Genomic DNA, 57,671 nt, shown 5'->3' with positions numbered 1-57,671 from the left:
GAAAAAGTATTGTATGCTATGCTAATGCTATCTATTTTTCATGGAGGATTTGTAGGGTGGTCAATACAGAGTGGTTTTCGATTCGTACATTAACATTACCAGCAACAGCTATCGCTTTATTGGCCGCATTTTTCATTGTGTGGCTTGTTTTACGTATGCAGTTTTCAAAGAAATGGTCGGGGGTATATGCTGACGCAATCTTTACCTTTATTATTGTCTGGAAATTCAGCTTAATTATTACGGACTTTAATGCCGTGCTTGCACAGCCATTTGCACTTGTTTATTTTAATGGAGGAACATTGGGCGTCTACTTTGGTGCTATTACTGTGTTACTTCAGCTTTTATGGAAGCGACAAAAGTTACAATTTGATGCACAAGGAGTATCGGCGAGCGTTTGGGCAATCATCTTAACGCAATCCATTTATCAATGGTTCGTGGTATTATTAAATGACAATTCAATTAATAGTGAAGTTATTACGTTAATAGTGCTAAGTATACTAACGCTTTTCATACTATGGAAAATAACAGCTCCTATTAGAGCAATCATAATTTATACAGTTGGGTATCTAATTGTTGCTACTCTTCAGCCACAGGGATTATGGCAACCGGCTGTTGGGGTGAGCGTCCTATTACTTATGCTAGGCCTCGGAATTCAACGGGTAGGGGGAAAAAAATGAAAAAAAATATTGGATTGCTTGTTGTCGTGTTGTTAGTGGCCGGGATGATTGGTACATACGTCAAACAGCAAATAGATAAGGACCGCGAGATTGATGCCGCTTCCTTAGGAAAAGAAACAGAGCAACGAGAAATTGGCTTAAAAAAAGGGGACACACCCCCTGATTTCACATTAACAACTTTGGATGGTGATGAGGTCACTTTAAGCGACCTACGTGGAAAAAAAGTAGTGCTTAATTTTTGGGCAACATGGTGTCCGCCTTGTAAAGCAGAGATGCCTCATATGCAAAATTATTATGACCAATATGCCAAGAAGGAAAATGTAGAAATTTTGGCTGTCAATTTAACATCGGCTGAGCGAGATGTTACCGAAGCTGCTAAAATTGAGACAATTACTACCTTTAAGGATAGTTATGAATTAACATTTCCAATCTTACTCGATAAGGAAAATAATGCGGGTTTTGATTATCAAATTTTAACGATTCCAACGACTTATTTTATTGACTCAAGTGGACATATTCAGCGTACCATTCAAGGGCCAATGGATGTGGATATGCTAAAGGACTATGTAGAAGCACTAGACTAATAAGCACTAGAAGATGTCTCAAAAGGAAGAATACTTTTGGGGCATCTTTTGTTTTAAGTAGAATAACAATCGACGTCATTGAACCTAGTGTTTGGAAGCCGCTTTGCTTTCAATCTAGAAAATAAAAGTTGCCACAAATGATTTTGGGGCAACTTTACTTTGTATGTTTGAAAAAGAATATTCATACAGTAAAGAGACAGAGGAGGGAAGGTTTGCGCAAAATTACGGCAGGTGTCGGCGTACTTATCAGTAGTTTATTGGTAGGTAGTGGATTTTACTTTGACTGGTTTAATGGTGCGGAGAAAAAGGAGCAAGTGACAGAGGTCGAATCGATAAATGAAGCAATACATTTAATTGAGGAACAATCCGTATACAGTACAAAAAAGGATGCATTAGTGGAAGGGGCTCTTCGAGGCATGGCGGATGCGATAAAAGACCCTTATAGTACCTATTATTCGAAGGAAGAGGCCGAGCAACATCGGCAAATGCTAGCTGAGGAAAGAGTTGGCATTGGTATTGAACTATCGGAAAATAAGGGGAAATTTATCGTTGTGTCTCCTGTTCGTTCGTCCCCTGCAGAAAAAGCAGGAATGCGTTCTCTCGATGAAATTGTACAAGTTGATGGTGTACGGATAGACGGTAAGACGATGAGTGAATTAATGCAATTGATTCAAGGTGAAAAAGGTACAAAGATTACGATAGTGGTCTATCGTCCAAGTGAAGATAAGCATATTAAAATGACCATTGAGCGTGCCGCAATTTCCAATAAAACTGTAGCAAGTGAAGTAGTAATGGTAGAAGATACTGCAATTGGTTATGTAGAAATCTCGCTATTCGGTGAGAAAACTGCTAATGAGTGGGTTGCAGAAACAAGTAAATTACTGCGTAAAGATATAGAGGGGCTTGTTGTGGATGTCCGTGATAATCCGGGGGGTTATTTACATAGCGTGGCAGCGCTACTGAGTACGGTGTTAGAAAATGGTAAGGTGTTTGCGTATATGCAAAATGCTGAAGGTGCTATGGAACCATTAAAGACAGAATCGAAAAGTTTTGATGAAAAATATTTGCAAACAATGAATAAAATACCGATTGTTATTTTGCAAAATCAAGGCAGTGCATCGGCAAGTGAGGTACTGAGTGGTGCGTTAAAAAGCTGGGATCGTGCTTCCATTGTCGGTGTGAAAAGTTTTGGTAAAGGCACAGTGCAGGAATCTTGGGCACTTTCAAATGGAGGAGAACTTAAACTATCAACAAATAAATGGCTGACACCAAAACGTGAATGGATTCATGGGCAAGGGATTGAAGCTGGTTTAGTCATTGAACAAAATGAATTATTTGCACTGCAATTGCATCCATTAACAGGACAATTTAAAGTAGGAGATATGAGTGAAGAAATTGCTTATACACAAAAAGCTTTACAAAAATTAGGTTATCAGATTGTTCGATTGGACGGTTATTTAGATGAAGCGACAGACGAAGCTGTAAAACTTTATCGTAAGCAAAAGAAGTTACAGAAATCAGAGAATGATGTTTCTATGGATACAGCCTTTTTTAATAGCTTAAATGAAACATTAAAAAACTATAAAGAAAATCGCACAAATGATGTGCAATTCCAGATGGCAACAAGCTTTTTATTGCATAATATTGAACAATAGACATTGTATATCTAGTAAATATGATGGGAATACGAAGCTTTCTACTAGTTTGTACTACGCAAGAGTGTGGTCCTTTGATACAATGAATGCATAGTAATCGAGATAGAAATGGCGGGTGTCTGTATGGCTAGTAATATTTTAATAGAATTTGTAACAGCGATTGGCCGCTTTTTACTGAACCCAGTAATATATATAGCAATTTTAGTAGCTATCTTATTAGGATATAGTCGTGTAAAGCAGGAGCGTAAATTTTTTCATAGACGTATTATTTGGGGCTGGACAGAGTTAGTAGGGCAATGGAAACGTGGATGGTCTTATGCGCTAATCATTTCAATTATAAGTGTTGGGGTGGGCTTGACAGTACCAAAAACATTTTTACTTGTCTTGGTAGTATGCTCTGCACTGGCGCTCTTGCTGTTTTTCATCCGTTCACTGTCACCCATTTATACAATGGGGCTTGCAACTCTGGCAACATGGGCTATGTATCAATACAATTGGTCGTTTACATGGTGGAAAGTTTCGCTAGAGGGTACGGATTTATTTGAAGGTGCAATTGTAACAATCACGATTATAAGTGGATTGTGTGTGATTGCTGAAGGTATGCTGATTCGTCGAACATCTACAATGGTGACAACGCCACGTGTTGAAAAGACGAAGCGTGGAATGCAGGCTATTGTGTATCGCACGAGAAACCTATGGGTGCTACCGATACTCTTTATAATGCCTGGTGATATCATTTCGCCAGTCCTTCCATATTGGCCACAATTCACATTGGGTGAAAGTACATTTGCATTTGTATTATTTCCAGTAGTTATCGGATTTTCAAAGCTTTCAAGAAAAGAATTGCCAGTTTTACAATTACCGAGAATTGGGCGCTCCGTATTATTGTTAGGGCAGCTTATATTAATAGGCGGACTTGCTTCATTCTTTGAGCCTCTCGTTGGCTTCATCACCCTTGCAGTAGGCGTCATCATTCGTCTTATTATTGCAATATATAATGCGATGCAGGACAAGACGGAGATTTATGCGGTTGCCCCAAGCTCGAAGGGGGCAGTCATTGCGGCAGTCCTACCGGATTCACCAGCAGAGAAAATGGGTTTACTTGCAGGGGAATGTATTCGTAAAGTAAATGGGCGTTCCATCTATACAGAAAACGAATTATATGAGGCTTTACAATTAAATGCGGCCCATTGTCGTTTAGAGGTACTTGATCGTAACAATGAGATACGTCTAACGCAGCATGTAATTTACAGCAATGATCATTACCGTATTGGTCTATTGTTAGCGGAGCAGAGAGATGTATGATAGATGTTTTTGGAAAAATGATGTTGGCGTTATTTTTACCTGCATTATTAGTGTTATTGTTTACACGAATTACGTATAACCGTTATGTGGCTCTTTTATTAGCAATTGCACTCATTGCAGCATCGGTTTATGCAGGTTATACTTCGCCGCCAATTATTTTCGTTGTAGATGCATTATCGTTAACGGTAGGCTTTTGGCTCGCAAGTCGCATGCAAAAAAAATAGCCTCATCATCAAAAGTTGGGGATGACATTTGTTAAAATGTATGCCATTTATACTGCATTAACTAGGTGGTGGATCAACTGACCGTAAAAGACCGATTGGTTCGGGGCAACAAATGTTTTATGTGCGAAAGCGCAGCGGCAGCGACAGGATGTTGGTCACACAAGCTTTTTTACAGGATGTGAAGGTTTTAGCTTGTGTTCCTCTATTTAATGTGGAAGATGAAGAAAGCCCCGACTGATTGAAGTTTCACTTTATATAAGTTGATTGGAGTGGAGGCTGGCCGACTCCTTGGGGATCAGCGTCACAGATGAGACCCTGGAGCGGCTCATCGGACGCCACCAGGAAAGCGCCCAGCCGGAACGGAAATCAACCCCACGCTATGGTGATGAGCCAAAAATAAGGTACTTAGCAGACAAAAATCTGCCAAGTACCTTTTTACATGAAGAATCTTACCGCTGCCATAATAACAACCCCGGCAACAACCGTAATGGACAAACTTTTTGTGACAAGTGCAATAATAAGTGTTGGCACAAATGTTATAAATACAGGCCAGTCGAGTGTTACAAAACTTCTACTTTCTGTGTCCAATAAATTTTCGAAGACTAGGGCACTTAAAATACAGACAGGAATGAAGCTAAGCCATTTTAATACGACATCCGGCAACTTCACACTGCGTACAAACATAAATGGAATAATACGGGGTAACCAGGTTACAAGTGCACAACCGATGATAAGCCACACCATTGAAGCTGTTGTTGTCATTTATCTGTCACCACCCCAATTGTTGCTACAATTAATGTTGCTAGAAGCACTGCTACGTGAGAAGGTACTATATAGGCTAAGCCATACATACTAACCGCCATATATCCGATTAACATCAAGTAGTGCATAATCTTATTTTTACTGACGCTACTAAGCTGCAGAACAAGTAAAGCGACAAACATGGCAATCAATGCAAAGTCTAAGCCCCATTTCTCAGGATTTGCTACCCATTGCCCTAAAAAAGCACCGGCAACACAGGACAAAATCCAAAATGAATAGGCGGTAATATTTAGTCCATCCATCCATTTTCCATATAATTTGCCGTTTTGCATTTGTTTCGTGACTGCCACACCAAATGTTTCATCAGTCAATAATGTACCGAATCCAACATTTCGTAACATAGAATAACGAGTAAATTGAGGCGCTAAAGTTAAACTCATTAATAAATGGCGTAAATTTACCACAAAAATGGTTACAATGATGGCAGAAGCAGGACTACTAGTTAAGAGCAGTGCACAAAAAATAAATTGTGCAGAACCTGCATAAACGAGTATTGTTAATAGTGCGATTTCAAGTACAGACAAACCTGAAGCGGAACCTACAACACCGAAAGCAAGTCCTATACTAATATAACCGAGTAAGGTAGGAACACAGTCCTTGACTCCTTGTAAAAAGCTGTTGTCTGTAGAGGTAGTGGACTTATCGTGAAGTTCTGTTGTACTTGTCATAAATAGATCATCCTTTCGAAAAAAAATCCATGTATACTAATAATGTAATGTTGGAATAGTTAGATAGTTCAGGTATGTCTATTAAAGTATACATATGTCTTATAAAATAAACAATAGGGAATGGTGAGTTAAGTTGGAACAAATGAGTCGTAATTTAGCATTTCAATTAAAGAAAATACGGCAACAAAGAAGTGTAAGCCTAGACGATGTTGCCAAAGCAACGGGAGTTAGTAAGGCACAGCTAGCTCAAATTGAAAAAGGTGAATCCAATCCGACCGTATCAACTATCTGGAAAATAGCTGCTGGCTTACGGATTTCATTTTCTTCACTATTGCAACCCCCAACTGCCCATTTTATGAAATTTAGTAGTAAGGATGCGCCACGCGTCGATGAGGACGAGGGACGCTATCGCGTGTACTCCATCATACCTTACGATCCAGAGCGAGGCTGGGAGTTCTACAAGATTGAAATGGAGCCTGGAGCGTGCAGTAGGAGTGAAGCGCACACAGAAGGGGTAGAGGAAACCGTAACAGTTATTCAAGGACAAGCTGTTATTTCTGCTGGAGAAATGCATGAACAATTAGTAGAAGGGGAAACACTGGTATTCTCGGGGCATCAAGTACACGAATATAAAAATACATCGAAAGAACTGACAATTTTACATTTAATTTTGCAATACAAATAGAGGTGTCTATATTGAGTGAATGGTTTACTGTAGAAAATATTGAGCATGTTGCAGCGCAGTATCGAACATTTGGTCCGTTGATAGGTTTGTTATTGCCTTTTATCGAGGCATTTTTGCCGTTTTTGCCATTGGTTGTATTCGTCGTAGCAAATGCAAGTGCATTTGGTTTATGGTTGGGTTTTTTATTGTCTTGGCTTGGCTCAGCGGCGGGCTCGTATGTCATTTTTTTACTCGTCCGTCATTTTGGCAAGCATCCAAAGTTCCGTTTTATAACGGGCAGTAAAAAGGTGAAAAAACTTATTCAATGGGTAGATATGAATGGAATTAGCCCGTTGTTTGTATTGCTGTGTTTTCCCTTTACACCTTCTGTCATTGTCAATGTAGTAGCCGGATTATCTCACATTCATAAAAAATACTACCTAATAGTGCTGTTAGCAGGTAAATTCGTCATGATTTTAGGAATGAGTGTGCTTGGCTATGATTTAAAATCGTTACTGACAAGTCCTGTACGATTAATAGTTGCTGGTATTGCGATTGTCGTACTGTGGTGGATTGGAAAACTGATAGAGAAGCGATTGAATGCCCGGGTGGAAAGAGATTTGAAGCGAATGCGAAAATTGCCGAAAAATGAATAATCATGCGAGTTGAATATACACATCTAGCCCCTTGTATCATGTAAAATGGTAGAAGGGTCTTTTTAATTTAAATCATATAGCCTTAGGCGGGTTTCACAAAAATTGAGGCGGTAGTAACACTAATGCCAAGGCATCTTGATTTATAGAATAAAGTTAGGGGGAAAAGTGAATGACATTACGTATTGTTTCAGGACGTGCTGGTACAGGAAAATCAGCGTTTATTCATAAAGAGATTGTCGAGCAGTTAAGTTCAGATCCGTTAGGCTATCCGATTTTTATTATCGTACCTGACCAAATGTCTTATTCAACGGAGTATGAGCTCACAAATAAACATGGCTTGCAGGGTTTAATCCGGGCGCAGGTTATGACGTTTAAACGTTTGGCATGGCTTGTGCTACAGGAAACAGGTGGTATTGCTCGTAAAGAAGTTAACGGCTACGGCTATCGGATGCTCATTCGCAAACTACTAGAGGAGCAAAAAAGCGAATTCTCGTTATTTCGACAAGCTGCTGGAAAGAGGGGCTTTACGGAAGAAATTGAAACTTTACTACGTGAATTTAGCCGCTATAGTGTGAATAGTACGGTGTTGTCTGAGGTGGCTGCATCTTTGAAGGCTATTGATGCACCGAATACATTGCAGGCGAAAGCCAATGACCTACAAATTGTCTTGCAAGCTTTAGAGGCACGACTTGGCACGACTTATGTCGATAGTGAGGGCTATTATCCGATTTTAACGGAACAACTGAAACATTCAGAGACCATGAATCAAGCAACGATTTATATAGATGGCTTTACAGCATTTACAGTAAGAGAGTTAGAGCTTGTACAAGAACTGCTAAAGGTGACGAAGCACGTAACAGTAGTTCTACCTTTTGACCATGAAGACGAAGCTAAAGATGAGCAGGCACTTTTTAATGAAGCAGCGACAACCAATCAGCGTCTTCTTGATATTGCACAAGAGGAAGGGATTGAGGTTGAAGCACCATTACATTTTATCAAAACGCATCGTTTTCTATCCGAAGATTTGCGTCATGTGGAAGCAGAATTTACAGAAATGGTGCCACATACGAAAAAAACAGATGGAGATGTAGTGGTCTTAGAGGCTTCGAATCGTCGGGCTGAAATCCATGCCATTGCCCGGGAAATAACAAAACTGACAAGGCAGGAAGATTATCGTTATCAGGATATTGTGCTGCTCTATCGACAGGCAGATGTATATGATCCACTGATTTCAACAATTTTCCAGCAGTATGATATTCCTATATTTACGAATACGAAAAAGACAATGTTACATCATCCTTTAATTGAATTTAGTCGTTCGGCTTTAGAGGTTGTTACCACTAATTGGAAATACGAACCTGTTTTTCGTAGCGTAAAAACAGATTTATTTTTCCCTTTACATGCTGAGCGAAGTGTTTGGCGTGAACGAGCGGATCGTTTAGAAAATTACTGTTTGGCACAAGGAATTTACGGTGAACGCTGGTTTGAGGAATCACGCTGGTTTTATAAAAAATATCGAGGCCTTGAATTCCATTCGCGTATACAAACCGACGAAGAACGTGCGATGCAGGCAGAAATCGAGGCAATTCGAGATGAGATACGACAACCATTAAAAGATTTTCAGGATAAGCTTATACGAGCGAAAACAGGAAGAGCTGTAGCGACTGCATTATTTGAGCTGATTGAAGCCGTACAAGTATATGACAAGCTTCAGTCTATGAAAGACAGAGAGTTAGACAGAGGAGATGCACTTGCAGCAAGTGAGCATAATCAGGCATGGAACGAATGGGTTGCAGTGTTGGATCAGTTTGTTTACATGTTTGGCGAGCAGGAGATGTCTGTCGAAGAAGCAGCGAAAATCTTAGATGAGGGCTTTGATACATTAGAATTCTCTCGTATCCCACCTACACTTGATGAAGTGATGGTGGCAACAGTCGATTTAGCACGATTATCAGACATAAAGATTGCTTTTGTTCTAGGCATGAATGACAGCATTTATCCAACACGAATGGATTATGAAGGATTACTGTCAGATACGGAACGTGAATGGTTTTCCCAGATTGGCTACGAACTTGCACCGACCTCAAAAAATCGATTACTGCAGGAGAATTTCCTATTATATCGAGCTTTGACAACTCCTTCTGACAAGTTATATATGACATATCCGACGGCAGATGAAGAGGGCAAGGCATTATTATCATCTTTATATATAAAACGAATCATTGGCAATGACAAAACGGAGGGTCTCTTAAGTGGCATAACCATTCAACGTGTCGTCATTGATCCTATTGAATTATTAGATGATAATGTGCTGCCTTATTTACGTCATCCAAGAACAGCATTAGCACATTTGATGGTGCAGTTACGTCAGGCAGAACATAGCCGTGAGCTTGCACCTGAATGGCTGGCTTTACAGAAGTTTTATGAGCAGGATCCATACTGGTCATTAGTATTAGACCGAGTAATGCAACCAATCACACAGAAAAATGAAGCAGAACCTTTAGAAAATTATATTACACAAGAGTTATATGGCAAACGATTAACATCGAGTGTGTCGCGTGTGGAAAAATATTTTCGCTGTCCGTTTTCCCATTTCACAACGTATGGCTTGCGTTTAGAAGAACGTGCTGAATACCGCTTAGAAACATTTGCAATGGGCGATTTATTCCATGAAGCACTAAAATGGATAACAGAGGAGACACATCGCCAACAGCTTTCATGGATTCGTTTGACAAGGCAGCAAATTCAGCAGCTAGCACGACAGGCTGTTGAGCAGATTGTACCAGTATTTTCACATCAAATTTTATTATCCAATGCGCGTTACCGTTACATTCAGCGTAAGCTTATCCGCATTGTAGAACGCACAATGACTGCGCTAACCCAACATGCGAATGTCTCCCATTTTAAACCGATTGCCATTGAAGCATCATTTGGACCAGGGCAACATGAGCAGCTACCTGCGCTTGAAATTGATTTAGCAGGTGGAAAGAAAATGTTTATGCGCGGGCGCATTGATAGGGTTGATAGTGCATCATTTGATGATCGATCTTATTTACGGATTGTCGATTATAAGTCATCGAGCCGTGATTTAGATTTAAACGAGGTGTATCATGGGTTGTCATTACAAGTATTGACATATCTAGATGTGGCGATGGAAAATGCCTCATATTGGCTACCCGGAGATACTGAGCCAGCAGGGGTGTTATATGTTCATGTCCACAATCCGATGTTAAAGCTCGATAAGGATTTGAGCCACAGTGAAATTGAGGAAGATCGTTTAAAGCAATACAAAATGAAGGGCCTTCTCACAGAAAATCCACAAGCTATATTATCAATGGACGAGCAGCTTGAAGAAGCAAGTGGACATTCACAAATTATCCCTGTCTATATGAAAAAAGATGGTACCCCATCGGAATCTCAATCGCGCATTGTACCTGTGAATGATATGAAAAATATTCAACATTTTGTGCGCCGGAAGCATCAAGAGGCAGGAAATGGGATTTTAGCAGGCGATACTGCGATTAGCCCATTTAAATTAAAATCGAAAACGGCATGTGATTATTGTCAATTTGCTTCAGTCTGTCAATTTGATCCATCTGATGGTAAGCAAAATTATCGTCAGTTACCGCAAGCGAAACCGGTAGAGGTCGTAGATAAAATTCGTAAGGAGTTGAATTAGGATGGTGCAGCAAATACCTGTGAAGCCAGAGAATGTTACTTGGACAGACGATCAATGGAAGGCGATTTATGCAAGTGGACAGGATACACTTGTGTCAGCAGCAGCTGGTTCTGGGAAAACAGCGGTACTTATTAATCGCATGATTGAAAAGGTTGTAGCGAACGACAATCCTATCAATGTTGATGAGCTACTAGTCGTGACATTTACAAATGCTTCTGCTGCTGAAATGCGTCATCGTATGGCAGAGGCATTAGAAAAGGCGATCGCAGAAAATCCAACATCACAACATTTGCGGAGACAGTTAAGTCTTGTCAATAAGGCGCAAATTTCGACCCTACATTCCTTTTGTTTAGCCATTGTCAAACAATATGCGTACATGCTAGATATTGATCCGGGTTTCCGTATAGCGAATGAGGCAGAGGTAGCATTGCTACGAGATGATATCTTAGCGGACGTCTTAGAAGCTGCATACGATGTTGAAGATGAAGCTCAGGTTCATGCAGTCTATCGCCTTGTTGATAGTTTTACATCAGATCGTGATGATCAGGCTATTGAAACACTGATGAGCAAGCTTTATGATACATCTCGTGTTCATGCTGAGCCGCAAAAATGGCTATACAGTCTACCGAAAGCATATGAGTTAGCAGAGGATGTCACGATTGATGATCTAGAGATATCAAAATATGTGAAACTCACAGTGAAACATAGCCTTGAAGAAGCTTTTGTTTTAATTTCTGAAATGCGTGCGATTACGTTGCAGCCAGAAGGACCTGCACCTTATGCTGAAACCGCAGAAATTGATTTTGCGATGATTCAAGAGGGGATTCGTATTAGTCGTGAAGGAACATGGCAGGAGTTATTTGATTTCTTTTCGACGGTGAAGTGGACGACATTAAAGCGGGTGGCGAAGGATGCTTTAGTCGATGTGGATCTACAAGAACTGGCAAAGAAAAAGCGTGATGCAGCCAAAAAAATTATTAATAAGCTTAAAGAAACTTACTTTGTACGCACCCCAGCAAGGTTGCTTGAAGAAATTCGTCTCATGGCACCGACGATTGCCACATTGGTTGAGTTGACAAACGTGTTTAGTGAGCAATTCCGCAGGGCGAAGGTAGAGCGAGGAATTATTGATTTCTCTGACTTAGAGCATTTTGCTTTACAAATACTAACTGAAAATGTAGATGGAAAACTACAGCCATCTCCAGTTGCATTGGATTTAAAAAAGCGTTTTAAAGAAGTGCTTGTCGATGAATATCAAGATACAAATATGTTACAAGAAACGATTTTACAGCTAGTGAAAACCGGCGATGAGTTGGACGGCAATCTTTTTATGGTGGGTGACGTTAAGCAGAGTATTTACCGCTTCCGCCTAGCAGAGCCAAAGCTCTTTATGCAGAAATATGGTGAGTTTATTGAGCAACCTGATGGGACAGGTATGCGTATTGATTTGAATGCGAATTTCCGTAGTCGCAAGGAAGTACTGAACGCAACAAACTATGTTTTTGCGCAAATAATGGGAATCCGTGTTGGTGAAATACATTATGATGAAAATGCTTCATTAAAGCCTGCTGCACCTTATGATGCAAAGGAAGTTCCAGTGGAGTTGGTCGTTTTACATCCACCGCAAGAAGAAGACATCGATGACGAAGTAGAGGATATCGTCATCGAAGCGTCTGAACTAGAAGAACTAAAGAAATCGCAGTATGAGGCTCGTTTTATAATTGAACGCATACAGCAAATGATGGAAGATGGCACAACTGTATATGACACTAAAATGAAGACAGAACGTCCGTTAAAATATAGTGATATCGTTATTTTAATGCGCTCGATGACATGGTCGACGGATTTAGTGGAGGAATTTAAGCTCGCAGGAATTCCCCTCTATGCAGAATCATCAAAGGGTTATTTCGATGCGCTTGAGGTCATGATTATACTCAATACATTGAAAATCGTAGATAATCCCTATCAAGATATACCATTAGCCTCAGTATTACGTGCACCATTCGTGGGCTTAACAGAAAATGAGCTGGCAAAAATTCGTTTAGCCGAGCCCCAAGCGCCTTTTTATGATGCATTGAAACAGTTCATACGCAGCGAAGGTTATGGCGTACAGACTACTACTTTTGAAAAGCTTCAACGTTTTATGTTGGCATTTGAAAATTGGCGTGATTTAGCACGTCGTGGTTCACTGTCAGATTTAATTTGGAAGATTTACTTAGATACGCATTATTATGAAATGGTCGGAGCTATGCCCAATGGCAAGCAGCGTCAAGCAAATTTACGTGTCTTACATGATCGTGCGTTAATGTATGAGAAAACGGCATTTCGAGGTCTATTCCGCTTCCTACGTTTTATTGACCGCATGCGCACACGTGGCGATGATTTAGGAACAGCGAAATCTATGGGTGAAAAGGATGATGTCGTGCGCCTTGTGACAATTCATTCATCCAAAGGACTAGAGTTCCCAGTCGTTTTTGTCGCAGGTATGGGCCGTCCATTTAATAAAATGGATTTCCACAATCCCTATTTATTTGACCAAGATTTTGGACTTGCTGTGAAAGCGATTGATCCAGAGGACCGTATTACTTATACCTCACTACCATTTTTAGCGATGAAAGAGAAAAAAGAGCTTGAAATGCGTGCTGAAGAAATGCGTGTGCTCTACGTAGCAATGACACGTGCGAAGGAGCGACTGATTTTAGTTGGCTCCGTAAAAAATTGGGAAAAAACGCTCGACAAGTGGCAGGACGCACAAAGTTTGCCTGTAGATGCCCCATTACAGGAATATTTACGTGCTCGTGCAAATTGTTATTTTGACTGGATAGGGCCTGCAGTGGCAAGACATGTGGATTTTGGCCCACTCTCTACAACGATGTATAAAGAGCGAGAGGATGCATCACATTGGTGGGTACGAGCGATCGAAACAAGTTGTTATATGTATGAAACAGTAGCTTTAGAGGATGATGTACAGCAAATGTTTGAAACCGTAGAGGATACAGCGCTACTTACGGAAATTTCTAGTCGTTTCCGGGCGCAGTACCCATTCCAAAGGTCTACACAAAAACACTCGAAAACATCAGTTAGTGAAATTAAACGCTTAGAAAATTTACAGCGTCAAGAAGAACCAGAGTACTTTTTTACGGTACCAAATAAGCAAAAGTCTGCGATTGCACCAAGGCCATCCTTCTTACAGGAAAAACAGATGACTGGCGCAGAAATTGGAACAGCTGTCCATACAATCATGCAACATGTACCACAGTATGGTTTTACGAATTTGCAAGAGGTTGAGAACTTTGTTGCTGATTTAGTGACCAAACAGCTATTAACTGAGGCAGAGGCGAAGGTCGTCCCATCAACGAAAATATTGCATTTCTTCACAACAGACATTGGCCAACGTTTAAAAAATGCGAAGCGAATTCGTAGAGAAATGCCGTTCACGATTAGTCGTGTGGATGAGGATGGTGACGCGCAAATCGTCCAAGGAATTATCGATTGTTTGTTTGAGGATGCAAATGGTGAATGGGTATTACTGGATTATAAGACAGACCGTATTCAATCACATTTTGCGGAGGAGCCAGCATTATCGAAGGAACTAGTAGGGCGCTATGGTGTACAATTACGAGTTTATAGTGAAGCCATTGAATCTATTTTGCATATGAAAGTGGACGTCAAAGTGTTGTACTTATTCGACATTGAAAGAGCATTATACGTATAAGGCAACCTTATCATGATGAAAACAGTCCATTATAAAAAAGTAATGGGCTGTCTTTTCACAATAGCGTAATATTAAGGGAAGTGTGTTTGAAAGAGGAGGCAATTTCGTGGATTTAAAACCAACAATGTTGCAGGAACGTATCGCAACATTAGATATTTTACGTGGGATTAGCTTACTAGGTATTTTACTCGTTAATATGTATGCCTTTTATTTGCCAATGCCACATATAGATTTGGCGTCTTGGTTTACGACACCATCTGATATGGTTTGGCAACAAAACTTAGATATTTACGTCCAAAGTAGCTTTTACCCATTATTTGCTATGTTGTTTGGCTATGGTCTAGCCATGCAATGGCAAAAAGCTCAAAGTCGTGAGCAAAACTTTTATGGTACTGGCTTACGGCGATTAGTTGTATTATTTATGTTTGGTCTTGTGCATGCGGTACTGATTTGGTGGGGCGATATATTAATGACTTATGCATTTTGTGGCGTCTTTTTACTGCTTCTTCTTCGTCTGCATCCAGTTTGGCTATTGTCTATAGGAATAATTATTAATGGTTTCATGCATGTTTTTATGTTGTTTATAGTAGGCTATATAAACTTTAATACGCAGATTGATTCGTATTTAAACATTACTGCGGTAGAAAAAGCGATAACGGCTTATGGTGCAGGTAATTGGCTAGACGCCTTTATGCAACGTTTATCAGACCTATCTGTACAGGCTGGGGTTGGTATGTGGATTGCTTCATTATTTACTATTTTACCGTATATGCTTATTGGAGCGGCAGCTTCTAAATGGCATTTAGTGGAGCGAGCAAAGGAGCTAAAATGGCTGTGGCTAGCATTAACGATAGTAGGACTGGCTTTAGGTATTTTTGTGAAGAGCATGCCAATTCTAAATACACGTACGTATTTACTTGAATACATAAAGGTGTATGTGGGAGGGCCAATTTTATCGGTTGGTTACATTGGACTGATTGTATTACTTTGCATGATTCCATTTGTACCAAAGTTGCTTCGTCCATTTGCCAAAATTGGTCGCATGTCTTTAACTATGTACATATTACAATCCATTATAGGGACATGCTTATTTTATCAATTTGGGTTTGGGTGGTATGGAAAAGTCAGCGTCGCAACAGGTGTATTAATTGCCATTGGCATAATTGTTGTACAAATGGTGTTCGCTGAAGTTTGGCTATCAAAATGGAAGCAGGGACCGATGGAAGCAATTTGGCGTAAATTAACATATAAAGTGAAACCCGGCGATACCAATTAGTTGTTATATACGTAGTAGTGTTTATATGCAGTGAAAAAAGTTATCGCAAAATTGAGGTAATTTAGATCATATTGTTGTATCATGTAGAAAAAAGAAGGAGCTCTTAAATCATGAAAATTTTATCATTTAAATTAGGTGGACATGTAAGTTTTGGACCGAAAGTAAAAAAAGAAGAAGCAGTATGGGATGTACTGGCTATTCAAAATGAACTTCAAGTTCTCCCTTCTTTTTCAAATTCAATCGTTGATGGCATTGCTTTAGGCTATGATTTTGTAGAACAGATTCGTAAATTAGTAGAGGCAGCTGAAAAATCAAAACGTGCGGATAGCTTCAAACGTGAATTTACAGTGATTGAATGGTTATCGCCAATTCCTCGTACACCAAAAAATATTATGTGTATCGGTAAAAACTATAATGAGCATGCAAAAGAAATGGGCGCAGAAGCAGCTCCAACAGATCTAATGGTATTTACAAAATCACCGACTGCTATCGCTGCTGACGGTCAAACGATTTCAATTCATGCAGACCTTTCATCCCAAATGGACTATGAAGGAGAGCTTGCAATCGTGATTGGTAAACGTGGTAAAAATATTCCTAAAAACTTAGCATACGATTACGTGTTTGGCTATACAATCGCCAACGACATTACAGCTCGTGATTTGCAAGATAAACATAAGCAATACTTCTTGGGCAAAAGCTTGGATGGAACTTGTCCACTTGGTCCATACCTTGTGACAAAAGATGAAATTCCAAATCCACAAGAGTTAACTGTCGTAACAAAAGTTAATGATGAAGTACGCCAAAACGGTACGACAAAAGATATGATGTTCTCTGTAGAAACATTGGTATCCATCCTATCTCAGCACGTGACATTAGAGCCAGGAGATGTTATTTTAACAGGTACGCCAGCGGGTGTAGGGAAAGGCATGAACCCACCACAATTTTTAAAAGCTGGTGATACTGTGAAGGTATCTATCCAAGGAATTGGAACATTAGTGAATCATTTCGAATAACTGTTCAAATCCGCGTGAGTATATACTCCGCGGATTTTTTTAGTAAATTTAGTGAACGCAATTGTAATATTTGAAACGATTTCCACCACATGATAGGATAGAGTTTGATAGAAAAAGAATGAGGTGGGGACACGAATGGATTTTTTAACAAATACAACACATCTACACATTACGACATGGGTAGTCGGTCTCGTAATCTTTTTTATTGCAGCACTTAGTGGCAAGCAATCTAAAGGCTTACATATGGCATTACGATTATTTTACATTTTAATCATCATTACTGGTGGTGCACTATTTATCCATACAATGGATTACGGGCAAGGTATGCTTTATGGCTTTAAATTTATCGCTGGTATTTTAGTCATCGGTATGATGGAAATGGTATTAGTTCGCCAAAAGAAAAACAAACCAACAGGCATGTTCTGGATTTTATTTGCAGTATTCTTATTCATTACACTGTTCTTAGGATTCAAATTACCAATGAACATTGATTTCCTAGCATAAATGCTCGTAAAGGTCGTGAAGTTTTCGCTTCACGGCTTTTTAGTGTTTAAAGGAAAGTACGCATCGCCCAATTAAAGTGATAGATTGCCTTAGGACGAGTGAAGAATGCAAGGTTAGCCGAAGAACGCTCGGGTCAACCGCAGAACCGCTCAGCTACAACTTACAATCGCTTGAGTGGGCCAAAGTGGAACTTAAATTAGCATAGAATAGAGCGTAGTTAGCGTTATGTGTCGCTTCTGTCTGCATAGATTAGACTGGGAAGATGGCTCAAGTTGACACCTTTTTGCCGTAATTCATTTTTCAATTTGGGAAAATATTTTGAAATGATAGCGACGTTACTGTTTTATTTGGTAAAATGACGATGGATTGGTTTGAAAGAGAGGGAATAAAAGTGAAATTTAAGAAGTGGATAAGTGCGACAGCTGCATCGCTTTTACTGGTGACTTCATTGTTAGGAACAACACCAGTGGTACTGGCAGACGAAGTACAAACAAGAACGATTGCACAAGAAAGCATCTATGATTTACTCGTTGACCGATTCTTTAATGGCTCGGGCACTAACGATTTTGATACCAATACGCAAGACCCTTCGAAATTTGCAGGTGGTGACTTCACTGGGCTACAAGATAAACTAAAATTTATCGGAGAGATGGGATATACGATTGTCTCCATTGGGACAATTTTCGCTACAGAAACGTATGATGGCTCGATGCCAACAAGCTATACATCATTAGAAGAGCATTTTGGCACAGCAGAAGAATTCCAAAGTGTTATCGAAGTCTATAAAGCGAATAATATGTCGGTTATGATTGACTTTCCTCTAAACAATGTGAGTGCAAATCATGAATGGGCAAAGGATGCAACAAAACAGGATTGGATTACCTCTACAAATAATGGACAAGTACAATGGGATTTGAAAAATAAAGATGTACAAAACGCCCTGATTGAGGCTGCAACAGAATTCGCCTCTACATATAATATCGGTGGTATGCGTTTAACAAATATTGCTGATGCTGATACAGCATTTATAAATGCGCTAATCGAGGCGTTAAAAGGCACGAAAGAATCGTTTTATGTCATTGCAAATGAAGAAAGTGATGCCAATTTTGATGCGAACTTCTCACCTGCAACGGCTGATATTTACCGTAATATTTTTAAAAATGTTGATATGGATTCATCAAAGCTAATGGACCCTTTTTCAGGCGAAAAACCAACGCAAATTATGATTGATTCCCTTCAAACGCATCGTTTTACATTTGACTCTGCGAATGAAAATATGTTCCCACCAACTCGCCTAAAAATGGCGTTGGGTGCTTTATTTATGTTGCCAGGTATACCAGTTGTGCAGTATGGTTCGGAAATTGCGATGAATGGGGAAGTGAAACCCGATACGCATCAATTGTACAATTTTAAAACTGATGAAGAGTTAATCGACTTTGTGAAAAATGTACAATCCTTACGCAATAAATCTGCCACAATACGCAATGGCGATTTTGAGGTTATTACAAATGAAAACGGTTTACTTGTATTTACACGAACTTCTGATGAAGAACAATGGGTCATCATGGTGAACAATACAGGTAAAACACAACGAGTTGATTTTACATCGGCTCAGCTTGGCGAAGGTAAAATGCTAAATGGTATTTTGCACGAAGAAAAAGTTCGTATTAATGAAAAAGACGTGTATCCAGTGATTTTAGACCGAGAAATGATTGAGATTTATCAAGTTAGAGAAGATAAAGGATTAAACCTTCCATACATGGTAGCACTTGGTTTAGTATGGCTACTATTTATAGGATTTGTAGTTGTGATTATTAAACGAGGTAAATCACGTCGTCAGGAACAAGACGCTATAAAATAACAAATAAAAATCCCTCCAGTTTGCCTTTTGGTCGGGCGTGGAGGGATTTTTACATTAAGCTTGGTAACTTTTATTTGTAAAGAAAATAGCAATTGTACCTGGTCCTACATGGGAGCCAATAACTGAACCAATCATTGTCATTTGAATAGCTTTCGGTGCGAATTTATCCTGGATGGCTGTTTTTACTTCGTTTGCAAAGACAGAGTCGTCACTATGGCTAATACCGACAATTTTATCGGAAAAATTACCACCGCGTTGTTGCATCAAATCTAGCATACGTGCAATGGCCTTCTTTCGTCCTCGTGATTTTTCAATTGGCACAAGCTTACCATCCTCAACATTTAATATCGGCTTAATACTAAGGAGTCCACCAAGAAATGCACTAGCTTTAGATACGCGACCACCCTTTGCTAGGTAGTCTAAATCTTCTACTGTAAAAAGATGCTCCATCTGTGAAGCAAGAGAGGTTAATTTTGTTTCAAGTTCTTGCAATGAGGCACCTGTATTGCGAAGTTGAACCGCTTCTTCAATCACTAAACCATGGCCGAAGGAAGCACATTTAGAATCAATGATCGTGAGCTTTAACGATGGATATTGTTCAAGTACTTGATTGCGAATCATCATAGCAGTACTATATGTACCTGATAATTCCGAAGAAAATGCGATATAAACGCCTTCTTCGTCGCTTTGTGCTAGTTCTTCAAAATGTTTAAGGAAGAGCTCTGGTGACACTTGTGACGTTTTTGGGTGGGCACCTTGTCGAATAGCATCGTAAATTTCCTTAGAATCAATTGCAATGACATCATCATATTCGCTGTCGTTTAAATGCACGCGTAATGGAAGTAGCACGACATCATTCTCTTCATAATAAGACTTCGGTAAATCACATCCACTATCAGTAAAAATTTTCATTATCTTGTCCCCCTAAATAAACTGTCTTCCTCCAAATTTAAACTGTAAAAAATGGAAAGTCAATTTGAACTTACTACTTAACTATGATAATTTCAAGCGTTCAATGAGTATTTTAGCAATACCATCTTCGTTATTGGTCGTAGTAATTTCATTGGCAATATTTTTTAAGGATGGGATGCCATTGCCCATAGCTACACCAATGCCTGCAAAATCAATCATTTCTAAATCATTATCTTCATCGCCAAAGGCAATAATACGCTCACGTGGGATACCTAAATCTTTAGCAACATGTGAGATACCTACGGCTTTATTTAAGCCACGACGGACAATCTCAATAATGTGTAGTGGTGCGCCCCAACGACGATGCTCGATTACCTCTGCATGAACTGCTTGTAAATGATCGCGAATAATCATAGAATTCGCTTCATTTGCTTGGATAAGTAGACTTGTCGGATTTTCTTGCAAATGTGTCGATAAATCACCGAGTGTAATTTTGGGGTTGCCCATATTAAAAATGTTTAAAATCCGGTCATGCTCTGTATGGACATAAATGTCATCCATCACCTCGGCGATAATATTTTCATATTCATAACTATTTACCGAATCAACGACATCTCGTACAACGCTTAAATCAATCGGTGTATGCATCGCGTGCCAAGCTATATTTTTAGGATGGTGAACGTAAGCACCATTAAAATTTACAATGGGCGTTGTAAGTCCAAGTTCATGGTAATAAATATCGCTAGCACGATAAGGACGACCTGTGGCAATCATCACCTGATGTCCTTGTTCTTTCGCCTGCAATAATGTTTTTTTAGTTTTCTTTGAAATTTGTTGTTGGTCCGTCAATAACGTCCCATCTAAATCTAAAACAATTAAATGCGGTTTCATAGCATGTTGCCCCTTTCCTATATGTTTGAATAGTATCTCTTTGTCACCTTCGCGTCAAAATTTTGTCATGTAGAAAAAAGTTTGCTAACATAAAAAGAAGAGACAAAAGTTGGGAGTGACAAAGATGTTCACAGAGAGAGAAGTGTGGGGAAATATTCCTTTATTACATATATATACAGAAGATATGAATGAAGAAACCCCCGTCGTGATTTTCTTACACGGCTTTATGAGTGCAAAAGAACATAATTTACATTATGCATATCAGCTAGTCCATAAAGGGGTGCGTGTCCTATTACCAGATGCAAAATTACATGGTGATCGAAGTGAAGGCTTAACAGAGATGCAAATGAATTCACGCTTTTGGGATATTGTCTTAAATTCTATTCATGAAGTAGAGCAATTATATAATGAGTTAAAGAATAAACAACTGTTAGTGAATGATAAAATTGGTGTGGCAGGTACTTCGATGGGGGGAATTGTCACATCTGGTTGTTTAAAGTTTTATGATTGGATACAAACAGCGGCGGTATGCATGGGTGCACCTAGCTTTATAGAATTAGGCGCATATCAATTACAGCAGTTTGCTGAAAGTGGCTTAAATTGGCCCATGTCAGAAGAAGAAATACGAAAAACGAATGAGCTTTTAGCGAAGTATGATATAAGCTTAACACCAGAAAAATTTGCACAACGCCCGATATTTTTCTGGCATGGTAAAAAAGATAAAACTGTGCCATTTAAAGATACGTATACTTTCTATTTAAAATTACGTGCTTATTATGAAACAAATCCAGAAGATCTGAATTTCTTCGTTGATAATCAAGCTGGTCATGCTGTGACACGTGAGGGAATGCTAGCAGCAACTGGATGGCTTGCGCAGCATTTGGCATAATAAGTTGCATCTGCTATGATGAAGTTAACACTGTGATGGAAGGAGAAATACGGATGGATCAAGATATGAAAGACAGCATGTTTAGTGCATTAGAAAATGTAATTGACCCTGAGCTGGGTATTGATATTGTCAACTTAGGATTAGTATATGATGTTGAATTAGATGATGAGGGCTTAGCAACTGTCACAATGACGCTAACTTCAATGGGATGCCCAATGGGTCCTGTTATTGTTGATCAAGTAAATACAGCATTAAGTGAACTACCAGAAGTGAAAAGTACAAATGTTAACATTGTATGGAATCCACCATGGTCAAAAGACAAGATGTCTCGATATGCAAAATTGGCATTAGGCGTACGTTAATAAGACTTTAGCATAAGGCGCTTGTAGCTAGGTAAGGTACAAAATAGCGTACGTAAACAAACAAAATCCCACTTGCACAATATGCAGGTGGGATTTTGTTATAGAACGGATCAATCGATACGACAAATTTGTAATGGACAATTTTCACAGGCGATTTCGTCTTTTAGAACTTGTAGATCATGAATCGTTATATATCCTTTTTCAAAGGATAAAATATTATGCTTTTTTAAATCATTTAGCATACGATTTATCATTTCTCTACTTGTTGCACACAGATTAGCGATTTCAGAATTTGTTAGTGGAAAGTCGATGAAAATAGTGCCGTTTTCTAAAACCTTGCCATAGGTATTAGATAGGCGGATTAACGTTGAAAATAAAGCACCTTTCTTACCGTTTAATACTAAATCACGCAAGCGGCTTTGATGTTTTAAATTTTCAGTTTGTAGCCATTTCAAATACTCAATCATTAAATACGGTTGCTCTAATAATAACTGCTCTAACGATTTACGGCTAAGGACGTATAACGTAGATGGCTCTAATACTTTTGCAGTCATAGAGTGGTAAGTAAGGTTACAAAATAATGAACCCTCTCCGATAATACTATCAGGACCACAGATTCGTGTTGTTAATTCCTTTCCACTTTCAGTTTCCTGACTAATCGAAATAGCACCAGTTTTTATATAATATATTTCTTTCGCACGTTCGCCTTCTAAAAAAATTTTACTTTCCTTATTCACTTTTATAAAAACACCGTGCTTTTGAAAAAGAGCATGGATTTTCTCTTGATTATCATCCATTAGTACCATAAATCAAACACATCTCTTTCTATTTGTAATAGTGACCGTATTACAAAAGAATGGTGATTAATCATTCCGATATATTAAAACAAAGAAACATATGATTATTATAACGTAATCTACCGTAAGTAAGGGGAAAAAATTTTAGCGCTTATTTTTTGCTTGGTCTTGTCGATTGTTGTAAAATAAAGTTAGTCAAAAAAGGTCAAACGTTATTCTCTGGAATGTGAATGTAATTACGCCAAACAAAATTTAAAAGGAGTGCTTACGATGCAATTTCAACAAACAGATGATAAAAAGCCATTAGAGCAATTTGGACGTAATTTAATCGAAGAAGTAAAGAACGGCAAGATGGATCCAGTAATTGGCCGTGATGAAGAAATTCGTCATGTTATTCGTATTTTAACCCGAAAAACTAAAAATAACCCAGTATTAATTGGTGAACCAGGTGTTGGTAAAACAGCGATTGTAGAAGGACTGGCTCAACGCATTGTGAAAGGTGATGTACCGGAGGGTTTAAAAGAATGTGTATTGTATGAGCTTGATATGAGTGCGTTAATAGCAGGGGCCAGTTATCGTGGACAATTTGAAGAACGATTAAAAGGTGTATTGAAAGAAGTAAAAGAATCAGAAGGTCGTATCATTCTATTTATCGATGAGCTTCATACGATTGTTGGTGCAGGGAAAACAGACGGTGCAATGGATGCTGGGAATATGTTAAAGCCGATGCTCGCTCGAGGAGAATTACATTGTATCGGTGCTACAACTTTAGACGAATACCGTATGTATATTGAAAAAGACCCAGCTTTAGAACGTCGTTTCCAGCAGGTGCTTGTGCGTGAACCATCTATTGAAGATACTGTATCCATTTTACGTGGCTTAAAAGAACGCTTTGAGTTACATCATGCTGTAAGAATCCATGATCGTGCCATTGTAGCGGCAGCGGAGCTTTCGAATCGCTATATTACAGAGCGCTTCTTGCCTGACAAAGCCATTGATTTAATAGACGAGGCTTGTGCAATGATTCGTACGGAAATTGATTCCATGCCACAGGAATTAGATGCAGTGACACGTCGTATTATGCAACTAGAAATTGAAGATCAAGCACTACGAAAAGAAAAAGATGAGGCAAGTAAAAAAAGACTAGAACAATTACGTGATGAGTTAGCCAAACTAAAAGAATCCTCAGAAGGTATGCGCACGCAATGGGAAGCAGAAAAAGAGGCTCTTCATGGCATTCAGAAAAAACGTGAAACACTCGATAAATACCGCCGTGATTTAGAGGAGGCTGAAAGTAAATATGATTTAAATAAAGCGGCAGAATTACGTCACGGTAAAATCCCTACACTTGAAAAAGAAATTCAAGAGATGGAAAAACAATTAGAAGATGGAACAGAAGCACGTATTTTACGCGAGGAAGTAACTGCAGATGAAATTGCATCGATCGTATCTCGTTGGACAGGTATACCAGTGACGAAATTAGTTGAAGGTGAACGTGAAAAATTACTGCGTTTAAAAGATACGCTACATGAGCGGGTTGTTGGGCAGGAGACAGCTGTTCAGCTTGTAACTGAAGCGGTATGGCGTGCTCGCGCAGGCATTAAAGACCCACATCGTCCGATTGGTAGCTTTTTGTTCCTAGGACCAACTGGTGTGGGTAAGACTGAGCTAGCAAAGGCACTCGCTGCACAGTTATTTGATTCAGAGGATCATTTTATCCGTATAGATATGAGTGAATACATGGAGAAACATAGCGTATCTCGTCTTGTTGGTGCACCTCCAGGTTATATTGGCTATGAAGAGGGAGGACAATTAACAGAAGCTGTCCGCCGTAATCCGTATTCAGTTGTTTTACTTGATGAAATTGAGAAAGCTCATCCCGATGTGGCCAATATATTACTGCAAATTTTAGATGATGGCCGCATTACGGATAGTCAAGGGCGTATGGTGAACTTTACAAATACGGTCGTGATTTTGACATCTAATATTGGTTCTAGTTATTTAATGGAAGCAAAAAAAGACGATGCAGCAGTTGAAGATTTAGTCATGGCAGCACTACGTCAACATTTTAAACCAGAACTACTAAATCGTATGGATGATATTATTCTGTTCCATGCTCTATCAGATGAGCATTTCACAGCCATCGCTTGGAAATACGTTGAACAACTTGTAAAACGTGTAGCAGAGCAAGAAATAACTTTAGAAGTAGAAAAAGACGTTATTGATTGGGTTGTGGAACAAGGCGCAGATGCACAATTTGGTGCGCGACCATTAAAACGTTTCGTGCAACGTTATATTGAGACAGCGGTTGCGAAGGAATTATTACGTGGTGAAGTATTACCTGGTGATACCTTGCATGTGAAAATGCGTGATGGTCATTGTGTCGTTGAAAAATAATAGAAAAAAACCTGTTTCGCTTGAGGCGAGACAGGTTTTTTGGTTTTGATTAATGATGGTCTGCAGCGTCTGGAGTTGGCTCGTTTGGAATGATAGCACCAATTACAAAAATTAGTACTGAGAACACAACTGAAATGATAGCACCTGTTTGGAAATCAAATGGTACACCAAGTACAGAACTTACTACATAGTTTAACATTGAAACTAGTAGGAATGACCATACGAATGTAACGATATATTGCATTAATTTCACCTCAACCGAACTTTTTAAAATCGTTAGTTTTACTACATATACATTATCATATCATAACATAAGACGAAAAAAAAAGAACCTTTTATGATAAAGTGAACTTTAATCGGTGGTATACGTTCTCCATCGACGATTGCTTGTTACAATCGGATTCTTACGAGTACTTGATTGGCCATTGGAACTCTTGATTATTCTACGTTTTGAAGTGGAAGACTTAACATCAGTGAATAGAAAAAAACATGGCGAATTTGTCACAACAATGTGACACTAGCTACCATGTAGTATTGCAAGGGCACTGAAAAAGTCCATAAAATAAATTTTAGCCATGGCGGAAACGATTAATCGTTTCTGCTATGGCTTTTTCTTCGATGCCGTTGATTGCCGTTTCGGCGGACGCTTTCCTGGGGGCGAACCTTGAGCCTCCACGTCGCTAACGCTCCTACGGGGTCTTAAGCTGTTCGCAAGTCCCCCAAGGCGTCGCCGCCTGCACTTCAATCAACTAATTTTATCGTTTCACCATAACCGGAATCAATTTTGATAAAAAATCAAACACAAACGTATTACTTTGACATAGAAAAATGTAAGGTTTGTCCACTACGAGAAGGCTGTTATAAAGACGGTGCCAAAAGCAAAACGTATTCAGTAAGTGTTTAATTTAATTCATCTTGCACCCTTCCTTCATTATGCGTTATAATTATGACCAGTTACTAATAATTGATAGTAAGAAAGCGGAGGAGGTTGCTATATGAACGCAGGTATTATAGGGTTAGGCAGATACGTTCCAGAAAAGGTCGTTACGAATTTTGACTTAGAGAAAATTATGGACACTTCGGATGAATGGATTCGAACTCGTACAGGAATTGAAGAACGTCATTTTGCTGCAGAGAATCAGGAAACATCGGATTTAGCAGTAGCTGCAGCTAAAGATGCTATTGCGAAAGCAGGTATTACTCCTGAGGAAATAGGACTAATACTTGTAGCAACTGTAACACAAGATCAAAATTTCCCAAGCGTAGCATGTATGGTTCAGGAGCAAATTGGTGCAGTAAATGCAGCGGCGATGGATCAAGCAGCGGCTTGTGCAGGATTTATATATAGTTTAGTGACAGCCAAGCAATTTGTAGAATCAAATGCTTATAAATATGTCTTAGTAGTAGGTGTTGAAAAGCTGTCGAAAGTACTTGATTGGGAAGATCGTAATACTGCTGTCTTATTTGGAGACGGTGCAAGTGCTGCAATTATTGGAACAGTTTCAGAAGGTAGAGGTATCTTATCTTTTGAGCTTGGAGCTGACGGCACCGGTGGTAAAAATCTTTATTTAACACAGCAACAGACGATTGCCATGAATGGTCGTGAAGTATTCAAATTTGCAGTACGCCAAATGGGCGAATCTGCGTTGAATGTTTTAGATAAAGCAGGTTTAACAAAAGAAGATGTGGACTTTTTAGTGCCACATCAAGCGAATATTCGTATTATGGAGTCTGCACGTGAACGTCTCGATTTACCAATTGAAAAAATGTCGAAAACGATTCACAAATATGGTAATACATCGGCGGCATCTATTGGAATATCATTGGTAGAAGAGCTTGAAGCAGGTAAAATAAAAGATGGTGACTTACTAGTACTCGTTGGTTTTGGCGGTGGCTTAACTTGGGGCGCCGTTGCAATGAGATGGGGAAAATAATAACATTAAATGCTTGAGGGGAGTAAGATAATGAGTAAACGACGAGTAGTAATTACAGGAATTGGCGCAGTTACACCACTAGGGAATAGCATCGAAGAAACATGGGCAAACATTAAAGCTGGGAAATCTGGTGTTGGCGAGTTAACACGTTTAAATAAAGATCTATTCGCTGCTAAAATTGCTGCTGAAGTAAAAGATTTTGATATTGAAAAGTATATTGAACGTAAAGAAGCCCGTAAAATGGACCGCTTTACACATTATGCATTAGCAGCTTCTATCATGGCTATGGAAGATGCACAGCTTACAATTGATGAAGAATTAGCACCACGCGCAGGCGTATGGATTGGCTCTGGTATCGGTGGTATGGAAACGTATGAACAGCAATTTTTAACGTTCCAAGAGCGTGGGGCAAGACGTGTAAGCCCGTTCTTTATTCCTATGATGATTCCAGATATGGCATCAGGTCAAGTGTCTATTCATTTCGGAGCAAAGGGCATTAATTCTTGTTCTGTAACTGCTTGTGCATCTGGAACAAATTCAATTGGTGATGCATTTAAAGTAATTGAACGAGGCGATGCAGATGTGATGATTTCAGGTGGCGCAGAGTCTCCAATCGTAACAATGGCAGTTGCAGGCTTCTGTGCAAATACAGCCTTGTCTTTAAATACAGACGCTGCATCAGCTTCACGTCCATTTGATAAAAATCGCGATGGCTTTATTATTGGTGAAGGTGCAGGTATTGTAATTTTAGAAGAGTATGAGCATGCGAAAGCTCGTGGTGCAAAAATTTATGCAGAAGTACTTGGATACGGATCAACAGGTGATGCTCACCACATTACAGCTCCAGCACCAGAAGGTGAGGGTGCAGCACGTGCGATGAAGCAGGCATTAGCTGATGGGGGTGTAGAACCTTCACAAGTGGCCTATATTAATGCACATGGAACAAGTACACCTTACAATGATCTATTTGAAACACAGGCTGTAAAATCAGCTTTTGGTGAACATGCTTACAAACTGGCGATGAGTTCTACAAAATCAATGACAGGTCACTTATTAGGCGCAGCTGGTGGTGTCGAAGCGATTTTCACAGCGCTTGCGTTAAAAGAGGGTATTTTACCACCGACAATCAATTTAACAGATCCAGATCCAGAATGTGATCTAGATTATGTACCAAATGAAGCACGAGAAGCAAATATTGAGTATGCGATGAGTAACTCTCTTGGATTTGGCGGTCACAACGCTAGCCTATTATTAAAAAAATGTGAAGAATAATCAAAAATGTCAGCCTGAAGATAAACTCGGTAAAATCGAGTGTGTCTTCAGGCTTTTTTCTTTATTAAAAGCAAGTAAAAATTCTCAAGTCTGCAAAAAGCAACTCTCTTTCCATGGACGAACTATCCAGCCTCCTCCTTCGATGACGCTTCATGTGGGGGCTAGCCGGCTCGTTTCTAAGCAGGAGTCACGCAGCGTTTTCTTCTCTATCTAACTAACTGTTTACGGCCATTAATTTAAAATCCATCATTATAATCTTCAACACTTCAGCTAGTTTTGTTACCTATCGTTTTCGTAGATTGTAGTGTTTGTTTACGTATTCAGTTGATTGGAATGGAGGCGGCATTTCATACCGCACACGCAATGGAAATTATTCATTCTTTATTTATTGTAAAAAACCTGTAGCAAACCTGAAATTCTTCAAGTTTGTCTACAGGCTGACGCATTTTTTATTATCTTTGCGAATAGATGATAAATAAGAAGAAATAGAAAGGATGCCGTCTACTTGTTCCGTCTCTTTTTATTTTTAATGAGCTATGGCTTAATGATACTTTCAATAGGCAATCTGATTTTGTACTTGAATTACCGTACACTCGGTTATTCATGGTCCGTTGTTTTTAAGTTCATGGTCCATACAACGGAATTTTATTTGGCAATTGGAGCCTGCATTGTTTTATGTGGCGTTGTGCTTGACTTTGGTTTCGAGCGGACATCCTAATCTAAAAGATAGGGAGAGAACGTCACTTTAATTCCTAGTTCAGTTGCTACCGTTTCGGCCAAGATTGTGCCTTGGTCATCATGTATTTTTGCTAAATGTTCCATACCTTCGATGAATGAATCCGTTTCAAGATTGATCCATTCACCAAAGTTACACATCCATGACGTCAACTCAGTTAGCAAAGCTTCATTTAATGGAAGGTTTTCTAAGTCTAAATTGGCAAGACACTGACCACACCATAGGGGATCAGCACCAAAGTCACCTTCTAAAATAAGTGTTTGTATTGGCTTTTTACACTGTTCGCAGAGCATAGACATAGACATAGACAAACCTCCTAGCGACGTGTGCGGCCTAAGCCCATCGCTTCTTCCATACGTTTTAAGGTAGCACTGGCAATGGTATTTGCTTTCTCTGCACCTTCATCTAGAATGATGTCCAATTCAGATGATTCTACGAGATTGTAGAATTTCTCTTGTATTGGTGTAAGGTGGTCGATAACTGCTGTTGCCACGCCTTGTTTGAAGCCGCCATAGCCAATGCCTTCGTATTTTTTCACTAAATCATCAATAGATACACCTGAAATTGCTGATTCGATCGTCAGTAAATTTGAAACACCAGGTTTATTTTCTACGTCAAATGCCACAATACCATCAGAGTCAGTCACGGCAGATTTAATTTTTTTCTCAATATCTTTTGCAGTATCTAAAAGCTTGATTGTTGCTTTTGTATTTGGATCAGATTTACTCATTTTTTTCGTAGGTTCTTGTAAAGATTTAATACGTGCACCTGCTTTTGGTAATTGTATTTCAGGAATTGTCAATACCTCAGCGTAACGCTTGTTAAAGCGCTCTGCAAGATCTCGTGTGAGTTCAATATGTTGCTTTTGATCATCACCAACTGGGACGATGTTTGTATTGTATAAAAGAATATCTGCGGCCATTAATGGTGGGTATGTTAAAAGAGCTGCTGAAACAGTTTCCTTGCCATGTGATTTATCTTTGAATTGAGTCATACGCTCTAACTCGCCAATAGAGGCCACACATTGTAAAATCCAACCCGCTTGTGCATGAGCAGAAACTTCTGATTGGATGAATAAGGTAGATTTCTGTGGGTCAACCCCCGTTGCTATATACGTTGCAGCCAAATTACGAATGTTTTGACGCAACTCTTTTGGATCTTGTGCGACTGTAATGGCATGTTGGTCAACGATACAATAAATTGCATCTCCTTCATTTTGTAAAGCAGGGAATTGCTTGAATGCTCCAAGGTAGTTCCCTAATGTTACAATACCTGTTGGCTGTACGCCTGAAAAAATAGTTGTCATAATAATTTCCTCCTTCGAGTTAGCAAATAAATTTTGCCTCGGCATAATCTAAATTTCTAATCAAACCTTCAATGACGGACGAAAAGCCACTATACTATCAAGTAGAGCGTCCGAATGAATACTAAATAACATAAAAAAAACATCATGCGTCCTCATTAGTTTTTTCTAATGAAGGGACGAATGATGTATCCGCGGTACCACCCAGCTTGCCTAAAAGGCCACTCTACTTCGTAACGTGAAGGGACGAGCTTTGCTAGTAGTCAATCGTGATTTACTTGAACGTTCGCAAAACTAACTCGGAAGTCCATTCCAAATGCGCACACGATCTGTTTGCAGCAACCACAGACTCTCTAAACGTGCACATGCATTTGTACTACTCTTCGTCAGCGTTTTTAATTATTGCAAAAATTATATTATAAAGAGTTAGCTAATTGCAAGCTTATAAAATCAGACTTTTAGCGGTGTTTTTTTTATGAAAAAAACTATATGCTAACTATGCTGTGTTTTTTTGTTAAAAAAGCAACCTTTATTATTAACGATACGTCTCAATTGTACACGTGAAATTGACATTATTCTCGTTTATATTTTTTAAATGAGAATAAATAGTTTGAATAAATCGATGTTTAAAAACGTTGATAAGTGGGAATATTACTATTAGTTCATTGGACACCTTTTAAGAATTAGCTTCTTTAAAGCTATATGAATAGACAGAATATTTCGCGATAAAGGCATTCTTTTTTTCATTGGAACTATATTCAAATAGAGCAGAGTGCTGTATAATGGAGATGTATATTTACATTACATTAATTCTAATTTAACAATTTGGTTTATAGATAACGATTACAAACAGAAAGGATGTGTCAGTATGATAGTAACTTTATTTACATCACCGAGTTGTACGTCTTGCCGAAAAGCGAAAGCATGGTTGGAGGAGCACGAAATCCCATATACAGAGCGAAATATTTTTTCTGAACCATTAAGCATTAGTGAAATAAAAGAAATTTTACGCATGACGGAGGATGGAACGGATGAAATTATTTCAACTCGTTCGAAAATTTTCCAAAAACTAAATGTGGATGTTGAAAGCTTACCATTACAACGTTTATATGAGTTAATTCAAGAATATCCTGGATTATTACGTCGTCCAATAATATTAGATGAAAAACGTTTACAGGTAGGATATAACGAAGATGAAATTCGTCGATTCTTACCGCGTAAAGTTCGAGCTTATCAATTACAAGAAGCACAGCGTATGGTGAACTAATATCTCCCTATACTGCATATAATGTATTAGGTGTTACAAATGCAAAGAGCATGTTGTGACATCTATTTTTTTATGCTTTACTTATGTAAAAACCTTCTGTACAAGATATAATATTTAATAGGAGAAAGTCATATATTTCCGTAAAAGTATGTTAGACTTGATTTTAGCCCAATTGTTTACTACAATTTCAATAATTCAAATATCTTTTGTGGAAACGGTGTATATCCTTTTCATTTTATGAAAGAACAGCATACAATAGAATTAGAGACAACTGTGAACTGTAAATCCAACGATCTCAGTTGCTCGATGCTTTAATTGTGGTGTGGTCAAAGGTTGAAAAACAAAGGAGTATGAAGGTTAAAAACAATGAATCAAAGCATACTAATGAAATAATACTGTTTTTCGACAAATGACAGTGAAGGGAGATGAAGTCTAGTGGACATCGAACGTGTAAATGAAAATACACTCAAGCTCTTTATTACGTACAATGATATAGAGGATCGCGGCTACAGTCGTGAAGAAATTTGGTACAACCGAGCAAAGGGTGAACAACTTTTTTGGGATATGATTGATGAAGTAAACACAGAGGATTATTTTGATGTAGAAGGTCCGATTTGGATTCATATCAATGCGTCTGAAGTTGGCTTGGAAATCATTGTCACACGTGCACATATATTAAAAGACGGTGAAACATTAGATGGTCATTCGCATTTTGATGAACACAAGGAAATGTTTGCCTCATTTGATGAAGTTGGAGAGGATCTTCTCAGTCAACTAACTCAATTCGGTGACATTGATGAGTCAGAATTATTTATGGATACAGATATTTATGTTTATAAATTTAAAGATATTGATGAGTTAATCCCTGTTGCAAAACGCATGACAGATGAATTAGTGGATTCCTCATTATTCAAATATGAAAATTGGTACTATCTAGTTGTAGACTTCACAAATGCAGATGACGATTTAAATCGCCATGACAAAAATGCGGTTATTAAAGAATTTCTAAGCCCGTCGAATTTCACGATTCATCGCCTCGAAGAATACGGCGATATGATTATGGAATATGATTGCTTTGAAACTATTCGCAAGTATTTTATCTAGATGATTCAAGCCTCTGAGATTATTCAGAGGCTTTTTTGTATGGCTAGTTTTCAGGGTTTAAGATTGAGTGATGATGAGATGTGAAAGGATTATCAATGCAAATATCGAATTTGGAAAAAAAACCGATATTTCATTGTAGATAGAGAAGTTACATTTTACAATTGGACAAAAAGGAGACAATTTTATGCTTTTTGCCTATACAGAGCATTTGAAGCCGTTTATCACATATCAACATACAAGAGAAGCACTACAACACTATCGCCGGCATTCGAAATTTTATTGCCCGCAATGTCAGCAACCTGTCCAGTTGAAAATTGGTACCGTCAATATCCCACATTTTGCCCATATTGCGAATCAAGTTTGTGAACAATTATTTGCAGAAGGTGAATCTATGCTCCATTTACAGGGCAAGATTCAATTGTTCGAATGGCTGAAGAAGCTCGGTCATACAGTAGAGTTGGAGCCATTTATAAAAAGGCTATCTCAACGACCGGATATACTTGTGATAAAAGAGCATCAACAAATAGCAATTGAGTTCCAATGTAGCACTCTCTCTCATGAAAAGTGGCAGCTGCGAACAGCAGGCTATGAAAATATCCATATCCAAGCATTGTGGCTTTTTCAAACACCCCAGAAAAACCTTGCCTCACAGGACATACTAAAAATTACTGTTCCTCCTATTATGCAAAATGCTATTAAATATTCATCCAAGGGTTTGCCCTATTTATTGACATATGATGCGCATTCAGCAAAATTTAATTATTGGACGAATCTTCTTTATGTTCATGGATATACTTTTATAGCAAAAGTACAATACCTGCCTATTAATAAACAGCAATTTCCGTTTTATGTTCCTATGCCAATTACAAGAGAAGAGTTTCATTGTTATTGGCAACTCTATAAAAGGTTTTGCGCACAGTATGTGTTTCAAAGATTACTACGTAGTAAAAAAGGGGTGCAAGATTCTTTTTTACGAAGTTGTTATGAGTTGCGTTTTTCGCTCGAGACAATGCCTCTATACGTGGGATTACCTGTTAAACATGCTGAATCAATTCCAATTTTTTCGATTGAATGGCAAACGATTTTACATCATTTTTGTAGCCAATACCAATTGCAGCTTCATAAGTTATGCAAGGGAGATATGCAGCTTTTTCTTCATCAACTTGATTTGGAGGCGACAAAAGAGGCCGTACAGGCCGTGGAAAATTATTGTACCGTGTTTGCAAAGTGGTATCAAAACAAAAATAGTTTTCCAGATATTTGTGAGCAAGTTTATGTTCATTTGTACAGTGTAAATGGATAAGAAAATTTTCACTTTATCCTGCATGTATAGGGTCACTTTATTTGCAATTGCCACAATATACTGAGAAAATATGAGAGTAAAGGAAAAACTAACATATAGAGGGGGCTGGCATATGGCTAGTAACAGCAATCAGGTTTTAATGAGAAATGAAATACCAGAAGAGTTAACTTGGCGCTTGGAGGACATCTTTGCAACAGATACGCAGTGGGAAGAGGAATTAAAAGAAGTCGCAGCATTTGCAAAAAAGGCACCAAGCTATGCAGGTACTTTAAAAAATGGTGCAGACGCCTTATTAGCAGTCCTTACGTATTACGATCAAATTTACGAACGCACGATGAAGCTCTACACGTATGCTCATATGCGTTACGACCAAGATACAACGAATAGCTTTTATCAAGATATGAATAGCCGTATCCAAACATTAGCGACAAATATTTCAGCCGCCCTATCGTTTTTAACGCCAGAAATTTTATCTTTAAGTGAAGAGACAATCGAAAGTTACTTAGCGGAAAATAAAGATTTACAATTATATAAGCAATCTTTGAAAGAGATTACCATGGCACGCCCACATGTATTACCTGCTGAACAGGAAGCGTTACTTGCACAAATGTCTGAGGTAACCGGTACAGCATCGAATACATTTAGTATGTTGAACAATGCTGATATGGTCTTCCCAAAAGTGAAAAATGAAGATGGGGAAGAGGTTCAGCTCACACATGGTAACTATATTAAGTTTTTAGAAAGTAAAGATCGAACTGTGCGGGAAGCGGCATTTAAAGCAATGTACGAAACATATGGTCATTTTAAAAATACATTTGCTGCTACATTAACAGGCAATGTGAAAAAACATAATGTGAGTGCACGAATTCGTAATTATGATTCGGCTCGTCATGCAGCAATGTCGAATAATTTTATTCCAGAAAATGTGTACGATCAATTAGTGGAGACAATTCACAAGCATTTACCAGTTATGCAGCGTTACATTGCATTACGTAAGAAACTGTTAGGTGTGGAAGAATTGCATATGTGGGATCTATTCATCCCGCTTGTAAAAGAAGTAGACATGAAAATGCCTTACGATGAAGCCAAGGCCATTTTAGTGAAGTCTTTAGCCCCACTTGGTGAGGAGTATCAGGATATTGTACAAAGTGGTCTGGATCATCGATGGGTAGATGTGAAAGAAAATAAAGGAAAGCGTAGTGGTGCATACTCATCAGGTGCATATGGAACGAATCCTTATATTTTAATGAACTGGCAGGATAATGTGGATAATCTATTTACATTAGCACATGAGTTTGGTCATAGTGTTCACAGTTATTACACGCGCAATAATCAGCCGTTTGTCTATGGAGACTATTCAATTTTTGTGGCAGAAGTGGCGTCCACATGTAACGAAGAGTTATTAAACGATTATCTACTTAAAACAATCGAAGACCCTCAACAAAAGATTTATTTATTAAACCATTGGCTTGATGGCTTCCGCAGTACAGTCTTCCGACAAACAATGTTTGCAGAGTTTGAACATTTGATTCATCAAATGGATCAAAATGGAGAGTCCTTAACATCAGAACGTTTAACTGAAGTTTATTATGATTTAAATAAGCAATACTTCGGCGAAGATATGGTGGTAGACAAGGAAATTGGTTTAGAATGGGCACGAATTCCACATTTCTACTACAATTACTATGTCTATCAATATGCAACAGGAAAATCAGCGGCAACTGCATTAAGTAAACAAATTCTAGAAGAGGGTGCACCGGCTGTGGAACGTTATATTAATAACTTCCTAAAAGCAGGTTGCTCAGATTTCCCAATTGAAGTATTAAAAGCAGCAGGTGTTGATATGAATGTGGCGAAACCAATTGATGATGCTTGTAAAGTATTTGAAGAGCGTTTAAATGAACTGGAAAAATTATTGTTAAAATAATTAATTTGTGTGGCTGTAGTGAACTTACTACAGCCGTTTTCTTTGTGCAGTAGAAAATATGGTCAGGAATAAATTAAAACAATAATGATTTTCTTAGATTTCTAAATGAATAAAACTATCCATCTTAAAAAAATACCGTACTGTAATCGCTTTCTATTTGACAAATTTGTGAATCTAGAGCATGTTTCATTGCTAAATTTATTATTCCATGATAAAGTGATTCTTGTGAAATAAATCACAAAACAAACATACACCCCTTTGTTTGAACGTGAACATTTCTCCCATCCCCTTTGTGAAAAAGAGGCGTCTCTATCTGTCGAGGATAGTGGCGTCTCTTTTATTTTATCCCGCATGAACGGTCAGTAGCCGCCCACCTCAAGTTGAAAGAGAGAAAGATACTAATCAGTGGAGGATGATAAAACCCCACTGATTGAAGTTTCACTATATCTAAGTTGATTGGAGTGGAGGCTGGATGCTCCCAGGAAAGCGCCCAGTCGGAACGGAAATCAACCTCACGTTATGGTGATGAACCTAAATTTTTACTATTTAATTCAAAATAAATTGAATGAAAAAAAGATAGGGACTCCTCAACATTGTTTGAGTCCCTATCCTTTGAATAATAGTATAATTGCATTATTTTGACCGCCATAGTGTAGCGTGATCTGTTTGAATACGTTCAATTTTTTGTTGCAGCATTCGTTTTTTTAATTCGCGTTCTGCAGATTGTTCGGTTAATGAATAGATGAAGGCTATTTCATTTGTAGATAGTGTATGATATTTCAGAAATAATTCTTCAATTGTTGGTAATGTTTGACGGATGAGTTGTTCATCCATCATTTCTTGTAATATCTGCTCGTAAACTTCATAAGCGTAGCTACCACTTACTTTTAGTCCCTCATCTTCAATGCACTCATTGAAAAATACGATACTTGGTACTTCATCCACTTCCATTTCGCGTTTAATATATAAATCGCATTGGAATGCGCGTGCAGCTTCCTTAGAGCCGAAATCTACAGTAAATTCATTCATATCTAATTGGACATCCTCTGCAATTTTTAAGAGAGTCGCATAGGAATTTACATCCTCATGATTCAGTACTACATATTCTTGTAATTTGGACAAATAGCGTGCTCCTGCACGTTTCCCTTGTAACTCAGCTGCTTTGATGGCAATAGAAGGTAAAACAGGATGGTTGATGTCGAGCTCAATGCCAGATTCACAGCCCTTCGTACGCTTGCTCAGACAATTAAGAGAAGAAAGCTCTGTGCTTAGTACAAAGCGCCATGTGAAATAATGATTATACTCTAGCTGTAATTTGCGAATAATAGCTTGCATACTGAAAGCTTCAGGACAAAGTGGATCTACGAAAATATACAATTCAATTGGCTTATTGGCAGTAGAAATCGTAGGCGTTGGTTCTTGTAGCATTTGAATATTATTCACGTAATAATTCCCCCTCATCGTCATTAGGTTTATTAATCATGTGATGAGCTGTTAATACTAAACGCTGATAATAGGTTTCGCGGAACTTTCCATCCAAACCAACTTCATCCATCGCTTCGGCCATACATTCAAGCCAAGCTTGTGCACGATCAGGCGTAATGGCAAAATTCATGTGTCGTGCACGCATCATTGGGTGTCCATGTTCCTCAGTAAAAAAATTTGGTCCACCTAAATACTGTGTTTGAAATTGAATTTGCTTGCGGGCAGTCTCCGTTAAATCTTTCGGAAAGATTGGAATTAGATCAGGATGCTGAGCGACTCTTTTATAGAACGCATGTATGAGTTCTGAAAGTTTTTCAGCCCCCAGCTCCTCATAAGGAACAGTGTATTTTCGACTCATAGGTAAATGCTCCTTTAATTCTTTATATGAAGTATATCGTAAAGTACGAATCAATTTATTGGTATGACAAATTGTCTTTTTTATAGATTTTGAATTTGTTCATCTGGAAAATGTGAATTTCTTGTGACTACCTTCATTCTATCAACGTCTTTTCGTTTATACAAACAAAGAGCTCTCGATAAGTTTTTCGCTAGAAAAGCACAAATTTCACCATCAAGGGTGAAATTTGCTGATAAAGACTGAAAATATAGGTTTTATGCGATTAAGCTGTGAAGTAATTCATCACTTTTTTGACATAATTCTGCGTTTCCTTAAAAGGTGGAATGCCGCCATATTTTGTCACTCGCGAAGCTCCTGCATTATAGGCTGCTAATGCTAGAGATGGATCGTTATCAAATTTATCGAGCATTTGACGTAAGTATTTGGCTCCTGCCATTATATTTTGCTCAGGATCAAAGGCATTTGTAACACCTAAATATTGAGCTGTTTTTGGCATTAATTGCATTAAACCCTGTGCCCCTGCACGACTTACAGCAGTAGCATTAAAATTAGATTCTTGTTTTATAACAGCAGCGATTAGTTTATCGGGTACATTATACGTAGCTGCGGCCTTTTCAATGATTGAAGCATAACTGCTTGCCCCTGCAAGCGAATTTGCATAAGCTGTTGAGCCGATAACATTATCAGAAACATAGGAATCCAACTTTGTGCTAGATGGTGTATTTGCTAAGGCTGCATAAACAGATGCAGGTATATAGACTGAATTAGCACCTTTATAAAGTAACGATTGAATGGTCATATTTGACGTATTGCCAGATGTATTTGTTAAATTACCAAGCTGACTCATGATATCTGAAGTGCTGGAAGATGAACTCATCCCGAGTAAATTCGACATTTTTGCACTGCTAGCTGTTGTGGCATCGCCGAGCAATTCGCCAATCATATCAGAAAAGATAGAGTTATTGTCTGTTAGAGCATTCGATGATGAACTTTCTGTTGAACCTAGTGTTTGCAGTGCTTGTATTTCAAGTAAGGTCTTAAGTGATTGGATATCCAAGTAGTTGTTCACCCCTTCTTTCTGCTGTTAAGCTATCATTCTTGTTTTTTACTCGCTTGCAATGCTTTCATAAAGCGTGCAATTTTTTTATCTGTAACTTGTTTTTTTATATCATATTGTTGTAGAAATTCGTCGAAGATTGCATTACCTTTTATTACATCATTTGATTCATATTCTACCTCATAATCGTCACACTGCAAATAGAAAGAATGATCAAATACAAGAAGTCCGTCTTTGTAAGGAATTTCGACACGGTCTGTAGTAAGAGAACCGAATACCGCTAATTCATCTAAAGGGATATCATATTTAGCCAGTCTTTTAGCTACTTCAGGGGCAAAAAAGCCCTCACCATTCAGCATTTTCTTTGCTTGCTCGGCACTTAATTCATTCGTCGTTTCAAGGTGTTCATGTGCTGCTGTTCTTTCTTTTAAGGTACATTCATAATAGTTGTCGATTTGTCGAATTCGTAGCCCACTTTTTAAAGTTCGAATAGCATGAAGTGGTGTGTCGTAATAATGATTTGTTTGACGATGAATAGCATTGTCGTGAATATGGAAATCTTTTAATAATTGCTCGTATTGTTGTTTTGTTAAGAGATTTTTAAATTCAATTTCAAGTTGTTGTGACATTTTTTTCACCTTTCTGTTTGTTTTTTTGTATTAAAAAGGAATTGAATGCGCATCCTTTCGGCCAATGCGAGTCGCATATTAACACGTGCAAATGCGCTTTTTTCGATAGAAGTTTGTTAAGGGTTTTAACAATTACACACTGCAACTATTTACCCCGTATGCTAAAATAAGAGGAAGAGTAAGACGAAAAGGGGACCATCAAGTGCGTAAAATTTATACGATAGAATTATATTATTTTGAAAATCAGCATCTTCATTTTAGTTTAAACGACAATGAATTAAATTTACAGTTAAAGCCTGCGGCACAATTGATTGCAGATTCGGATGATTTTGCATTTATTTATTTACTTGATGCAGGAGAGGACTATCATTACTTGCGTTTTCCTACGAGTAGTTGGGTAAATCTTGTACATATTTTACAAACAAAGAAAAATCCAATGTTACAAGTAGGAGAAGAAGTGATGGAACTTACAAACTTCTACGAAGAATTGGAAATGCTTGTGTATAATATTGAAGGAAATTACAATTATGGAGCAGAATTTGTTCAAGCAGTGGAACAACACTTCAAGGCAGTTCTCGCTGAATAAAAAGACAAAACGAACAGACGGTGTTAGTTTTGTTCAATGCCGTATGTCGGGAGGTTTTAGCGATGGGACAATGGGAGATTTTTTTAAGTCCTTATAAACAAGCAGTAGATGAATTAAAAATAAAATTAAAGGGTATGCGTTCTCAGTTTGGCATTGTTAATGCAAACTCTCCAATAGAATTTGTAACAGGGCGTGTAAAACCGCTAGCAAGTATATATGATAAAACTTTAGAAAAAGGACTAGCCTTTGAACCTTCGAAGCAACTAGGCGATGAACTTGGGGATATTGCAGGTGTCCGTATTATGTGTCAATTTGTAGACGATATCTCTACCGTGACTGAGCTGATACGGCAGCGTAAGGATATGCGTGTAGTGGAAGAGCGTGACTATATTACACATAGCAAACCAAGTGGCTATCGATCGCATCATATGATTGTAGAATATCCAGTTGAGACGATACAGGGAAAAATGGTTGTACTAGCAGAAATTCAAATACGCACACTAGCCATGAATTTCTGGGCATCGATTGAGCATTCCTTAAACTATAAATATAAAGGCATGTTCCCAGAGGAAATTAAAAATCGCCTACAGAGTGCAGCGGAGGCAGCTTTCCGATTAGATGAAGAAATGTCATCGATTCGCAGTGAAATCCAAGAAGCACAGGCCTACTTTAGTGAATACAAAGAAGCATCGAATCCTAATTTACTAACGGAGAAGGAGCGTGACGCGCAATGAAGTTTTCCATTCAATCACGTAGAGATGCACAATCGAACGAATTAATGGAGTTAGCAAAAACATATTTGCAGGATTTTGGATTAACATATGATGAAGAAATGCCTGAAATTGTCGTATCTATTGGAGGAGATGGTACGCTACTACACGCCTTCCATCGCTATTCGCACTTATTAGATCAAGTTGCCTTTGTGGGTATCCATACAGGACATTTAGGCTTTTATGCAGACTGGAAGCCATCAGAATTGGAAAAACTGGTTTTATCCATTGCCAAAAAGGATTTTAATGTTGTTGAGTACCCATTATTGGAAGTGAAAGTAGAACATCATAATTCGGAGTCAAATACGTATTTGGCCTTAAATGAAGCAACCGTGAAATCACCAGATGTGACGCTTGTTATGGATGTGGAGTTAAACGGCAATCAGTTTGAACGTTTCCGTGGTGACGGTCTTTGTGTCTCAACGCCATCTGGTAGTACAGCCTATAACAAAGCACTCGGTGGAGCGATTATTCATCCAACGTTGGCAGCACTTCAAATTACTGAAATTGCTTCGATTAATAATCGTGTCTTTCGTACAGTTGGTTCACCACTTATTTTACCAGCGCACCATCACTGTATATTACGTCCAGTCAATGAACAAAACTTTAATATGACGGTAGACCATCTGCAAGTCACACAAGGTGACGTGAAGTCAATTGCTTTTAACGTAGCAAATGAAAAAGTACGTTTTGCACGTTTCCGCCCATTCCCATTTTGGGAGCGAGTACATGAATCGTTCGTTGCAAATGAATAACATAGATGCACGGTATACATTGAGTTTTACAGTAGAGAAGGATGGTCAGCTTTTACGTGAAGCATTAGGCGAATGGCGTATTTCTAAACGAGCATTGACAGCGATTAAGTTTGAAGGGGGCTTACTGACAGTGAATGGCGTCGAACGTAATGTGCGACACCCTCTTCAAATCGGAGATCATGTAGAAGTAAAATTCCCTCTTGAAGAAAAAAGTGAAGGGCTTGTTGTTGAATATGGTGAGCTTACAATTGTTTATGAAGATGAAGCGATTTTAGTGCTTGATAAGCCTGCGCATCAAAGTACGATTCCTTCACGTGAGCATCCGACAAAAAGCATCGCAAATAATGTTTGTGGCTATTTTGAGCAACAAGGTCTAGCATCGACAGTCCATATTGTGACGAGGCTTGATCGTGATACATCAGGTCTACTATGCATTGCCAAGCACGCACATATTCATCATTTAACAGGACTTGCACAGCGTGGTGGAGAAGTGTCGCGCGAATACGAAGCCATTGTCCATGGACATGTAATAGAGGATTGTCAGTCCATCGTTGCCCCAATTGGTCGTAAAGATACAAGTATTATAGAGCGTGAGGTACGTGAAGATGGTCAGTTTGCGCATACGGACTTTTTAGTAAAACGCCGTTTTTATAGACAAGAGGAGCCAATGACACATATACGCTTAAAGCTTCATACCGGACGAACACATCAAATTCGTGTGCATATGGCTTATCTTGGTCACCCACTTGTGGGGGATGAATTATATGACGGAACACGAAAACTGATAGACCGTCAGGCATTACATTGTGTTTCATTGTCCATGCAACATCCATTAACCAGTGAGGTTTTGCATATTACGAGTTCTTTACATGAAGACATGCAACAATTAATCAATATCGGCTAGACTAAAAATTGTACTTTAATTTCACCATTTATAGATGTGGAAGATTTCTATTGGATAAAGAAATAATTAGGGAGATGTTCGCAAAAACGGGCATCTCCTTATCATTTTTTCGTAGTAAGGACGGTTCTTTACAGCATATATACAGAAAATAGCGCGATTGTAGGGTATAGTAGAGTAGAAAGTTTAGGTAAAAGTAAAAAAGAGTTTGCAGAATAAGTACAATACACACTATTATATAAAAGGTAGATTTACGTTCTTGTACGTATAAATGAATTCAATGCTCGGAAGGAGGGGACAAGCATGATAGAGGAAAGAAATGAAAAGGATGATGTGCAATTTGACGAAGCACGTTTACGAGAAATGCTCGTGGGGCATGATATTGACGCGTTCCGTGATGAGTTTTTAGAACTTCATCCATATGATCAGGCAACGTTTTATGAAAAGGTGGAACCTGATATAAGGAAGATCATCTATTCGTTCTTGTCTCCGACGGAAATGGCTGATATTTTTGAGGCAATTGAAATAGATGATGATGAATATAAAGCATATCTAGCTGAAATGGATCCAGCCTATGGGGCAGAGATGCTTTCACATATGTATGCAGATGATGCAGCAGACGTTTTAAATGAGCTAGATACGAAACAACGTGAAAGCTATTTAGGAATGATGGATGAGGAGACGGCTGGAGAGATAAATGAGCTATTAAGCTATGATGAATATACAGCCGGCTCTATCATGACGACTGAATATGTAGCTATACCGGAAAACTCTACAGTACGTTCAGCCATGGCTATTTTACGCAAAGAGGCACCGAATGCTGAAACCATTTATTATATTTTTGTCGTTGATGAGGCACATCGACTCACAGGCGTAATTTCACTACGTGATTTAATTATTGCCGATGAGGATACGCTTATTCGTTCCATTATGAATGAACGAGTTGTGATGGTACGTGTTGGAGATGACCAAGAAGAAGTTGCACAAATTATGAAGGATTATAATTTCCTAGCTACACCGGTTATTGATGATAAGGGCGAGCTACAGGGGATTATTACGGTCGATGATATTATCGACGTAATCGATGAGGAAGCGTCAGAGGACTATTCTAAATTAGCCGGTATCTCCGATATGGATAAATTTGATACGAGCTCTTGGCAAGCTGCGAAAAAACGGTTACCATGGCTTGTAATCTTGTTGTTTTTAGGCATGCTGACTGCAAATTTAATGGGGCAATTTGAAGATACGCTAGATAAAGTTGCGTTACTTGCTGTCTTTATTCCGCTCATTTCAGGTACTTCAGGAAATAGTGGTACTCAGGCATTAGCCGTAGCCATTAGAGGAATTGCGACAGGGGATGTCGAAGAACATAGCAAGATGAAGTTGTTACTTCGTGAGGCAGGCACAGGTCTAATGACAGGCGTTGTTTGTGGAATAATTGTAATAGGTGTAGTTTATATATGGAAGCATGAGCTTATCCTTGGGATGCTTGTAGGTGCAGCGATTTGCGGTTCGATTCTAGTGGCAACCCTTGCAGGATCATTTATCCCTTTGCTGATGCATCGCATGAAAATTGACCCTGCTGTTGCATCGGGGCCGTTTATTACAACGTTGAATGATATTACCAGTATTTTAATTTATTTAGGATTAGCGACAATGTTTTTAAGTCAAATAGGCTAAGAACCTATTCCTTTCCTTTTGCATATTGTATGGAAAAAAGGGAAGTGAAACTTGTGGATCGAGAGCCACGTTTGTTTATTAAATCACCAACTTATTTTTTAAATATTTCAAAAATGCTTCATGAACTTGATTTGGATGACGATTTAGAAGATGATTTGGATGAAAGTACGTCGGTGTATTTAAAGGATCATTATGGCAATGAGCCGAACATCGCGGAAAAAGATGTTCAAAAGGATTTACAAATCGATAAATATGTTCTGAAGCAGCTACAATTTTTAGAAAAGCCATTTCGACAAAAAGTGTATCAACCATTATTAATAACGTTAAAAGATGGTAGAAAATTGAGTGGAACCGCATCTAATTTACAGGTAGATTCGTTAATGCTTACTTCTTTAGAATTGCAAACACAAGAGATTATATATTTTGAGGATATTCAACAAATACTTTGGCGAGGCAAAAACTTACCAACATTATAAAAAAGTGTACAGCAGAGGATGCTGTACACTTTTTTTTGTGTGTAGTGTGTCAAAGGAGGAAAGAATTAATTACAAATCCCTAAGTCAACATCAGCAATACATTGTACTGCGCAGAAACAAGCTAAGTCCACAGTGATACAGCTGTCAGTAGAATTCCAATCATCTACTTTACAAATTTTCTTCATATTAATGCAACAGCCGTCACGACTTAATAAGTCTACAGTGCTTTCACTAGAATCGAATGTGCATAATGGTTCTAAAACGCGTAAAGTAGCGCAGCACTCATCAAACATATCTTCTACACGGAAAAAAACGGATGTACATATACATGGATCTGCTGAAGGTGAGCTAAAGAATGCTTTGAATGGAGTACCGTCTTTAGTAATTAACATAAATACACGAGTATCTGCTGCTGAGCGTGCAGGACTAACGATGCCGCCAAGTGGTTCTAAGAAGCAGTTTGACGTACACGGTGAACATTCATCTTGCACCGCTTGATTTTGAATATCTAAAATTGCGCGTACTACGTCACAAACGCAGCCTGCTGAATGGATAGGGCTAATAGGATTTGTTGGTTTACCACAACCCATATTGTCACCTCCTTTCCTTGTTACTACTCCTACAATATGTACTTTTGAAAAATGGACTCGGGCTTTTGTATATATCACAAATGAATAGTTTTTTTTATGTGTGGTGAAACTGTAAAGAAAAGGAGGGTAAATACTTGAGGTTATTAGGGATGATGTTGCCGATAGTCGTCTGTATGGCACTACTTAGTGGTTGCACAGAAAAAGAAAAATTTATTGTTTATGGTTCGCCTCAAAATGAAGAAGAAGTTGAGGCGGTTTTAAAAGAGGAAAAATTTGTTGAAAGAACAACGGTTATACAGTATGACGATAAAATGCTTGTTGCGGTGCAATTTAAACCGTGGGATAAGTGGAAAAAGGCCAAATTAGAGAAGAAGTTACAAAAGAAATTTGATGAAAAATATCCCAACAATGAAGTATTTGTTTCGGCAGATTACAAAATATTTTATGAAGCTAATAAAATAAAAAAAGATCAACTTGAAGATAATAAGCTAAGCGATAAAATCACAGAACTGAAAAAGCTTGCACAGGAGGAGACATAATGGAGAAAGAGCAATACCAACAATTAGAACAAAGTGTAACACCAAAGCCACCTTACTTCAAAAATGTTGCAAAGGCATTTTTTGTAGGAGGTATTATTTGTACAATCGGACAAGCTGTTTCTCTTTTTTATATTATTTTCTTTAATTTTACAGAAGCAACAGCAGGGAACCCAACGGTTTCCACGATGGTATTTTTCGCGATGATTTTAACTGGCTTTGGCTTATATAAAAAAATTGGTCAATTTGGAGGAGCAGGATCGGCAGTGCCTGTTACTGGGTTTGGTAACGCTGTTATCTCTGCAGCAATTGAACATAGATCTGAAGGCTTAGTACTGGGTGTAGGCGGAAATCTCTTTAAATTAGCGGGTTCAGTTGTATTATTTGGTGTTGTGGCAGCATTTTTCGTTGCACTCATTAAATACATTCTTGTGACGTTAGGGGTGGTGTCATGGTAATTGTCTTTCAATCGAAACCGTCTTTATTAGCTGGTGGTGTGGTAGCAGGACCGTTGGAAAATCGTAGTATCTTCAGTCAGTATTTTGATACCATTTACGATGATGAACGCTGGCAAATGGAAACAAATGAACAAGGCCATCGAAAGATGATTCAAGAAGCTTGTGAAATTTTGATGAAAAAGTCAGGCGTGAAAAATTTAGAAATTGATTTCTTTTTAGGTGGCGATTTAGTCAATCAAATGACACCTACCAATTTTGCCGCAAGGGAACTAGCCATCTCATTTATTGGATTATTCTCCGCATGTGCCACATCGGTTTCATCCGTAATTGTTGCTAGTCTTTTAACTGAATTAGGTGCGTCAAGTTTATCGATTGCTGGAGCATCTAGTCAGCATAATGCGATTGAGCGACAGTTTCGATATCCAGTCAATTATGGGGCACAGAAGCCTCAGACTGCACAATGGACTGTAACGGCTGCTGGTTTTGCTTTGGTGGGCAAGCACCGTGAAGAATTCCCTTGTATTGAGGCAGCGACGATCGGTAAGGTGATTGATTATGGCATGGATGATCCTCTTCATATGGGTGCAGCGATGGCACCGGCTGCCTTTCAAACAATTCAATCCCATTTAGAGCAACGAAATCAAAAGTTCTACAATTATGATTTAATTTTAACGGGTGATTTAGGACAGCTCGGATTAAAGCTTCTAAAAGGAATGCTCGTAGAAAATGGCGTGAAAAAAGAAGAATTAACACTACTACGCGATGCTGGAGCAGAGTTTTATGGACAGGATGAGGCATTCCAATCAGGGGCAAGTGGAGCAGGCTGTTCAGCGGCTGTTTTTTTTAGTTATATAATGCAACAATTGCGAGCAGGGAGCTATAAAAGAGTGCTTCTTGTGGCAACAGGCGCATTGTTGTCTCCACTTTCTTATCAACAGGGAGAGACAATTCCATGTACTGCACATGCAATTGAAATTACAATGAAATGAGGCCAAATCTATGGTTATGACATTTGTGTTTGCTTTTATCGTTGGCGGCATTATTTGTGTCATCGGACAGTTATTAATGGATGTTGGCAATTTAACGCCGGCGCATACATTAAGTACACTAGTCGTATTCGGTGCAATTTTAGATGGGATGGGTTTGTATGAGCCGCTCATCCATTTTGCAGGTGCAGGTGCAACCGTGCCAATCACATCCTTTGGTAATTCCTTAACACACGGTGCAATGGCGGAGGCAGAGAAGCATGGCCTTGTAGGTGTATTAACTGGGATGTTTGAAGTGACAAGCTCAGGTATAAGTGCAGCCATTGTCTTTGGCTTTATTGGCGCACTAATTTTTAAACCAAAAGGGAATGTTGACTAGACGAATACCCCTCTCTTATTTACAACTATACATATTATAGGTTGTAGAAGGGAGGGGTGCTTTTATGGGATATCAAGGCTGGTGCGCACAACCGTATGGAAATAATGTTGCAGGTGCAAATAGCTGGAACAATAATTATTGCGGAGGCAATAACAACTATGGCTATAGCTCAACATTTGTGCTAATTGTTGTCCTGTTCATTCTACTAATTATTGTCGGCGCTACTTTCGTTCATTAATTTGACGCTGTTTACGTACCGAATTCTAAGTGTTGAAAAAAATTATAGGCTTTAGCTTTCATTCAGTGAGTGACTCAAACCAGTCTGAATAAGGTTAAAGCCTCCAACAATTGTCAAAAATGCTTCGTGCATGAAAGTGACAGCAAAGTATTTGTGGCAATTATGTTGAGGTGGAATTGATAGGAGGGGGAACATGCATCGCTCGTTTTTTAATTCTATTGAACAAAAAACAGGTGTATCGATGGATGAAATCTTCGCATTAGCAAATGCAATTCAACATGCAGATTTTACAAACGAAAAACAAGTTAGAAAAATCGTACGTCGTGTAGCCAAAGTGTCCAATAGAAGAATCACACAAGAACTTGAAGATAAATTAGTGAATTCTATTATTCAAGATGGCGCTTCTTTAGACTTTGATAAGATTACAAGAATGATGAAATAAAGTGGCATTTCCATTAGTGGGAGTCATCCCGTTAAGTATGTGGAATGCCTGCTTAAGTGCTTATTTATATAATAATCGAAAATCTAAGTATGTAAGCAGACAAATAAAAAGGTGTTACGACTATGCAATAGCATTTTCGTAACACCTATTCATCTTCATTCAGAGAAGACGCCCATCTCTATAGATAGGGTCCCTTTTCAGCGGGTGTTCGACACCGACTGAAATAGTGAACTCAGTTTAAGAACGCCAAGTCCTGTGGCACTTTATCTGTGCGAAAGTGAAGCGTCAGCAACACAGGACTGAGTGACCAAACACCCTGAAGACCTAAAGCCTTTGGCAGATGCCATGGATTTTGAATTGTGCTAACGCAATTCAAAATCCGGACGTAATTACGCCAAGGTGCCGCTGATTAAATCGTTTTTTCCATAGCACGATGAGGGATACCAGCATCCATAAATTCTGGAGATGTTACTGTGTAACCAAGCTTTTCATAAAAAGGAATAGCATAACTTTGTGCATGAAGTTTTAACTTTTTCTTATTCGTGGAAACGGAATATTTCTCCATTTCTTTCATAATAAGAGCACCTAGTTTTTTGCCACGCTGTGATTGTAGAATACAGACACGTTCAATTTTTGCTGTATCATTTTCTATACCACGGAGACGTGCAGCACCGACAGGCTCATAGTTATCATACATAATGAAATGCGTTGCAGTTGCATCCTCAGCATCACATTCTAGATGAAGGGGCACACCTTGTTCCTCGACAAATACTTGTTTGCGGACAGCGAACGCATCATCATGTTCTTTCTTTGATTCAACAATTTTCACATGATACAAAGGTCATTCAGCTCCAGTCAGTCGGAATGTTTCGTAAGTTGTCCAGGAGCCGTCCTCCAATTGGTATAAAAGATGGATGCGATCAATCGTATCTTTCTCGTCAACACCTGTCATACGTAATTGGCTAAAGATGTCGTCGTGCTCAGAGTCGGTCATTTTTTGTGCAATCGTAATATGCGGTACGAAGACATGTTTAGTATTGCCAAAAGAAATTTTTTCTTCTAGTGCATTATGGAATGCTACTAATTGTTCTGTTGGTTCAATGCGGAAATAAATTGCATTGGTTGTTGGGAAAAACGAACTTATGCGTGATGCATGAATGTTTAAAGGCGCATATTTCGCAGCGATTTCATCTATTTGCCTAACGATGGATTGAATATCCTCATCCGTTGCATCAAAGCTGTCCTTTAACGTCATATGCGGTGTAATTTTCGCATAATGCGGATCGTAACGCTTGCGGTACGTGTTCGCTAAGTCTTGTAATTTTTTTGATGGAAAAGCCACAATTCCGTACTTCATAGTCCATTACCTCCCGAAAATAAACAATTTTTCTATCTAAGTATAACAGAAATTTCGTATTTCGTAATTTGAATCATCTAATATTAATTGAAATTTTCAATTAATGCACGGCGAAGATCAGGTTTCCAATATTTCCATGTATGATTGCCATCAAACTCATCATAAAATGTAGAAAAGCCTTTACTTAACATAAGATTATGCAATTGGCGATTTGGGGTTAAAAAGTCCTTTACCGTTTTATCCAATGTGATAACTATATCTTCTTTTTTGCCAACGATATGATAAATGGAAATCGCACCTGGATCTTTGAAATTTTCAACAGCTTTTAAGACATCTTCGTCAACAAGTGGTGATTGTAAAATGACTTTACCGAAAATGCTTGGGTATTTTAAAGCTGCCATTAAAGAAGCAGTTGCAGCCATAGAGTCACCGATTACTGCGCGGCTCATCCCCATTTGGTAGGTTGCATATTCTTCATCTAAATAGGGCACAAGCTCATGAGCTAAAAAACGCAGATAAGCTTCATGTTGTTCCCCGCTTGGCATATATTTGTGACGTCGATCTTTAATATCTTTGTATGGAACGAATACAAAAATTAAATTTTCGATTTCATAGTCATCAATAAGTTCATCAGCTAGTTTTGTAATACCCCCAAGTTGAAAGTAATCTTTGCCGTCTGATGCAATTAATATATTATATTTATATAGTGGAGAATAATTTGCAGGGACATAAATATAAAGCTGTAATTCCTCATGCAACGCTTCACTATAAAACTTTAAATCTTGAACTGTTCCCTTATCCAACGATGACACTCCTTCATGTAGTTTGTAACAAAATTGTACCATATTACGTAAGTAAAGGTATAATAGATTGGGCTAGCCTTGTACTAGCAATAAAAAAGGAAATGAGGGTTTGCTATGCATGATAAAAGTATTCGCGTGCATTCTGACGAAGTAGCTAAAGCAGCTTTAGGTGCGCTAATTCGTCGTGGTGTAACGCTAGAAGACATTGCTGAAATTGTTTATGAAATGCAAAAAGCATATAATGATGGTTTGACATTAGAGCATTGCATTCATTCTGTTGAGCGTGTACTGCGTAAACGTGAAGTCCAGCATGCGGTATTAGTAGGTATAGAATTAGATGAACTTGCAGAGAAAAAGTTACTGTCATCACCACTACAACAAATTATTGAATCCGATGAAGGATTATTCGGCGTTGATGAAACAATTGCACTTGGATCTGTATTTACATATGGCAGCATAGCTGTAACAACTTTCGGTCACTTAGACAAACAAAAAATTGGCATCATTAAAAAGCTCGACACAGAACCTGGGCAACATGTCAATACATTTTTGGATGATTTAGTGGCAAGTATTGCAGCTTCTGCAGCTTCCCGCATTGCACACCGCATGCGTGACTTAGAAGAAGAAGGCGAAACATTTGCAGATATTGAGCCTGAAGAGCTCGGACCAAAACCAAAATCACATAATGAAATATGATTTAGTTAGAAGAAGTCTCCGAAGCGATGAAAGTTGGTCAAAGCTGTAATTAATAGAGTTTCTTCTGTTAAAATAGAGCCTCCTAAAATAATTTAGGAGGCTCATTTTTTATTTTGATTCGTTAGCTGCTTTTAAAAATTCTTTTACTTTTTCACTGTCTGCTTCAAGTTTTAATTCTGTATTTACTAAAGGAGAAACGGTTGAAACAGCAGGCTTCTTATTGCCTTGGTAGTAGCTGATGAATTCATCTTGGTTAATGGAATAAAGAATTGCTTTACGTAAATCTGCTGAATCAGATACAGCACGGCCAGATGTATTCATTTGCAAATAAGCTACTGCATTACTATCAGCAGTGTTTAATGTTAATTTTGCATCGGACTTTACAATATCCAGCTTTGTTTCTGGTACTGTTTGAAGAACATGGATTTCACCATTCCGTAAAGCTGATAGAGCACTATCATTATCTGCAATAAATCGAACGTTGATTTTAGCAATCTTTGGTTCATACTCACTGCCTACACGATAGGCAGGGTTCTTCACGAATTGCGCTTCATAATCATTTTTTTGGATAAGAATGTATGGACCACTTGCAAATAGTTGGTTATTGTATGTTGCAGTACCTTCAGTAATTGTTGCTTGATCGCCATATGCGATATCTTTATCTGGGTTATAGTTTGCTACGTCATATGTGTTAATGCTTGTTACTTGTTTTTCAGACACGATACCACCAGATTGATGTGCTAAGTAGTTTAATACTTGCGGGAATGGTGTTGGTGTTGTAATTTTCACCACTTGATAAGCACCAGAAGCATTTTTAACGGCCCCTTTATCATTCACTAATTGTGCTACAGAAGAAGGTAAGTTTTGAGATAATACATCCAAAATAGATTTGTCAGAGCCTGCCACTTTTTTATTTTTTAGTTCTGTTAAGTCTGTAACAGCCTCTACAGTTTCAATGTTTTCATGAATGCTATAAGTACGATGGTCTGGTACTGAATTAGCATCTTTTGCACGATTTAATGAGAACACAACATCTTCAGCCGAAACTAATTCACCAGTATCAACTGCAGCTCCGTCCTTTACGGCTGCAAAATGAATATCATCACGCAAAATAAAGTAGTATTCTTGGTTCCCTTCCGCAATAGCATGGTTATAGGATAAAGAGCCATCTGAAACAACTTCATCCGTATCCGTTAAATTGACAAGTCGAACATACAAATTGGTATTAAGTGTGTTGATGGAACCATCATTGCCTTTAATAGGGTCAAGAGATGTTAATGAATCAAGTGTTTGATGTAAAATTAATGTTTCTGTTGAATTTAAGGATGCATCATTAAATTCAATGTTCTCCCATACTTGGGCACGTGATTTTGGCAAAAGTACAGATTTTGGATTGACTAATTCAGAATAAATCCCTTGATATTTATTGGAAATGTATAGTGGTGCAATATATGCTTGATTGAATACTAATAGTTCCTCTAATTCTTTATATTTGGCTACGGCTTCATCGCCCGTTAAAGTACTTGCTTCATCAATTAAAGCATCTAAATTTGAGTCGGCAACAACACTATAGTCACCGCCCGTTTTGAATAAACCACGTACAGCATAGTCTGGATTTCCAGTTACTGTTGTCCAGCTAGAAAGAGCAATATCGTAGTTGCCAGCTTCTTTTTGTGCTGAAAATGATCCATAATCTGGTTGAATGTTTAGCTTCACATCAAAGCCATTTTTTACTAGTTGATCACGCACAATATTCATATCTTCCTCTGCAGCGGCCATGCCTAATAGTTCAATTTTCGATTTATCATCGCCTTTAGCGTCTTTACCGCCCTCTACATCTGTTTTTGTTTGCACGCAGCCTGCTAATGCTAAAACTGCGATGACTAAAAATAACAGTAATTTTTTCATATAAGAACCTCCGATTATTCTAATTTGTTTTTGGATCTAAAGCATCTCGTAAACCATCGCCAAAGAAGTTAAAGGACAGGACGAGAAGCATAATACAAAGACCTGGGAAAATAGCGACATAGGAATGTGTTTCCAGGTACGTACTACCAACCTTTAAAATGTTACCCCATTCTGGAATATGCGGCTCAATGCCAAGCCCTAAAAAACTTAAACTACTTGTTGAAATCACTGCTCCACCAATTGTTAATGTTGCTTTGACAATCATCGGCGCTAAAGCGTTAGGAACAATATGTTTAAAGATAATCGCTGTATCAGAAGCTCCAAGAGCCCTAGCAGATTCAACAAATTCATAATTCGAAAGCTGCATGACATTTGCACGCATCGTGCGCGCATAGGTAGGGATTGCCCCAACACTTAGTGCGATGATTAAATTAACGGTATTTGCACCAAAAGCGGCAATAATGGCAATGGCAAGTAATATTCCAGGAATTGCATACAAAATATCTAGACTGCGCATGATGATGTTATCTGTTGATTTTCCATAATAGCCTGAAAACGCACCGAGAGCTCCCCCAACTAGTGCTGGAATAACCGTTGAGAAAAATCCAACGATTAACGAAATTTGAGCACCGAACACGATCCGAGAAAATAAGTCACGGCCGTAATTATCTGTTCCAAGAGGATGCTCCAATGAAGGTGTTTGCAACAATGCCCCATAATTATTTTTAGTTGCAAAGTCGTAATCGAAAGTCCAAGAACTTGTCACAGATAATGAAAAGATAAAGACGATGAAAAATAAGCCAAATACCGCCATCGTGTTGCGTAAAATCTTTTGCCACATTTTTTGCCATTTTTCAATGGCAGATGGATTAGCTTTTCTGGCTTTTTGAATGAGGCTAAAACCTAGCAAAGTCGCAAATAGATTACCTGTAAAGGAGGCAATGAGCAGCAAAATACCAGGCACAAGCATCCATTTAGGGGCTTCCTTCGCAGTAACGAATTTTGTACAAAGGAATAGCATCACGATATAAAACAAAGCAAGTATTAAAAATAACCCCATTGCGATGAGAAATGTATCTGTTACATAGGATTTAAATAAATTCAAAGCTGAAATACCGATTATAAATAGCTGAGTCATAAATGCATAGGCTGCAAAAGTATATTCAACTGTCTTTGTTTTTGACACGAGCATAAAAGCAAAAGAGACTGCGAAAATATTGCCTGAAGCAATCGTCAACAATAGCGGATAGCCGAGCAAACGAGTTCTTTTTTGTATGTCACCAAGCTTGGCTAAATCTTTCTTTATACGTAATGTCAGGTAACCAACATAAACGGTCGTTATTAAATAAGTAAAGAAAAATAGTAAAATGATTGGTCGCCAACTCTGGCTAGAAAAATTGTAGCTATAGGCTAGAAATAGTAAAGAAAACAGTAAGGAAAAGACAAATGTAAAATGTGCACTGACATATTCCTGTGTAATTTTCAAAAGTAGTTTGACATGCATGATCGTTTTCACAGATGTTCCCCCTTTAAGACTTCTTCATTTTCGAGCGAATACGTGGATCGAAAAAGGCATACAGAATATCAATCAACAAGTTGACAATAGAAATGGTAATGGCAATATAGACGACACCACCAAGGATAGCTGGAATATCAGGTATAAATTGCTTATCAACAATATAGCTGCCAAGTCCATTAATATTGAAAACTTTCTCTGTAACTGAAGCCCCTCCCAACATTCCTCCGAAGAGTAGTCCAATCACCGTGATAATAGGAATCATGGCATTGCGTATTGCATGTTTTGTGATCACTTTATATTCATTTAGACCCTTTGCTTTAGCAGTAATAATATAGTCTTCATGAATAACCTCGAGCATACTTGACCTTGTCATGCGGGCGATGGATGCTGTAATAGAAGTACCCAAGACAACAACAGGCATCAATAGTGATAGCCAGTTTTGTGGATTATACGTGGCTGGAAACCATTGTAGTTTTAACGCGAAAGTTAAAATGAATAGCAAACCTTGCCAAAAGCTCGGGATCGATAATCCAATTAGGGCAATAAACATGAATGTGTAATCTAAGTATGAATTTGGGCGGACCGCTGAAATAATTCCGACTGGAATGGCAATGGCAATAGCCATTAACAGCGATAATAGGGCAATTTCAAGCGTGATAGGAAATTTATTTGCGATGCTATGTGTAATATCTTCTTTCCCAGCAAATGATGTGCCCAAATCAAATGTGAATAACCCAGAAAGTGCATGCCATAGTTGTGATAAATAGGGTTGATCTAAGCCATAAATACGATTAAAGTTTGCAACTTGATCGGGCGTTGCCTCAACTCCGAGTAAGTTTCTCGCCGGGTCAAATGGCGACAAATATAAAATTGTAAAAACGAGTGTGGCAACACCAACAATTACGATGAAGCTTTGTAAAATCCGTTCAATAACAAATTGTAGAAATGGATTCGCAAACAATAGTAGCAATACATAAAATAAAATTGCTGGTATAAATGTGATGGCTATAAATTTTTGTTTTTTCAGTTGCTGTCCAAAAAACTGTAAATAGGATGGATCAGTGTGGCCTTCATTGGCTAAATCTTTCTCTACTATTCGTTTGAGTTTTGCGTCTGCTAAAGAAGTAGCGGATGTTTGTAACTGCTGTTTAGACACTGGCTCATTGAAAAACTGTACCTTAGCCTGTTCTTGATCTGCAAATGCAACTTGCCACTGTGTATAAGACCCATTTACTTTGTAGTACTGACATTGTTGCTCAAACCTTTGCTTGTATATATGCGATTTTTTTCTTTTCCGATAAAAGAAATATGTAAATGGATGTACCAAGATACTAAAAAGAAAGAGTAACAATGTATAGGATCGTTGATGCATAAGTTTTTGATAAACCGTAAAAAAGAAATCATGTTCCTCTGTTGTTGAATGATTTTTTGAAATACCCATGCATTTCCTCCAAACGTGAATGACATAACAAGCATTATATTGTATAATTCCTATCAGTATTGTAAAGTATGGATTATACCTGGTATTAAGTCAATCATAAAATTTAAAAAGGATGGATTGAATGAGTGAAAAGCTATTAGAAATCAACAATCTTCGCGTGTCCTTTATTACTGGGGAGACAGAATTTGAAGCAGTAAAAGGTGTCAGCTTTCATGTAAAGAAAGGTGAAACACTCGGAATAGTAGGAGAGTCAGGTAGTGGGAAAAGTGTAACAGCTCGTTCAATTATGCGGTTATTACCATCACCACCTTCTTTTCTAAAATCAGGAGAGATTTTATTTAAAGAACAAGAGGTTACTGCCTTAAACGAAAAGCAGATGGAAGCAATTCGTGGGCAAGACATAAGTATGATTTTTCAAGACCCTATGACATCTATAAATCCTACCATTCGAGTAGGAGAACAAGTAGCTGAAAGTTTAAGAAAGCACCAATCACTATCCAAAACCGATGCTTACAAGCAAACGATTGAACTACTAGAACTTGTAGGAATTCGAGATGCTGAACAACGCTATAAGCAATACCCGCATGAATTTTCAGGTGGCATGCGTCAACGGGTTATGATTGCTATGGCGTTAGCATGTAATCCGTCATTACTGATTGCCGACGAACCCACGACAGCACTCGATGTGACAATTCAAGCGCAAATATTAAAATTAATGCGTGATATGCAAAAGAAGATGGGTACTTCAATTATTTTAATTACGCATGATTTAGGTGTTGTTGCTGGCATGTGTGATCGAATCATTGTCATGAAGGAAGGCGAGATTGTTGAGCAAGGTACGGCAGAGGAAATTTTTGCGAATGCTCAACATCCATATACAAAAAAACTGCTAAATGCTTTACCAAAGTTACATGAGAAGAAACAACCAAAGCTATTAGCAAATTTATTGACAGGAATAGATGCGACGAAACCATTAATTGAAGTAGAGCATCTTTCAAAAGAATTTGGATTAGGACGTGGTCAAACAGTAAAGGCGGTTAATGATTTATCATTCCATATTTATCCTGGAGAAACGTTAGGACTTGTAGGGGAATCTGGCTCAGGTAAATCCACAACAGGACGTACTCTTTTGCAACTGCATCAACCGACAAATGGTGAAGTTTTGTATCAAGGGGTACCAATTACAAGACTAACAGCTAAGCAATTAAAAGCGATGCGTCGTCA

At 38.4% G+C, this 57,671-nt stretch carries 55 protein-coding genes and 1 other annotated feature (1 of these 56 running past the window's edge); of the genes, 36 read left to right on the top strand and 19 right to left on the bottom strand.

Annotation, left to right across the window (positions count from 1 at the left end):
* Positions 1-56: 56 nt before the first annotated feature.
* The 5 genes from ACQKII_RS01905 (at position 57) to ACQKII_RS01885 (ending at position 4,445) form a co-directional block, all read left to right on the top strand.
* The gene (locus ACQKII_RS01905; protein ID WP_427455795.1) at positions 57-677 is read left to right on the top strand and encodes a hypothetical protein; all 621 of its coding nucleotides are present in this window, start codon (positions 57-59) and stop codon (positions 675-677) included.
* On the top strand, positions 674-1,261 hold the full coding sequence (locus tag ACQKII_RS01900) for a redoxin domain-containing protein (RefSeq protein WP_427455793.1): 588 nt from the start codon (positions 674-676) through the stop codon (positions 1,259-1,261). Before ACQKII_RS01905 ends, ACQKII_RS01900 begins: the two co-directional genes overlap by 4 nt.
* A gap of 212 nt (positions 1,262-1,473) precedes the next feature.
* On the top strand, positions 1,474-2,916 hold the full coding sequence (locus ACQKII_RS01895; RefSeq protein WP_427455791.1) for a S41 family peptidase: 1,443 nt from the start codon (positions 1,474-1,476) through the stop codon (positions 2,914-2,916).
* A gap of 123 nt (positions 2,917-3,039) precedes the next feature.
* Positions 3,040-4,221 carry a PDZ domain-containing protein gene (locus ACQKII_RS01890; protein WP_427455789.1) on the top strand — a complete coding sequence of 394 codons (1,182 nt, stop codon included), beginning with the start codon at positions 3,040-3,042 and terminating at the stop codon, positions 4,219-4,221.
* Positions 4,221-4,445, top strand: a complete 225-nt coding sequence (locus ACQKII_RS01885) for a DUF2198 family protein (protein ID WP_427455915.1) — start codon at positions 4,221-4,223, stop codon at positions 4,443-4,445. The genes ACQKII_RS01890 and ACQKII_RS01885 overlap by 1 nt, the downstream gene beginning before the upstream one ends.
* 435 nt (positions 4,446-4,880) lie before the next feature.
* Here the strand turns inward: ACQKII_RS01885 and ACQKII_RS01880 are convergent, their stop codons facing one another.
* Together ACQKII_RS01880 and ACQKII_RS01875 are read right to left on the bottom strand one after the other, a co-directional pair.
* Positions 4,881-5,207, bottom strand: coding sequence for an AzlD domain-containing protein (locus ACQKII_RS01880; RefSeq protein WP_427455787.1), 327 nt, complete (start codon positions 5,205-5,207; stop codon positions 4,881-4,883).
* Positions 5,204-5,935 carry an AzlC family ABC transporter permease gene (locus tag ACQKII_RS01875; protein WP_427455785.1) on the bottom strand — a complete coding sequence of 244 codons (732 nt, stop codon included), beginning with the start codon at positions 5,933-5,935 and terminating at the stop codon, positions 5,204-5,206. Before ACQKII_RS01875 ends, ACQKII_RS01880 begins: the two co-directional genes overlap by 4 nt.
* Before the next feature lie 133 nt (positions 5,936-6,068).
* Here ACQKII_RS01875 and ACQKII_RS01870 point away from each other — a divergent pair, with 133 nt between their 5' ends.
* From ACQKII_RS01870 to ACQKII_RS01835, 8 genes are all read left to right on the top strand, one after another.
* Entirely contained in the window at positions 6,069-6,620 is a 552-nt protein-coding gene (locus ACQKII_RS01870) for a helix-turn-helix domain-containing protein (RefSeq protein WP_427455783.1), read from the top strand.
* Positions 6,621-6,631: 11 nt separating this feature from the next.
* Entirely contained in the window at positions 6,632-7,255 is a 624-nt protein-coding gene (locus ACQKII_RS01865; RefSeq protein ID WP_427455781.1) for a TVP38/TMEM64 family protein, read from the top strand.
* 169 nt (positions 7,256-7,424) lie between these two features.
* Positions 7,425-10,934, top strand: coding sequence for a helicase-exonuclease AddAB subunit AddB (addB, locus tag ACQKII_RS01860; RefSeq protein ID WP_427455779.1), 3,510 nt, complete (start codon positions 7,425-7,427; stop codon positions 10,932-10,934).
* A 1-nt stretch (position 10,935) separates the two neighbouring features.
* Complete coding sequence (addA, locus tag ACQKII_RS01855; protein WP_427455777.1) at positions 10,936-14,649, top strand: helicase-exonuclease AddAB subunit AddA; 3,714 nt, start codon at positions 10,936-10,938, stop codon at positions 14,647-14,649.
* Between the two features lie 106 nt (positions 14,650-14,755).
* Positions 14,756-15,925 carry a DUF418 domain-containing protein gene (locus ACQKII_RS01850; protein ID WP_427455775.1) on the top strand — a complete coding sequence of 390 codons (1,170 nt, stop codon included), beginning with the start codon at positions 14,756-14,758 and terminating at the stop codon, positions 15,923-15,925.
* A gap of 110 nt (positions 15,926-16,035) precedes the next feature.
* Complete coding sequence (locus ACQKII_RS01845; RefSeq protein ID WP_427455773.1) at positions 16,036-16,938, top strand: fumarylacetoacetate hydrolase family protein; 903 nt, start codon at positions 16,036-16,038, stop codon at positions 16,936-16,938.
* A 135-nt stretch (positions 16,939-17,073) separates the two neighbouring features.
* Positions 17,074-17,442, top strand: coding sequence for a YisL family protein (locus ACQKII_RS01840; RefSeq protein ID WP_427455771.1), 369 nt, complete (start codon positions 17,074-17,076; stop codon positions 17,440-17,442).
* A 391-nt stretch (positions 17,443-17,833) separates the two neighbouring features.
* Entirely contained in the window at positions 17,834-19,303 is a 1,470-nt protein-coding gene (locus ACQKII_RS01835; protein ID WP_427455769.1) for an alpha-amylase family glycosyl hydrolase, read from the top strand.
* Between the two features lie 54 nt (positions 19,304-19,357).
* On the opposite strand, the gene ACQKII_RS01830 is transcribed toward ACQKII_RS01835, so the two are convergent.
* Positions 19,358-20,215: a DegV family protein gene (locus tag ACQKII_RS01830; RefSeq protein WP_427455767.1), complete on the bottom strand. Its 858-nt coding sequence runs from the start codon at positions 20,213-20,215 to the stop codon at positions 19,358-19,360.
* Between the two features lie 81 nt (positions 20,216-20,296).
* Positions 20,297-21,106 carry a Cof-type HAD-IIB family hydrolase gene (locus ACQKII_RS01825; protein ID WP_427455765.1) on the bottom strand — a complete coding sequence of 270 codons (810 nt, stop codon included), beginning with the start codon at positions 21,104-21,106 and terminating at the stop codon, positions 20,297-20,299.
* 124 nt (positions 21,107-21,230) lie between these two features.
* Here ACQKII_RS01825 and ACQKII_RS01820 point away from each other — a divergent pair, with 124 nt between their 5' ends.
* Entirely contained in the window at positions 21,231-21,995 is a 765-nt protein-coding gene (locus ACQKII_RS01820; RefSeq protein WP_427455763.1) for a prolyl oligopeptidase family serine peptidase, read from the top strand.
* A gap of 53 nt (positions 21,996-22,048) precedes the next feature.
* Complete coding sequence (locus ACQKII_RS01815) at positions 22,049-22,357, top strand: metal-sulfur cluster assembly factor (RefSeq protein ID WP_143997368.1); 309 nt, start codon at positions 22,049-22,051, stop codon at positions 22,355-22,357.
* Between the two features lie 110 nt (positions 22,358-22,467).
* Here ACQKII_RS01815 and ACQKII_RS01810 read toward each other — a convergent pair whose 3' ends face one another.
* Positions 22,468-23,154, bottom strand: coding sequence for a Crp/Fnr family transcriptional regulator (locus ACQKII_RS01810; protein ID WP_427455913.1), 687 nt, complete (start codon positions 23,152-23,154; stop codon positions 22,468-22,470).
* A gap of 270 nt (positions 23,155-23,424) precedes the next feature.
* Here ACQKII_RS01810 and ACQKII_RS01805 point away from each other — a divergent pair, with 270 nt between their 5' ends.
* Positions 23,425-25,551 carry an ATP-dependent Clp protease ATP-binding subunit gene (locus ACQKII_RS01805; protein WP_427455760.1) on the top strand — a complete coding sequence of 709 codons (2,127 nt, stop codon included), beginning with the start codon at positions 23,425-23,427 and terminating at the stop codon, positions 25,549-25,551.
* 49 nt (positions 25,552-25,600) lie between these two features.
* On the opposite strand, the gene ACQKII_RS01800 is transcribed toward ACQKII_RS01805, so the two are convergent.
* Positions 25,601-25,795 carry a YjzD family protein gene (locus ACQKII_RS01800; protein ID WP_054768176.1) on the bottom strand — a complete coding sequence of 65 codons (195 nt, stop codon included), beginning with the start codon at positions 25,793-25,795 and terminating at the stop codon, positions 25,601-25,603.
* 751 nt (positions 25,796-26,546) lie between these two features.
* Here ACQKII_RS01800 and ACQKII_RS01795 point away from each other — a divergent pair.
* Positions 26,547-27,485 (top strand): beta-ketoacyl-ACP synthase III, encoded by a 939-nt coding sequence (locus ACQKII_RS01795; RefSeq protein ID WP_427455758.1) that lies wholly within the window; start codon positions 26,547-26,549, stop codon positions 27,483-27,485.
* Positions 27,486-27,515: 30 nt separating this feature from the next.
* A complete protein-coding gene (gene fabF / locus ACQKII_RS01790) occupies positions 27,516-28,757 on the top strand; it encodes a beta-ketoacyl-ACP synthase II (protein ID WP_427455756.1) in 1,242 nt (413 codons plus the stop codon).
* A gap of 714 nt (positions 28,758-29,471) precedes the next feature.
* Here the strand turns inward: fabF and ACQKII_RS01785 are convergent.
* Complete coding sequence (locus ACQKII_RS01785) at positions 29,472-29,798, bottom strand: hypothetical protein (protein WP_427455754.1); 327 nt, start codon at positions 29,796-29,798, stop codon at positions 29,472-29,474.
* Between the two features lie 11 nt (positions 29,799-29,809).
* Positions 29,810-30,799 carry a tryptophan--tRNA ligase gene (trpS, locus tag ACQKII_RS01780; RefSeq protein ID WP_427455752.1) on the bottom strand — a complete coding sequence of 330 codons (990 nt, stop codon included), beginning with the start codon at positions 30,797-30,799 and terminating at the stop codon, positions 29,810-29,812.
* Positions 30,800-30,968: 169 nt separating this feature from the next.
* Positions 30,969-31,195, bottom strand: a binding site (T-box leader).
* Between the two features lie 472 nt (positions 31,196-31,667).
* Between trpS and spxA the strand changes: the two genes are divergently transcribed.
* The 4 genes from spxA to pepF all read left to right on the top strand — a co-directional run bounded on the left by spxA (position 31,668) and on the right by pepF (position 36,397).
* Entirely contained in the window at positions 31,668-32,063 is a 396-nt protein-coding gene (gene spxA / locus ACQKII_RS01775) for a transcriptional regulator SpxA (RefSeq protein ID WP_024362527.1), read from the top strand.
* 435 nt (positions 32,064-32,498) lie between these two features.
* Positions 32,499-33,167: an adaptor protein MecA gene (gene mecA, locus ACQKII_RS01770; RefSeq protein WP_143997375.1), complete on the top strand. Its 669-nt coding sequence runs from the start codon at positions 32,499-32,501 to the stop codon at positions 33,165-33,167.
* 184 nt (positions 33,168-33,351) lie between these two features.
* A complete protein-coding gene (locus ACQKII_RS01765; protein ID WP_427455750.1) occupies positions 33,352-34,470 on the top strand; it encodes a competence protein CoiA in 1,119 nt (372 codons plus the stop codon).
* Between the two features lie 112 nt (positions 34,471-34,582).
* Positions 34,583-36,397 carry an oligoendopeptidase F gene (pepF, locus tag ACQKII_RS01760; RefSeq protein ID WP_427455748.1) on the top strand — a complete coding sequence of 605 codons (1,815 nt, stop codon included), beginning with the start codon at positions 34,583-34,585 and terminating at the stop codon, positions 36,395-36,397.
* Positions 36,398-37,030: 633 nt separating this feature from the next.
* Here the strand turns inward: pepF and ACQKII_RS01755 are convergent.
* The 4 genes from ACQKII_RS01755 to ACQKII_RS01740 form a co-directional block, all read right to left on the bottom strand.
* On the bottom strand, positions 37,031-37,840 hold the full coding sequence (locus tag ACQKII_RS01755) for a DsbA family protein (RefSeq protein ID WP_427455746.1): 810 nt from the start codon (positions 37,838-37,840) through the stop codon (positions 37,031-37,033).
* The gene (locus ACQKII_RS01750; protein ID WP_427455744.1) at positions 37,833-38,240 is read right to left on the bottom strand and encodes a globin; all 408 of its coding nucleotides are present in this window, start codon (positions 38,238-38,240) and stop codon (positions 37,833-37,835) included. The genes ACQKII_RS01755 and ACQKII_RS01750 overlap by 8 nt, the downstream gene beginning before the upstream one ends.
* 262 nt (positions 38,241-38,502) lie before the next feature.
* A complete protein-coding gene (locus ACQKII_RS01745; RefSeq protein WP_427455742.1) occupies positions 38,503-39,297 on the bottom strand; it encodes a lytic transglycosylase domain-containing protein in 795 nt (264 codons plus the stop codon).
* Between the two features lie 35 nt (positions 39,298-39,332).
* Positions 39,333-39,926: a CYTH domain-containing protein gene (locus tag ACQKII_RS01740; protein ID WP_427455740.1), complete on the bottom strand. Its 594-nt coding sequence runs from the start codon at positions 39,924-39,926 to the stop codon at positions 39,333-39,335.
* A gap of 202 nt (positions 39,927-40,128) precedes the next feature.
* Between ACQKII_RS01740 and ACQKII_RS01735 the strand changes: the two genes are divergently transcribed.
* The 6 genes from ACQKII_RS01735 to ACQKII_RS01710 all read left to right on the top strand — a co-directional run bounded on the left by ACQKII_RS01735 (position 40,129) and on the right by ACQKII_RS01710 (position 45,094).
* Complete coding sequence (locus tag ACQKII_RS01735) at positions 40,129-40,512, top strand: hypothetical protein (protein ID WP_427455738.1); 384 nt, start codon at positions 40,129-40,131, stop codon at positions 40,510-40,512.
* 62 nt (positions 40,513-40,574) lie between these two features.
* On the top strand, positions 40,575-41,246 hold the full coding sequence (locus ACQKII_RS01730) for a GTP pyrophosphokinase (protein ID WP_427455736.1): 672 nt from the start codon (positions 40,575-40,577) through the stop codon (positions 41,244-41,246).
* On the top strand, positions 41,243-42,037 hold the full coding sequence (locus tag ACQKII_RS01725; protein ID WP_427455734.1) for an NAD kinase: 795 nt from the start codon (positions 41,243-41,245) through the stop codon (positions 42,035-42,037). Before ACQKII_RS01730 ends, ACQKII_RS01725 begins: the two co-directional genes overlap by 4 nt.
* Positions 42,012-42,941: an RluA family pseudouridine synthase gene (locus ACQKII_RS01720; RefSeq protein ID WP_427455732.1), complete on the top strand. Its 930-nt coding sequence runs from the start codon at positions 42,012-42,014 to the stop codon at positions 42,939-42,941. Before ACQKII_RS01725 ends, ACQKII_RS01720 begins: the two co-directional genes overlap by 26 nt.
* A gap of 300 nt (positions 42,942-43,241) precedes the next feature.
* A complete protein-coding gene (gene mgtE / locus ACQKII_RS01715; RefSeq protein ID WP_427455730.1) occupies positions 43,242-44,618 on the top strand; it encodes a magnesium transporter in 1,377 nt (458 codons plus the stop codon).
* A 53-nt stretch (positions 44,619-44,671) separates the two neighbouring features.
* On the top strand, positions 44,672-45,094 hold the full coding sequence (locus ACQKII_RS01710) for a hypothetical protein (RefSeq protein ID WP_427455728.1): 423 nt from the start codon (positions 44,672-44,674) through the stop codon (positions 45,092-45,094).
* Between the two features lie 65 nt (positions 45,095-45,159).
* Here ACQKII_RS01710 and ACQKII_RS01705 read toward each other — a convergent pair whose 3' ends face one another.
* Complete coding sequence (locus tag ACQKII_RS01705) at positions 45,160-45,684, bottom strand: CotY/CotZ family spore coat protein (protein WP_143997387.1); 525 nt, start codon at positions 45,682-45,684, stop codon at positions 45,160-45,162.
* Positions 45,685-45,818: 134 nt separating this feature from the next.
* Between ACQKII_RS01705 and ACQKII_RS01700 the strand changes: the two genes are divergently transcribed.
* From ACQKII_RS01700 to ACQKII_RS01675, 6 genes are all read left to right on the top strand, one after another.
* Entirely contained in the window at positions 45,819-46,223 is a 405-nt protein-coding gene (locus ACQKII_RS01700) for a YhcN/YlaJ family sporulation lipoprotein (RefSeq protein WP_427455726.1), read from the top strand.
* Positions 46,223-46,678, top strand: coding sequence for a stage V sporulation protein AC (gene spoVAC / locus ACQKII_RS01695; RefSeq protein WP_427455724.1), 456 nt, complete (start codon positions 46,223-46,225; stop codon positions 46,676-46,678). The genes ACQKII_RS01700 and spoVAC overlap by 1 nt, the downstream gene beginning before the upstream one ends.
* The gene (locus tag ACQKII_RS01690; RefSeq protein ID WP_143997389.1) at positions 46,672-47,667 is read left to right on the top strand and encodes a stage V sporulation protein AD; all 996 of its coding nucleotides are present in this window, start codon (positions 46,672-46,674) and stop codon (positions 47,665-47,667) included. The genes spoVAC and ACQKII_RS01690 overlap by 7 nt, the downstream gene beginning before the upstream one ends.
* Before the next feature lie 16 nt (positions 47,668-47,683).
* A complete protein-coding gene (gene spoVAE / locus ACQKII_RS01685; protein ID WP_369436408.1) occupies positions 47,684-48,043 on the top strand; it encodes a stage V sporulation protein AE in 360 nt (119 codons plus the stop codon).
* A 64-nt stretch (positions 48,044-48,107) separates the two neighbouring features.
* Positions 48,108-48,281, top strand: coding sequence for a YjcZ family sporulation protein (locus ACQKII_RS01680; protein ID WP_427455722.1), 174 nt, complete (start codon positions 48,108-48,110; stop codon positions 48,279-48,281).
* Positions 48,282-48,474: 193 nt separating this feature from the next.
* Positions 48,475-48,723, top strand: coding sequence for a stage VI sporulation protein F (locus ACQKII_RS01675; RefSeq protein WP_427455720.1), 249 nt, complete (start codon positions 48,475-48,477; stop codon positions 48,721-48,723).
* A 409-nt stretch (positions 48,724-49,132) separates the two neighbouring features.
* Here ACQKII_RS01675 and ACQKII_RS01670 read toward each other — a convergent pair whose 3' ends face one another.
* The 3 genes from ACQKII_RS01670 to ACQKII_RS01660 form a co-directional block, all read right to left on the bottom strand.
* Positions 49,133-49,561 carry a GNAT family N-acetyltransferase gene (locus ACQKII_RS01670; RefSeq protein WP_427455718.1) on the bottom strand — a complete coding sequence of 143 codons (429 nt, stop codon included), beginning with the start codon at positions 49,559-49,561 and terminating at the stop codon, positions 49,133-49,135.
* 3 nt (positions 49,562-49,564) lie between these two features.
* The gene (locus ACQKII_RS01665; RefSeq protein ID WP_427455716.1) at positions 49,565-50,080 is read right to left on the bottom strand and encodes a YjcG family protein; all 516 of its coding nucleotides are present in this window, start codon (positions 50,078-50,080) and stop codon (positions 49,565-49,567) included.
* An 83-nt stretch (positions 50,081-50,163) separates the two neighbouring features.
* A complete protein-coding gene (locus tag ACQKII_RS01660; protein ID WP_427455714.1) occupies positions 50,164-50,883 on the bottom strand; it encodes an alpha/beta hydrolase in 720 nt (239 codons plus the stop codon).
* Between the two features lie 114 nt (positions 50,884-50,997).
* Here ACQKII_RS01660 and ACQKII_RS01655 point away from each other — a divergent pair, with 114 nt between their 5' ends.
* Positions 50,998-51,579 (top strand): phosphatidylglycerophosphatase A family protein, encoded by a 582-nt coding sequence (locus ACQKII_RS01655; protein WP_427455712.1) that lies wholly within the window; start codon positions 50,998-51,000, stop codon positions 51,577-51,579.
* 108 nt (positions 51,580-51,687) lie between these two features.
* Here ACQKII_RS01655 and ACQKII_RS01650 read toward each other — a convergent pair whose 3' ends face one another.
* The 3 genes from ACQKII_RS01650 to ACQKII_RS01640 are packed head-to-tail and all read right to left on the bottom strand — an operon-like array spanning position 51,688 to position 56,447.
* Positions 51,688-53,487, bottom strand: a complete 1,800-nt coding sequence (locus tag ACQKII_RS01650) for an ABC transporter substrate-binding protein (RefSeq protein WP_427455710.1) — start codon at positions 53,485-53,487, stop codon at positions 51,688-51,690.
* Positions 53,488-53,506: 19 nt separating this feature from the next.
* Positions 53,507-55,003 (bottom strand): ABC transporter permease, encoded by a 1,497-nt coding sequence (locus ACQKII_RS01645; protein ID WP_427455709.1) that lies wholly within the window; start codon positions 55,001-55,003, stop codon positions 53,507-53,509.
* A gap of 13 nt (positions 55,004-55,016) precedes the next feature.
* Positions 55,017-56,447, bottom strand: coding sequence for an ABC transporter permease (locus ACQKII_RS01640; RefSeq protein WP_427455707.1), 1,431 nt, complete (start codon positions 56,445-56,447; stop codon positions 55,017-55,019).
* A gap of 121 nt (positions 56,448-56,568) precedes the next feature.
* On the opposite strand from ACQKII_RS01640, the gene ACQKII_RS01635 reads away from it, so the two are divergent.
* Positions 56,569-57,671, top strand: the 5' portion of a protein-coding gene (locus ACQKII_RS01635) for an ABC transporter ATP-binding protein (RefSeq protein ID WP_427455705.1). The gene runs 637 nt beyond the window's last position; the window shows 1,103 of its 1,740 coding nt (coding positions 1-1,103); the start codon lies at positions 56,569-56,571; the stop codon falls past the right edge of the window.

Source organism: Lysinibacillus sp. NPDC048646 (assembly GCF_050272295.1).
Classification (GTDB): Bacteria; Bacillota; Bacilli; order Bacillales_A; family Planococcaceae; genus Lysinibacillus.
This window is presented reverse-complemented; position numbering and strand designations above follow the sequence as displayed.

Bases quoted from the DNA above. Each gene is read 5' to 3' on its own strand.
- ACQKII_RS01900 (WP_427455793.1), top strand. From the start codon at position 674: ATGAAAAAAAATATTGGATTGCTTGTTGTCGTGTTGTTAGTGGCCGGG.
- ACQKII_RS01890 (WP_427455789.1), top strand. From the start codon at position 3,040: ATGGCTAGTAATATTTTAATAGAATTTGTAACAGCGATTGGCCGCTTT.
- ACQKII_RS01880 (WP_427455787.1), bottom strand. From the start codon at position 5,207: ATGACAACAACAGCTTCAATGGTGTGGCTTATCATCGGTTGTGCACTT.
- ACQKII_RS01875 (WP_427455785.1), bottom strand. From the start codon at position 5,935: ATGACAAGTACAACAGAACTTCACGATAAGTCCACTACCTCTACAGAC.
- addB (WP_427455779.1), top strand. From the start codon at position 7,425: ATGACATTACGTATTGTTTCAGGACGTGCTGGTACAGGAAAATCAGCG.
- addA (WP_427455777.1), top strand. From the start codon at position 10,936: ATGGTGCAGCAAATACCTGTGAAGCCAGAGAATGTTACTTGGACAGAC.
- ACQKII_RS01845 (WP_427455773.1), top strand. From the start codon at position 16,036: ATGAAAATTTTATCATTTAAATTAGGTGGACATGTAAGTTTTGGACCG.
- ACQKII_RS01840 (WP_427455771.1), top strand. From the start codon at position 17,074: ATGGATTTTTTAACAAATACAACACATCTACACATTACGACATGGGTA.
- ACQKII_RS01830 (WP_427455767.1), bottom strand. From the start codon at position 20,215: ATGAAAATTTTTACTGATAGTGGATGTGATTTACCGAAGTCTTATTAT.
- ACQKII_RS01825 (WP_427455765.1), bottom strand. From the start codon at position 21,106: ATGAAACCGCATTTAATTGTTTTAGATTTAGATGGGACGTTATTGACG.
- ACQKII_RS01820 (WP_427455763.1), top strand. From the start codon at position 21,231: ATGTTCACAGAGAGAGAAGTGTGGGGAAATATTCCTTTATTACATATA.
- ACQKII_RS01815 (WP_143997368.1), top strand. From the start codon at position 22,049: ATGGATCAAGATATGAAAGACAGCATGTTTAGTGCATTAGAAAATGTA.
- ACQKII_RS01810 (WP_427455913.1), bottom strand. From the start codon at position 23,154: ATGGATGATAATCAAGAGAAAATCCATGCTCTTTTTCAAAAGCACGGT.
- ACQKII_RS01805 (WP_427455760.1), top strand. From the start codon at position 23,425: ATGCAATTTCAACAAACAGATGATAAAAAGCCATTAGAGCAATTTGGA.
- ACQKII_RS01800 (WP_054768176.1), bottom strand. From the start codon at position 25,795: ATGCAATATATCGTTACATTCGTATGGTCATTCCTACTAGTTTCAATG.
- ACQKII_RS01795 (WP_427455758.1), top strand. From the start codon at position 26,547: ATGAACGCAGGTATTATAGGGTTAGGCAGATACGTTCCAGAAAAGGTC.
- fabF (WP_427455756.1), top strand. From the start codon at position 27,516: ATGAGTAAACGACGAGTAGTAATTACAGGAATTGGCGCAGTTACACCA.
- ACQKII_RS01785 (WP_427455754.1), bottom strand. From the start codon at position 29,798: ATGTCTATGTCTATGCTCTGCGAACAGTGTAAAAAGCCAATACAAACA.
- trpS (WP_427455752.1), bottom strand. From the start codon at position 30,799: ATGACAACTATTTTTTCAGGCGTACAGCCAACAGGTATTGTAACATTA.
- ACQKII_RS01765 (WP_427455750.1), top strand. From the start codon at position 33,352: ATGCTTTTTGCCTATACAGAGCATTTGAAGCCGTTTATCACATATCAA.
- pepF (WP_427455748.1), top strand. From the start codon at position 34,583: ATGGCTAGTAACAGCAATCAGGTTTTAATGAGAAATGAAATACCAGAA.
- ACQKII_RS01750 (WP_427455744.1), bottom strand. From the start codon at position 38,240: ATGAGTCGAAAATACACTGTTCCTTATGAGGAGCTGGGGGCTGAAAAA.
- ACQKII_RS01740 (WP_427455740.1), bottom strand. From the start codon at position 39,926: ATGTCACAACAACTTGAAATTGAATTTAAAAATCTCTTAACAAAACAA.
- ACQKII_RS01730 (WP_427455736.1), top strand. From the start codon at position 40,575: ATGGGACAATGGGAGATTTTTTTAAGTCCTTATAAACAAGCAGTAGAT.
- ACQKII_RS01725 (WP_427455734.1), top strand. From the start codon at position 41,243: ATGAAGTTTTCCATTCAATCACGTAGAGATGCACAATCGAACGAATTA.
- ACQKII_RS01720 (WP_427455732.1), top strand. From the start codon at position 42,012: ATGAATCGTTCGTTGCAAATGAATAACATAGATGCACGGTATACATTG.
- mgtE (WP_427455730.1), top strand. From the start codon at position 43,242: ATGATAGAGGAAAGAAATGAAAAGGATGATGTGCAATTTGACGAAGCA.
- ACQKII_RS01705 (WP_143997387.1), bottom strand. From the start codon at position 45,684: ATGGGTTGTGGTAAACCAACAAATCCTATTAGCCCTATCCATTCAGCA.
- spoVAC (WP_427455724.1), top strand. From the start codon at position 46,223: ATGGAGAAAGAGCAATACCAACAATTAGAACAAAGTGTAACACCAAAG.
- ACQKII_RS01690 (WP_143997389.1), top strand. From the start codon at position 46,672: ATGGTAATTGTCTTTCAATCGAAACCGTCTTTATTAGCTGGTGGTGTG.
- spoVAE (WP_369436408.1), top strand. From the start codon at position 47,684: ATGACATTTGTGTTTGCTTTTATCGTTGGCGGCATTATTTGTGTCATC.
- ACQKII_RS01680 (WP_427455722.1), top strand. From the start codon at position 48,108: ATGGGATATCAAGGCTGGTGCGCACAACCGTATGGAAATAATGTTGCA.
- ACQKII_RS01675 (WP_427455720.1), top strand. From the start codon at position 48,475: ATGCATCGCTCGTTTTTTAATTCTATTGAACAAAAAACAGGTGTATCG.
- ACQKII_RS01665 (WP_427455716.1), bottom strand. From the start codon at position 50,080: ATGAAGTACGGAATTGTGGCTTTTCCATCAAAAAAATTACAAGACTTA.
- ACQKII_RS01655 (WP_427455712.1), top strand. From the start codon at position 50,998: ATGCATGATAAAAGTATTCGCGTGCATTCTGACGAAGTAGCTAAAGCA.
- ACQKII_RS01650 (WP_427455710.1), bottom strand. From the start codon at position 53,487: ATGAAAAAATTACTGTTATTTTTAGTCATCGCAGTTTTAGCATTAGCA.
- ACQKII_RS01640 (WP_427455707.1), bottom strand. From the start codon at position 56,447: ATGGGTATTTCAAAAAATCATTCAACAACAGAGGAACATGATTTCTTT.